Source organism: Streptomyces sp. NPDC031466 (assembly GCF_055581265.1).
The window spans coordinates 1-55,447 of sequence record NZ_JBVIJT010000006.1 but is presented as its reverse complement, the minus strand read 5'-3'; the positions used below and the strand labels follow the sequence as shown (position 1 = coordinate 55,447).

56 protein-coding genes, 1 rRNA gene and 1 pseudogene (1 of these 58 cut by a window edge) are annotated in these 55,447 nt (G+C 71.2%); 36 read left to right on the top strand and 22 right to left on the bottom strand.

All coding sequences use genetic code 11. The features are described from left to right. Positions 1-248: the beginning of a GNAT family N-acetyltransferase gene (locus ACZ5GP_RS15490; RefSeq protein WP_468751331.1), read on the bottom strand. Its footprint begins 1,060 nt before the window's first position; only the first 248 of its 1,308 coding nucleotides appear in the window; its start codon is at positions 246-248; its stop codon lies beyond the left edge, outside the window. A 57-nt stretch (positions 249-305) separates the two neighbouring features. After that, the gene (locus ACZ5GP_RS15485) at positions 306-908 is read right to left on the bottom strand and encodes an RsiG family protein (RefSeq protein ID WP_468751330.1); all 603 of its coding nucleotides are present in this window, start codon (positions 906-908) and stop codon (positions 306-308) included. Between the two features lie 171 nt (positions 909-1,079). Here ACZ5GP_RS15485 and dtd point away from each other — a divergent pair, with 171 nt between their 5' ends. Next, the gene (dtd, locus tag ACZ5GP_RS15480) at positions 1,080-1,517 is read left to right on the top strand and encodes a D-aminoacyl-tRNA deacylase (protein ID WP_468751329.1); all 438 of its coding nucleotides are present in this window, start codon (positions 1,080-1,082) and stop codon (positions 1,515-1,517) included. A gap of 66 nt (positions 1,518-1,583) precedes the next feature. Here dtd and ygfZ read toward each other — a convergent pair whose 3' ends face one another. The 3 genes from ygfZ to ACZ5GP_RS15465 are packed head-to-tail and all read right to left on the bottom strand — an operon-like array spanning position 1,584 to position 3,620. Then, positions 1,584-2,549 carry a CAF17-like 4Fe-4S cluster assembly/insertion protein YgfZ gene (gene ygfZ, locus ACZ5GP_RS15475; protein ID WP_468751328.1) on the bottom strand — a complete coding sequence of 322 codons (966 nt, stop codon included), beginning with the start codon at positions 2,547-2,549 and terminating at the stop codon, positions 1,584-1,586. A 56-nt stretch (positions 2,550-2,605) separates the two neighbouring features. Further along, positions 2,606-3,031: a Fur family transcriptional regulator gene (locus ACZ5GP_RS15470; RefSeq protein ID WP_468751327.1), complete on the bottom strand. Its 426-nt coding sequence runs from the start codon at positions 3,029-3,031 to the stop codon at positions 2,606-2,608. Between the two features lie 16 nt (positions 3,032-3,047). Then, positions 3,048-3,620: a heme-binding beta-barrel domain-containing protein gene (locus tag ACZ5GP_RS15465; protein WP_358584824.1), complete on the bottom strand. Its 573-nt coding sequence runs from the start codon at positions 3,618-3,620 to the stop codon at positions 3,048-3,050. A gap of 244 nt (positions 3,621-3,864) precedes the next feature. Here ACZ5GP_RS15465 and ACZ5GP_RS15460 point away from each other — a divergent pair, with 244 nt between their 5' ends. After that, positions 3,865-4,227 (top strand): DsrE family protein, encoded by a 363-nt coding sequence (locus tag ACZ5GP_RS15460; protein ID WP_358584823.1) that lies wholly within the window; start codon positions 3,865-3,867, stop codon positions 4,225-4,227. Here ACZ5GP_RS15460 and ACZ5GP_RS15455 read toward each other — a convergent pair. From ACZ5GP_RS15455 to ACZ5GP_RS15420, 8 genes are all read right to left on the bottom strand, one after another. Further along, positions 4,221-4,481, bottom strand: a complete 261-nt coding sequence (locus tag ACZ5GP_RS15455; protein ID WP_468751326.1) for a DUF3099 domain-containing protein — start codon at positions 4,479-4,481, stop codon at positions 4,221-4,223. The genes ACZ5GP_RS15460 and ACZ5GP_RS15455 overlap by 7 nt on opposite strands. Before the next feature lie 102 nt (positions 4,482-4,583). Then, complete coding sequence (locus tag ACZ5GP_RS15450) at positions 4,584-4,871, bottom strand: DUF1416 domain-containing protein (RefSeq protein WP_358584821.1); 288 nt, start codon at positions 4,869-4,871, stop codon at positions 4,584-4,586. A 77-nt stretch (positions 4,872-4,948) separates the two neighbouring features. Further along, the gene (locus ACZ5GP_RS15445; protein WP_468751325.1) at positions 4,949-5,794 is read right to left on the bottom strand and encodes a sulfurtransferase; all 846 of its coding nucleotides are present in this window, start codon (positions 5,792-5,794) and stop codon (positions 4,949-4,951) included. A 157-nt stretch (positions 5,795-5,951) separates the two neighbouring features. After that, a complete protein-coding gene (locus ACZ5GP_RS15440; RefSeq protein WP_350751515.1) occupies positions 5,952-6,032 on the bottom strand; it encodes an Ms5788A family Cys-rich leader peptide in 81 nt (26 codons plus the stop codon). A 198-nt stretch (positions 6,033-6,230) separates the two neighbouring features. Next, positions 6,231-6,983, bottom strand: a complete 753-nt coding sequence (locus tag ACZ5GP_RS15435) for an LmeA family phospholipid-binding protein (protein ID WP_468751324.1) — start codon at positions 6,981-6,983, stop codon at positions 6,231-6,233. A gap of 131 nt (positions 6,984-7,114) precedes the next feature. Then, positions 7,115-8,374 (bottom strand): hypothetical protein, encoded by a 1,260-nt coding sequence (locus ACZ5GP_RS15430; RefSeq protein WP_468751323.1) that lies wholly within the window; start codon positions 8,372-8,374, stop codon positions 7,115-7,117. 5 nt (positions 8,375-8,379) lie between these two features. Further along, a complete protein-coding gene (locus tag ACZ5GP_RS15425; RefSeq protein ID WP_358584814.1) occupies positions 8,380-8,634 on the bottom strand; it encodes a MoaD/ThiS family protein in 255 nt (84 codons plus the stop codon). Between the two features lie 14 nt (positions 8,635-8,648). Further along, positions 8,649-9,494 (bottom strand): alpha/beta hydrolase, encoded by an 846-nt coding sequence (locus ACZ5GP_RS15420; RefSeq protein WP_468751322.1) that lies wholly within the window; start codon positions 9,492-9,494, stop codon positions 8,649-8,651. Between the two features lie 264 nt (positions 9,495-9,758). Here ACZ5GP_RS15420 and ACZ5GP_RS15415 point away from each other — a divergent pair, with 264 nt between their 5' ends. The 6 genes from ACZ5GP_RS15415 (at position 9,759) to ACZ5GP_RS15390 (ending at position 15,637) form a co-directional block, all read left to right on the top strand. Beyond that, on the top strand, positions 9,759-10,499 hold the full coding sequence (locus tag ACZ5GP_RS15415; RefSeq protein WP_468751321.1) for a response regulator transcription factor: 741 nt from the start codon (positions 9,759-9,761) through the stop codon (positions 10,497-10,499). A gap of 53 nt (positions 10,500-10,552) precedes the next feature. Continuing rightward, positions 10,553-11,575, top strand: a complete 1,023-nt coding sequence (locus ACZ5GP_RS15410) for a LacI family DNA-binding transcriptional regulator (protein ID WP_320590568.1) — start codon at positions 10,553-10,555, stop codon at positions 11,573-11,575. A gap of 146 nt (positions 11,576-11,721) precedes the next feature. Continuing rightward, positions 11,722-12,744, top strand: coding sequence for a S1C family serine protease (locus tag ACZ5GP_RS15405; protein WP_468751320.1), 1,023 nt, complete (start codon positions 11,722-11,724; stop codon positions 12,742-12,744). 73 nt (positions 12,745-12,817) lie between these two features. Then, entirely contained in the window at positions 12,818-13,555 is a 738-nt protein-coding gene (locus ACZ5GP_RS15400) for a response regulator transcription factor (protein WP_468751319.1), read from the top strand. Next, positions 13,552-14,967, top strand: a complete 1,416-nt coding sequence (locus ACZ5GP_RS15395) for a sensor histidine kinase (RefSeq protein WP_468751318.1) — start codon at positions 13,552-13,554, stop codon at positions 14,965-14,967. The genes ACZ5GP_RS15400 and ACZ5GP_RS15395 overlap by 4 nt, the downstream gene beginning before the upstream one ends. A 175-nt stretch (positions 14,968-15,142) precedes the next feature. Continuing rightward, the gene (locus ACZ5GP_RS15390; protein WP_468751317.1) at positions 15,143-15,637 is read left to right on the top strand and encodes a cupin domain-containing protein; all 495 of its coding nucleotides are present in this window, start codon (positions 15,143-15,145) and stop codon (positions 15,635-15,637) included. A 25-nt stretch (positions 15,638-15,662) separates the two neighbouring features. On the opposite strand, the gene ACZ5GP_RS15385 is transcribed toward ACZ5GP_RS15390, so the two are convergent. Beyond that, the gene (locus ACZ5GP_RS15385; protein WP_468751316.1) at positions 15,663-16,964 is read right to left on the bottom strand and encodes an LmeA family phospholipid-binding protein; all 1,302 of its coding nucleotides are present in this window, start codon (positions 16,962-16,964) and stop codon (positions 15,663-15,665) included. Between the two features lie 67 nt (positions 16,965-17,031). Continuing rightward, entirely contained in the window at positions 17,032-18,870 is a 1,839-nt protein-coding gene (locus ACZ5GP_RS15380) for a bifunctional metallophosphatase/5'-nucleotidase (RefSeq protein ID WP_468751315.1), read from the bottom strand. A gap of 408 nt (positions 18,871-19,278) precedes the next feature. On the opposite strand from ACZ5GP_RS15380, the gene mshD reads away from it, so the two are divergent. From mshD to pstB, 11 genes and pseudogenes are all read left to right on the top strand, one after another. Further along, complete coding sequence (gene mshD / locus ACZ5GP_RS15375) at positions 19,279-20,208, top strand: mycothiol synthase (protein ID WP_468751314.1); 930 nt, start codon at positions 19,279-19,281, stop codon at positions 20,206-20,208. Between the two features lie 109 nt (positions 20,209-20,317). After that, positions 20,318-20,686: pseudogene (locus ACZ5GP_RS15370) on the top strand (GntR family transcriptional regulator); the annotation flags it as partial. Positions 20,687-20,799: 113 nt separating this feature from the next. Continuing rightward, positions 20,800-21,699, top strand: coding sequence for an ATP-binding cassette domain-containing protein (locus ACZ5GP_RS15365; RefSeq protein WP_468751313.1), 900 nt, complete (start codon positions 20,800-20,802; stop codon positions 21,697-21,699). Continuing rightward, entirely contained in the window at positions 21,696-22,664 is a 969-nt protein-coding gene (locus ACZ5GP_RS15360) for an ABC transporter permease (protein ID WP_468751312.1), read from the top strand. Before ACZ5GP_RS15365 ends, ACZ5GP_RS15360 begins: the two co-directional genes overlap by 4 nt. A gap of 116 nt (positions 22,665-22,780) precedes the next feature. Further along, complete coding sequence (locus ACZ5GP_RS15355) at positions 22,781-25,144, top strand: RNA degradosome polyphosphate kinase (protein ID WP_468751311.1); 2,364 nt, start codon at positions 22,781-22,783, stop codon at positions 25,142-25,144. Position 25,145: 1 nt separating this feature from the next. Beyond that, on the top strand, positions 25,146-26,156 hold the full coding sequence (locus ACZ5GP_RS15350) for a CHAD domain-containing protein (protein ID WP_468751762.1): 1,011 nt from the start codon (positions 25,146-25,148) through the stop codon (positions 26,154-26,156). Beyond that, complete coding sequence (locus tag ACZ5GP_RS15345) at positions 26,153-26,608, top strand: NUDIX hydrolase (protein WP_468751310.1); 456 nt, start codon at positions 26,153-26,155, stop codon at positions 26,606-26,608. The genes ACZ5GP_RS15350 and ACZ5GP_RS15345 overlap by 4 nt, the downstream gene beginning before the upstream one ends. 177 nt (positions 26,609-26,785) lie before the next feature. Then, positions 26,786-27,913 carry a phosphate ABC transporter substrate-binding protein PstS gene (gene pstS / locus ACZ5GP_RS15340; RefSeq protein WP_468751309.1) on the top strand — a complete coding sequence of 376 codons (1,128 nt, stop codon included), beginning with the start codon at positions 26,786-26,788 and terminating at the stop codon, positions 27,911-27,913. A 112-nt stretch (positions 27,914-28,025) separates the two neighbouring features. Beyond that, positions 28,026-29,048, top strand: a complete 1,023-nt coding sequence (pstC, locus tag ACZ5GP_RS15335) for a phosphate ABC transporter permease subunit PstC (RefSeq protein WP_468751308.1) — start codon at positions 28,026-28,028, stop codon at positions 29,046-29,048. Next, entirely contained in the window at positions 29,045-30,118 is a 1,074-nt protein-coding gene (gene pstA / locus ACZ5GP_RS15330; RefSeq protein ID WP_468751307.1) for a phosphate ABC transporter permease PstA, read from the top strand. Before pstC ends, pstA begins: the two co-directional genes overlap by 4 nt. A gap of 53 nt (positions 30,119-30,171) precedes the next feature. Beyond that, complete coding sequence (gene pstB, locus ACZ5GP_RS15325; protein WP_358585043.1) at positions 30,172-30,948, top strand: phosphate ABC transporter ATP-binding protein PstB; 777 nt, start codon at positions 30,172-30,174, stop codon at positions 30,946-30,948. Between the two features lie 116 nt (positions 30,949-31,064). Here pstB and ACZ5GP_RS15320 read toward each other — a convergent pair whose 3' ends face one another. Next, positions 31,065-32,063: an inorganic phosphate transporter gene (locus tag ACZ5GP_RS15320; RefSeq protein WP_361083471.1), complete on the bottom strand. Its 999-nt coding sequence runs from the start codon at positions 32,061-32,063 to the stop codon at positions 31,065-31,067. Positions 32,064-32,070: 7 nt separating this feature from the next. Then, positions 32,071-32,691: a DUF47 domain-containing protein gene (locus ACZ5GP_RS15315; protein WP_358585040.1), complete on the bottom strand. Its 621-nt coding sequence runs from the start codon at positions 32,689-32,691 to the stop codon at positions 32,071-32,073. A gap of 198 nt (positions 32,692-32,889) precedes the next feature. Between ACZ5GP_RS15315 and ACZ5GP_RS15310 the strand changes: the two genes are divergently transcribed. Beyond that, the gene (locus ACZ5GP_RS15310) at positions 32,890-33,249 is read left to right on the top strand and encodes a metal-sensitive transcriptional regulator (RefSeq protein ID WP_468751306.1); all 360 of its coding nucleotides are present in this window, start codon (positions 32,890-32,892) and stop codon (positions 33,247-33,249) included. Positions 33,250-33,541: 292 nt separating this feature from the next. Here ACZ5GP_RS15310 and ACZ5GP_RS15305 read toward each other — a convergent pair whose 3' ends face one another. Both ACZ5GP_RS15305 and ACZ5GP_RS15300 read right to left on the bottom strand, forming a co-directional pair. Continuing rightward, on the bottom strand, positions 33,542-33,733 hold the full coding sequence (locus tag ACZ5GP_RS15305; RefSeq protein WP_468751305.1) for a hypothetical protein: 192 nt from the start codon (positions 33,731-33,733) through the stop codon (positions 33,542-33,544). Positions 33,734-33,828: 95 nt separating this feature from the next. Beyond that, positions 33,829-34,653, bottom strand: a complete 825-nt coding sequence (locus ACZ5GP_RS15300) for an SCO4651 family lipoprotein (protein WP_468751304.1) — start codon at positions 34,651-34,653, stop codon at positions 33,829-33,831. A gap of 152 nt (positions 34,654-34,805) precedes the next feature. On the opposite strand from ACZ5GP_RS15300, the gene ACZ5GP_RS15295 reads away from it, so the two are divergent. Next, positions 34,806-34,961, top strand: a complete 156-nt coding sequence (locus ACZ5GP_RS15295) for a hypothetical protein (RefSeq protein ID WP_468751303.1) — start codon at positions 34,806-34,808, stop codon at positions 34,959-34,961. A gap of 72 nt (positions 34,962-35,033) precedes the next feature. Continuing rightward, positions 35,034-36,605 carry an FAD-binding oxidoreductase gene (locus tag ACZ5GP_RS15290; protein WP_468751302.1) on the top strand — a complete coding sequence of 524 codons (1,572 nt, stop codon included), beginning with the start codon at positions 35,034-35,036 and terminating at the stop codon, positions 36,603-36,605. A 40-nt stretch (positions 36,606-36,645) separates the two neighbouring features. Here ACZ5GP_RS15290 and ACZ5GP_RS15285 read toward each other — a convergent pair whose 3' ends face one another. Both ACZ5GP_RS15285 and ACZ5GP_RS15280 read right to left on the bottom strand, forming a co-directional pair. Continuing rightward, positions 36,646-37,359 (bottom strand): phosphatase PAP2 family protein, encoded by a 714-nt coding sequence (locus tag ACZ5GP_RS15285; RefSeq protein WP_468751301.1) that lies wholly within the window; start codon positions 37,357-37,359, stop codon positions 36,646-36,648. 279 nt (positions 37,360-37,638) lie between these two features. Further along, complete coding sequence (locus ACZ5GP_RS15280) at positions 37,639-38,628, bottom strand: C40 family peptidase (protein ID WP_468751300.1); 990 nt, start codon at positions 38,626-38,628, stop codon at positions 37,639-37,641. A gap of 310 nt (positions 38,629-38,938) precedes the next feature. On the opposite strand from ACZ5GP_RS15280, the gene ACZ5GP_RS15275 reads away from it, so the two are divergent. From ACZ5GP_RS15275 to ACZ5GP_RS15210, 14 genes are all read left to right on the top strand, one after another. Then, positions 38,939-39,598 (top strand): hypothetical protein, encoded by a 660-nt coding sequence (locus ACZ5GP_RS15275; protein ID WP_468751299.1) that lies wholly within the window; start codon positions 38,939-38,941, stop codon positions 39,596-39,598. 110 nt (positions 39,599-39,708) lie between these two features. Next, the gene (locus ACZ5GP_RS15270; protein ID WP_468751298.1) at positions 39,709-40,638 is read left to right on the top strand and encodes a hypothetical protein; all 930 of its coding nucleotides are present in this window, start codon (positions 39,709-39,711) and stop codon (positions 40,636-40,638) included. Between the two features lie 85 nt (positions 40,639-40,723). Then, positions 40,724-41,395 (top strand): hypothetical protein, encoded by a 672-nt coding sequence (locus tag ACZ5GP_RS15265; RefSeq protein WP_468751297.1) that lies wholly within the window; start codon positions 40,724-40,726, stop codon positions 41,393-41,395. A 195-nt stretch (positions 41,396-41,590) separates the two neighbouring features. Continuing rightward, the gene (locus ACZ5GP_RS15260) at positions 41,591-42,283 is read left to right on the top strand and encodes a DUF4232 domain-containing protein (protein ID WP_468751296.1); all 693 of its coding nucleotides are present in this window, start codon (positions 41,591-41,593) and stop codon (positions 42,281-42,283) included. Between the two features lie 177 nt (positions 42,284-42,460). Further along, positions 42,461-44,665, top strand: coding sequence for a hypothetical protein (locus ACZ5GP_RS15255; protein WP_468751295.1), 2,205 nt, complete (start codon positions 42,461-42,463; stop codon positions 44,663-44,665). A 297-nt stretch (positions 44,666-44,962) separates the two neighbouring features. Then, complete coding sequence (locus ACZ5GP_RS15250) at positions 44,963-45,271, top strand: hypothetical protein (protein WP_055570172.1); 309 nt, start codon at positions 44,963-44,965, stop codon at positions 45,269-45,271. A 221-nt stretch (positions 45,272-45,492) separates the two neighbouring features. Beyond that, entirely contained in the window at positions 45,493-46,341 is an 849-nt protein-coding gene (locus ACZ5GP_RS15245; protein ID WP_468751294.1) for a hypothetical protein, read from the top strand. After that, the gene (locus tag ACZ5GP_RS15240; protein ID WP_468751293.1) at positions 46,331-47,713 is read left to right on the top strand and encodes a hypothetical protein; all 1,383 of its coding nucleotides are present in this window, start codon (positions 46,331-46,333) and stop codon (positions 47,711-47,713) included. Before ACZ5GP_RS15245 ends, ACZ5GP_RS15240 begins: the two co-directional genes overlap by 11 nt. After that, positions 47,710-49,269 (top strand): SCO6880 family protein, encoded by a 1,560-nt coding sequence (locus ACZ5GP_RS15235; RefSeq protein WP_358913113.1) that lies wholly within the window; start codon positions 47,710-47,712, stop codon positions 49,267-49,269. The genes ACZ5GP_RS15240 and ACZ5GP_RS15235 overlap by 4 nt, the downstream gene beginning before the upstream one ends. Positions 49,270-49,315: 46 nt before the next feature. Next, entirely contained in the window at positions 49,316-50,719 is a 1,404-nt protein-coding gene (locus ACZ5GP_RS15230) for an ATP-binding protein (protein WP_358913112.1), read from the top strand. After that, positions 50,709-52,541: a type VI secretion protein gene (locus ACZ5GP_RS15225; protein ID WP_468751292.1), complete on the top strand. Its 1,833-nt coding sequence runs from the start codon at positions 50,709-50,711 to the stop codon at positions 52,539-52,541. Before ACZ5GP_RS15230 ends, ACZ5GP_RS15225 begins: the two co-directional genes overlap by 11 nt. 241 nt (positions 52,542-52,782) lie before the next feature. Further along, entirely contained in the window at positions 52,783-53,028 is a 246-nt protein-coding gene (locus ACZ5GP_RS15220; protein WP_468751291.1) for a hypothetical protein, read from the top strand. 61 nt (positions 53,029-53,089) lie between these two features. Further along, complete coding sequence (locus ACZ5GP_RS15215; protein ID WP_468751290.1) at positions 53,090-54,436, top strand: sensor histidine kinase; 1,347 nt, start codon at positions 53,090-53,092, stop codon at positions 54,434-54,436. Beyond that, positions 54,433-55,104 (top strand): response regulator, encoded by a 672-nt coding sequence (locus ACZ5GP_RS15210; RefSeq protein WP_468751289.1) that lies wholly within the window; start codon positions 54,433-54,435, stop codon positions 55,102-55,104. Before ACZ5GP_RS15215 ends, ACZ5GP_RS15210 begins: the two co-directional genes overlap by 4 nt. Before the next feature lie 78 nt (positions 55,105-55,182). Here the strand turns inward: ACZ5GP_RS15210 and rrf are convergent. After that, positions 55,183-55,299 (bottom strand): 5S ribosomal RNA (gene rrf, locus ACZ5GP_RS15205). Positions 55,300-55,447 lie beyond the last annotated feature (148 nt).

The window sequence follows — 55,447 nt, the reverse complement described above, 5'->3', positions numbered from 1 at the left end:
TGCCGCAGCGAGCGGTACGTGCCCACGCAGCGGCCCCGTTCGAAGGCGCCCCGCAACCGGTCCAGGTCACCACGGGTGCGGGCGTACGCCACCATCTCGTCGGAGACGGTGGCCAGCGGCCGCAGGAACCCCGCGTTGGCGGCGCGCAGCCAGAGGGGCAACTCCTCCTCGGTGACCGCTCTTACGTCGACGCCGCCCTCGGTGTCACCCGCCGCATCGCCCTCGACATCGTCCTCAAGATCGCTCATCCGCCCACGCTAGGCGGCTCGGCCCCGTCGGCGCACCGGGATTTTCGCCCGCCCCGGTCACACCAGCAGGTCGTCCACCTGCGCCTCGCCCTCCCGGTAGCGCCGGGCGATCTCCGCGCTGCAGTCGTCCGCCGTGCGCTGGAGGGACTGCCGGCACCGCGAGACCTGCTGCTCGTACCCCACGAGGCGGCCCATCGCCGCGTGCAGTTCCTCGTCCGTGCGGGCGGCCAGGTCGGACAGCTCGACCTCGGCGAGCATCTCCGTGGCCAGCAGGCGGTACTCCTCGCTGTGCGGGGTGCCGAGCGTGACGTGCCGGGCGGAGGAGCGGTGCCGGGCCGGGGCGTCCGCGAGGATCTCCGAGAGCCGGTCGACGACCGCGCCCTTGGGCCGGGGCGCCGGCCGGTCCCTGCGGCGCGCGATCTCGGCCCGCAGGATGTCGATGCGCCCCTGCAGCAGCCGCCGCACATAGCTGAGGTCGGCCTCGTCCTGCTGCGCGGCCCGGCGCAGCTCGCGCAGCTCGGGCAGGCGCCGCGCCATCAGGTCGTGCTGGGGCACGGCGGGCAGCAGCGGGCTGCCCGTGCGCTGCGTGGGAGGCCGCGGAACCTGTGGACGCCGCAGCGAGACGCGGCCGGGCGAGTGCCCTGTGCTCGGTGTGTTCATGTGCTCTACCCGTCCCCTCGACCGGCCTACGCGGTACACCGCGTGTGAGCATGGTGCCACCCCAAGTGGTCGCTATGTGAATGAGTGCCCGGAATCAGCCCCAGATGGGGGGATCCGCGACGCCGGACGGGCCGCCCCTGGGCACCCCGGCCGGCACGGCATGATGGCCGCATGCGAGCAGTGGTGCAGAGGGTCGACGGCGCGAGCGTGGTCGTCGACGGCGAGGACGGGCCCGAGACGGTGGGCGAGATCAGCGGCGAGGGCCTGTGCGTCCTGGTGGGCGTCACGCACGACGACACCGAGGAGAAGGCGGCGCGACTGGCCCGCAAGCTGTGGACGCTGCGCGTGCTGGCCGACGAGAAGTCGTGCGGCGACATCGACGCGCCGCTGCTCGTCGTCAGCCAGTTCACGCTCTACGGCGACGCCCGCAAGGGCCGCCGCCCCACCTGGAACGCGGCGGCCCCCGGCGAGGTGGCCGAACCCCTGGTGGACGAGGTGGTGACCCAGCTACGTGCCCTGGGCGCGACGGTGGCGACGGGCCGGTTCGGGGCGCAGATGCGGGTGACCCTGACGAACGACGGCCCGTTCACGGTGCTCCTGGAGATGTGACCGGTACGGACCTGGACGGGCCGAGACGGGTGGGTGGGAGACATCCACCGCGCAGCGGCGGCTCAGTTACGGCTGGACGACGACTTCCTGGGCCGCGGCAACGCCCCCGGCGAGGAGCTCCGCGTCCACCGGCACATTCCGCTTGAGGAGCCCCAGCGCGATCGGCCCCAGCTCGTGATGGCGTACGGCGGTCGTGATGAACCCCAGCTTCCGCCCCTCGGCCCCCTCGGCGGCGAGCTGCAGCGGCGTACCGGCCACCGGCAGATGCACCTCGCTCCCGTCCAGGTGGAGGAAGACGAGCCGCCGCGGCGGCTTGCCGAGGTTGTGGACGCGGGCGACGGTCTCCTGCCCCCGGTAGCAGCCCTTCTGGAGGTGCACGGCCGTGCCGATCCAGCCCAGCTCGTGCGGGATCGTGCGGTGGTCGGTCTCGAAACCGAGGCGGGGCCGGTGGGCCTCCACCCGCAGCGCCTCGTACGCGAGGAGCCCGGCCGCCGGGCCGTTGTCCGCCGCGTACGCCTCCAGGCGGGCGCGCGGCAGGAACAGGTCGCGGCCGAACGCCGTCTCCCGTACGACGACACCCTCGGGAACCGGGGCGATGGAACCGGCGGGCAGGTGCACGACTGCGAACTCGTCGGTGCGGTCGGCGACTTCGACGCGGTAGAAGAACTTCATGCTCTCCAGGTACGCGATGAGGGCGCCCTGGGTGCCGGGCTCGACGTGCGCCCAGATGGTCTCGCCGTCGTCCACGAGATACAGGGCGTGCTCGATGTGGCCGTTGGCGGAGAGGATCAGCGCTTCGGTGGCCTGGCCGGCGGGTAGCTCGCTGACGTGCTGGGTGAGCAGCAGATGCAGCCAGCTCAGCCGGTCGGAGCCGGTCACGGTGACCACCCCGCGGTGCGAGAGGTCGACGAAACCGGCGCCGTCGGCGAGGGAACGCTGCTCGCGGAACAGTTCGCCGTAGTGGGCGGCGACGCCTTCGTCCACGCCCTCGGCGGGGACGGCGCCGGGCAGGGACAACAGGGGGCTCTTCATGTTCACAAAGAGTACGACCAGCGGGCGCCGGCTTTTATTTCTGACCGGGGTCCCCGCTATTCCTGGCGGCACTTCCCGCACTGCCCGAAGATCGCGAAGTGCTTCAGGTCGGTGTCGAAGCCGAAGGTGTCCCGCAGCTTGGCGGTGAACTCCGCGGCCACGGAGGTGTCGGCCTCGATGACGTCCGTGCAGTCCCGGCAGACCAGGTGCAGGTGGTGGTGGCGGTCCGCGAGGTGGTACGTCGGCGCGCCGTGCCCGAGGTGGGCGTGGCTGACCAGGCCCAGCTCCTCCAGGAGCTCCAGGGTGCGGTAGACCGTGGAGATGTTGACCCCCGACGCCGTCCTGCGCACTTCGCAGAGGATGTCGTCGGGGGTCGCGTGCTCCAGGGTGTCGACGGCTTCGAGGACAAGCTGGCGCTGCGGTGTCAGCCGGTAGCCGCGCTGCCGCAGGTCGCTCTTCCAGTCGGAGTCGGTGCTCGCCACGCCGCCAAGTCTAGGTCTACTTGAAGAAAGCGATGCCGTCGTCGGGGAGATCACCGAGATTGCGCGCCATGTCGGCGACCTCCTCGGGCGTGACGACCTTCTTGAGCTGCGCCGACATGTAGGGGCGCAGCGGTACCTCGGGGGTCTGCTTCTCGCCGACCCACATCAGGTCGCCCTTCACATAGCCGTAGAGCCGCTTGCCGCCGGTGTAGGGGCCCGCGGCCGCGGTGCGCGCGACGGCGTCCGTGACCAGGTCGATCTGCGGCTTCTTGTCGGCCAGCTCGCCGTACCAGACCTCGACGACACCGTCGTCGCGGACCATGACGACCTCGACCTTCCGGTCCTTGTCGACACGCCAGAAGCCGGACTCGGTCTCCAGCGGCTTCACCTTGTTGCCCTCGGCGTCGAGCACCCAGGTGTACGAGCGGTACTCGATGAAGTCCCGCCCGTCGTGCGTGAAGGAGACCTCCTGGCCGAAGTTCGCCTTCTCGGCGCCGGGGAAGTCGGTGACGCCCGCGCCCGCCCAGTTGCCGAGGAGGAAGGCGAGGGGGACGAGGGAGGGGTTCAGGTCGGACGGAATCTCGATCATGGGAAGCTCAGGCGATCTGTGTGGTCGGGCGACGGGTGGGGGTCAGCGCTGGCCCTGGTACAGCTTCTTCACGGTGAGCCCGGCGAAGGCGAGAACGCCGACGCAGACAAGAACCAGCAGGGCGGAGAAGAAGGCCTCAAGCACGGGGTGCTCCTCGGTGAGCTGTTGGGGCAGGTATCAGAGCCGGTCCCACTGTAGTCGGGCGAAGCCCGTCCCTCTCTGTGAGGGGCCTTACGATGCGGCCATGGCGAAGAAGCTCGTGATCAAGGTGACCGCCGGGGCCGACGCCCCCGAGCGCTGCTCCCAGGCCTTCACGGTGGCGGCCGTGGCCGTGGCCAGCGGGGTGGAGGTGTCGCTGTGGCTGACCGGTGAGTCCTCGTGGTTCGCGCTGCCGGGCCGCGCGGCGGAGTTCGATCTTCCGCATGCCGCGCCGCTGCCGGATCTGATCGGCTCGATCATGGCGGCGGGCCGGATCACGCTCTGCACGCAGTGCGCGGCGCGCCGCGAGATCTCCGAGCAGGACGTCATCCCCGGCGTGCGGATCGCGGGCGCGCAGGTCTTCGTCCAGGAGGCGACGACGGACGGCGTCCAGGCGCTCGTCTACTGACGGGGGCGCCTGCCGTCCAGCTCGTCCCACCACTCGTCGGACTTCGGGTCGCCCGACGGATCGTCCCACCAGCGGTCGTCGGGTCCCCGCCGGTTGGCGACCATGGCGGCGACCGGCGGTATCACCATGGCCACGACGCACATGCCGACGGCGACGGGGACCGACCAGAGCCGCACGACGCCCCAGGCCAGGACGAACAGGGCGATGCACGTGCCCATCATGACGAAGTAGCTGCGGCGCCGTCGCGCGTACATGTCTCCAGACTAGGCCCGGACACGCCGAAGGGCCGCACCCCGTTCCAGTGGCGTCCAACCCCCTGGGGTGCGGCCCCTCGGCCGTTCTCGGCGCGAGGCGGATCAGACCGCGATCGCCACCTCCGCGAGGCCGCCCTGCTGCGCGACGACCGTGCGGTCGGCCGTGCCGCCGGGGATCAGCGCCCGGACGGTCCAGGTGCCCTCGGCGGCGTAGAAACGGAACTGGCCGGTCGCCGAGGTGGGGACCTCGGCGGTGAACTCGCCGGTCGAGTCGAGCAGGCGCACGTAACCGGTGACGGGCTCGCCGTCGCGGGTCACCTGGCCCTGGATGGTGGTCTCACCGGGCTTGATCGTCGAAGCGTCGGGGCCGCCGGCCTTTGCTCCACACATGTCGTACTCCTGAGGGTCCTGAGATGAGAGGGAGGGGAGGAGGGGGAGGGGGAGGGGGAGGGGAGAGGTCGGGAGCGCTACTTGTTGGCGCCGAGCTCGATCGGCACGCCGACGAGCGAGCCGTACTCGGTCCAGGAGCCGTCGTAGTTCTTGACGTTGGTCTGGCCGAGCAGCTCGTGCAGGACGAACCAGGTCAGGGCCGAGCGCTCACCGATGCGGCAGTACGCGATGGTGTCCTTGGCGAGGTCGACCTGCTCGGCCTCGTAGAGGGCCTTCAGCTCCTCGTCGGACTTGAAGGTGCCGTCGTCGTTGGCGTTCTTCGACCACGGGATGTTGCGGGCGCTCGGCACGTGGCCGGGGCGCTGCGACTGCTCCTGCGGGAGGTGGGCCGGGGCGAGCAGCTTGCCGCTGAACTCGTCGGGCGAGCGCACGTCGACCAGGTTCTTGGCGCCGATGGCCGCCACGACGTCGTCGCGGTAGGCGCGGATCGAGGTGTCCTGCGGCTTGGCCTTGTACTGGGTGGCCGGACGGTTCGGGACCTCGGAGCCGTCGACCAGGTCGCGGGAGTCCAGCTCCCACTTCTTGCGGCCGCCGTCGAGGAGCTTCACGTCCTGGTGGCCGTAGAGCTTGAAGTACCAGAAGGCGTACGACGCGAACCAGTTGTTGTTGCCGCCGTAGAGGACGACGGTGGAGTCGTTCGCGATGCCCTTCGCCGACAGGAGCTTCTCGAAGCCCTCCTGGTCGACGAAGTCACGGCGGACCGGGTCCTGGAGGTCCTTGGTCCAGTCGATGCGGACCGCGTTCTTGATGTGGTTCTTGTCGTAGGCGGAGGTGTCCTCGTCGACCTCGACGAGGACGACCTTCGGGTCGTCGATGTGGGCCTCGACCCAGTCGGCGTCTACCAGGACGTCGCTGCGGCTCATGCTTCTCTCCTCCGGGGCAGTTACGGCGGTACGGCTGTGCGAGGGGACGTGCGGGTACGCCTGGGAAACGCGGGGAGGCGCGGCGTACGTGCACGGGGGGGGCGGCCCTGACCGAAGTCGTCGTCGGGCCGGGGGAATACGGGAGTGACAGCTCCCGCTAGAAGGGGCGACAGAGCATGGCGGCGACGCGGCACAGGTCTACTGCCCGCCGCTTCGTGAGGTCCGCCTGTCGCTTCATGGTGCCGATCGTAGGGATGCCGGGGTGGCTGTGTCACCGGCGCTCCGCATAGTGAGACACGATCGTCCACCATCTGAGAATGGTTGAAGCCCGCGACCGCCCCGGTGGGGTCGCGGGCCCCGTGTAGCTCCCGTCACATCCGCCCGCCGGACGGCCCTGTCTCGCACTGCGGACACGGCTGGGGGCGAGCGGCGGGAATCAGCCGGTGAGGCTCACGTTCGAGCCGGTCACCGACATGTCCACGCCGTCCGGCGCGGCCTCGACGCTCTTCAGCTTGATCCCGGCCGGCAGGTCGTCGATCTTCTGGTCGAAGTCGGTGACGTCACGGACCATGCCCTCGGGCAGCGGGATGGAGATGCCGAGGACGTCCAGCTTCTTCGGGATCTCGTCGGCGTGCACCTTGATGTGGTCGCCCTCGACGCGGACCGAGCTGAGCACGTGGACGGGCTTGGGCAGCTTCGCGCCGCCCTTGCTGACCTCGACCTCGACCTTGATCTTGCCGTTGCCGCCGTCGGAGAGGCCGATGACCTTGCCCTTGGCGCCGAGCGGCAGGTCCACGGGCTCGGACTTGCTCGCCTTCAGCAGCTCGTCGTAGCCGACGCGGGCCGTCCCCGAGGCGGTCGCGGCGGTCGCCGAGCTGTAGTCGCCGGAGAACTTCACGCCCTTCATGTGGGCCTCCAGGTCGGCGATGCGGATCGAGTCGGCGCCGGACTTCGCGTCGTAGTCCTTGATGCCGACCTCCACCTCGTCCAGCTCTCCGCCCGCGACCTGGGTCAGGAAGGGGAAGCCCTTGATGGAGACGTCGGGTTCCTCGGCAAGGCCCTCGTTGGTGCGCAGCTTCTCCGCCGCCTCGCCCTCGGCGAAGTTCACGGCGAGCCGGTCGGCCGCCACGAACAGACCCCCGAGGACCACGACGACGATCAGCAGTATTCGTACGGCGCGCTTGCTCATGTCCGGCGTTCCCCCACCTTGATCCCCCGTGTCGACTGTCCCTCGCGAGCCTAAAGGACAGGTCCCCGGCCGATGGGATCGGCCGGGGACCTGTCGTACAGCTGTGACGAACGTTCCGCCGGGGGCGGACGTCAGCCGATGGCGCGCCCGAGGACGTAGACGGCCGGCGCGGCGGCCGCCAGCGGCAGCGCGACACCCGCCGTCATGTGCACGAACCGCGACGGGTAGTCGTAACTGGCCACCCGGTGTCCGACCAGCGCGCAGACGCCCGCGCCGAGGGCGAGCAGCGCGCTCTTGGTGCCGAGGTCCGTCATCCCGCCGGCGGCGAGACCGGCCCCGGTCGCCGCGAGCAGCGCGACGACGACGGAGGCGGGCGTGGGCAGCGGCAGCGCGCGGGCGAGGATCGCCGCGGCGACCGCGACACCGCCCACGGTGACGGCGTCGGCGGCGGCCGCGAGGTGCCCGGCCGCGATGATCGCGAGGGCGGCCGACACGACGGTGGCCATCAGCCCGTACATCCGCTCGTCGGCGCCCGCGCGGCTGCGCAGCTGGAGGACCAGCACCAGCAGCACCCACACCCCGAGCGTGCCGAGGATGGCGGCGGGCGCGTGCTCCTTGCCCACGGCCAGCAGCGCGGCGTCGGCGGCGACCCCGCCCAGGAAGGCGAGCGCGATGCCCTGCCGGGCCGGCCACATGCCGTTGAGGCGGAACCAGCCGGCGGCGGTCACGGCCTGGAGGATCACCAGCGGCACGAGCAGCGCGTACGGCCCGACGGCGGCCCCCGCGGCGAGCAGCAGCCCGAGGACCGCGGTCAGGGCGGCGGGCTGCATCCCCGGCTCCATGACCGGCGAGCGCCCCTCTGCGCGGGCCCGCTGGGCGTCGGTGACGCGGGCGTTGCCGGTGGTGGTGGCGCGGCCGTAGGTGGGCCCGTCCCCCGGGGCCTTCGCGGCACTTCGCGCGGCACTCGGTGCCGGTGCCTCGCCCTGGAGGGGCAGGTACGCCGTCTCCGTCACGTCCACCGCCACGGGCGGCTGCGCCTGCGTCTCCCAGGTCTGCCCCTCCCACTGCTGAAGGTACTGGTCCTGGGCGTGCTGCTCATGGCCGTGCGCCTGCGGGTACCGCTCCTGCGGGTAGGACTGCTGCGGATACGGCTGCTCGGGATACGGCTGCTGGGCGTACGGCTGCTGGGCGTACGGCTGCTGCTCGGGGTGGGACTGCTGCGGGTACTGCTGCTGCTCCGGATACGGCTGCTGGGCGTACGGCTGCTGCTCCGGATGGGGCTGCTGCGGGTACCGCTGCTGCTCGGGATACGGGGAGTGGGGGTGGCGCTGCCCGGAGTACGGGTCGTAGCCCTCGTACCCCTCATACCCCTCGTACGGCTGATCGGACATGGCGCTCATCCTCCTGCGAACGGCGGGAGCACCTCGACCGTGCCGCCCTCGGCCAGCCGTACGGTCTCATGCCCGCGGGTACCTACGGGGGCACCGTCGATCAGGAAGGAGCAGCGCCGCAGCACCCGGGCCAGTTCGCCGGGGTGCCGCTCGCGGGCGCCGTCCAGCGCCTCGGCGAGCGTCGTCGCCGCGTACGGCTCCTCGGCGACGCCCGCGGCCGCCTTGGCAGCGGCCCAGTAACGAATGGTGCCGTTCACCATGCGACGCTCTCCTCTCAGTCGGCGGTTGCCGACGTCCATGATGCCGTGGCCCACGCCGCGATCCGCCCGGCCAGCTCGTCCGAGACCGCGTGCTCCGCGTGCCCCATGCCCTCTTCCAGCCACAGCTCGACCCCGTGCGGCGCGGCGGCGGCCAGTGTCCGGGGGTGGTCGAGGGGGAAGTACGGGTCCCGGGTGCCGTGCACGACGAGCAGCGGGGTCGCGCCGATGAGGGGGACGGACTCGACCGGCGAAAGGGGGACGGGGTCCCACTCGTGCGGGTGGATCCGGGTGCGCAGTCCCAGGCGGCCGAGCGCCCGCCCGGCAGGGCGCGTGACGACCCAGTGCAACCGGCGCATGGGCGCGGTGCCCCGGTAGTACCAGCGCGCCGGGGCGCTCACCGCGACCACCGCGTCCGTCCGCGCTTCCGTGCGCCCCCGGTGCGACGCGGCGTGCCGCAGGACGACGGAACCGCCCATCGAGAACCCGACGGTCACCACGCGCGCGTGGCCCAGCGAGCGCGCCCACTCCACCGCCGCCGCCAGGTCGAGCACCTCGCGATCGCCCACCGTGGAGTGCCCGCCGGAGGCCCCGTGCCCCCGGAAGGAAAAGGTGATCACGGCCGCACGCAGGGCGAACACGCCCGCGATGCGGCGCACGTGGGGCCGCGCGAGATCGCCGGTGAAGCCGTGCGCGACGACGATCGCGACCTCGTCCGCGCCCCCGGGACCCGGGGCGTACGCGGCGTCGACGGCGACCCCGTCCGGCGTACGGAGCGTGGCGCGCCGTGGAACGCGGGACGACGCGCGAGTGATCGGCTGCACAGAAGATCGCGCCGCTTGACCTGCCGGACCGGAACTCATGTGAGCTATTCTGCTGGGCAGAGGATCCGGGCGACGCAGCCCCCGGGTCCTTTTGTGCTTTCAGGCGCGTCACCGAGCCACCGAGAACCATTACGAAGCAGTGCCGTAAACGCCCGCCGGCTCGCAGGAGCCGGGGGAGCCCCTCCGCAGGGACCGAGGAGGAACCGACGTTATGGGCGAGCGAACCGTGCACGACCGCAGGACAGAGCCGGGGTGGGGGTCCCCCCTGCTCGCGCGGAGCCGAGAGCTCGGGGGAGAGACGCGATGAGCTCTCTGCTGCTCCTGACCAATGCCCTCCAGCCGTCGACGGAGGTGCTCCCCGCCCTCGGCCTGCTCCTTCACAACGTGCGCGTCGCCCCGGCGGAAGGACCCGCTCTCGTCGACACCCCGGGTGCCGACGTCATCCTCGTCGACGGCCGCCGGGACCTTCCCCAGGTACGCAGCCTCTGCCAGCTGCTGCGCTCCACCGGACCGGGCTGCCCGCTGGTCCTCGTGGTCACGGAGGGCGGCCTCGCGGCCGTCACCGCGGAGTGGGGCATCGACGACGTGCTCCTCGACACCGCGGGGCCCGCCGAGGTCGAGGCGAGGCTGCGGCTCGCGATGGGCCGCCAGCAGATCACCTCCGACGACTCCCCCATGGAGATCCGCAACGGCGACCTCTCCGTGGACGAGGCGACGTACAGCGCGAAGCTGAAGGGCCGGGTCCTCGACCTGACCTTCAAGGAGTTCGAGCTGCTGAAGTACCTGGCGCAGCACCCGGGCCGGGTCTTCACGCGCGCCCAGCTGCTCCAGGAGGTCTGGGGCTACGACTACTTCGGCGGCACGCGCACGGTCGACGTCCACGTGCGGCGGCTGCGCGCGAAACTCGGCGTCGAGCACGAGTCGCTCATCGGCACCGTCCGCAACGTCGGCTACCGCTTCGTGGTGCCGGAGAAGGTCGAGCGGGCGGCCGAGGAGGAGAAGGCCAAGGAGAAGGCGCAGTCGGCTTCGAAGGCCGCTTCGTAGGAAGCCGCCGTACGGCCTGCCCAGCGGGAGTTCCATCCGCGTAGACTCCGCGCGTGGCCAAGGTGACTCGGGATGACGTGGCGCGACTGGCGGGTACTTCGACCGCCGTCGTCAGCTATGTCATCAACAACGGACCCCGGCCGGTCGCCCCGGCCACGCGCGAGCGTGTACTCGCCGCGATCAAGGAGCTGGGCTACCGCCCGGACCGGGTCGCGCAGGCCATGGCGTCCCGGCGCACGGACCTCATAGGCATGATCGTGCCCGACGCGCGCCAGCCGTTCTTCGCGGAGATGACGCACGCGGTCGAACAGGCGGCGTCCGAGCGCGGAAAGATGGTCCTCGTCGGCAACTCCGACTACGTGGAGGAGCGCGAGACCCACTATCTGCGCGCCTTCCTGGGCATGCGGGTCTCCGGCCTCATCCTCGTCAGCCACGGCCTGACCGACCAGGCCGCCGCCGAGATAGACGCCTGGGACGCGCGCGTGGTGCTGCTCCACGAGCGGCCCGAGGCCATCGACGATGTCGCCGTGGTCACGGACGACGTCGGCGGCGCGCAGCTCGCCACCCGACACCTGCTCGAACACGGCCACGAGTACGTCGCCTGCCTCGGCGGCATGGCCGGGACCCCGACCGTCGGCGACCCCGTCTCCGACCACGTCGAGGGCTGGCGGCGCGCCATGCGGGAGGCCGGGCGGTCGGTGGAGGGCCGCCTCTTCGAAGCCCCGTACAACCGCTACGACGCCTACCAGGTCGGCCTGGAGCTGCTCGCCGGGCCCGACCGGCCCACCGCCATCTTCTGCTCCACGGACGACCAGGCGATCGGGGTGCTGCGGGCCGCGCGGGAGCTGCGCATCGACGTGCCGGGGGAGCTGGCCGTCGCCGGCTTCGACGACGTCAAGGAGGCGGGCCTGACCGATCCGCCGCTGACCACGGTGGCCTCCGACCGGCCGGCGATGGCCCGCGCCGCGGTGGACCTCGTCCTGGACGACGGCCTGCGTGTGGCCGGCTCCCGCCGGGAACGGCTGAAGCTGTTCCCCTCGCGGCTGGTCGTACGCCAGTCCTGCGGCTGCCGGTGAGCACCCCGGCCGGGACGCCCGCGTAGGCGCCTCACCACGGGCCCGACATGCATCGCCCCGGGCTTTATAAGGGGCATACGCACTTCTGCCGGGCTTCTCAGGACGTACTCAGGCAGCTCTCATGTGCGCCGGTCAATCTCAAAGGCATGACCGAGACCTTCCGCCACAGCGGCGAGTACCCCACGCAGCAGCCGTCCGCGCCGGTGCACCACGGCGGTACGCAGGGCGCGTACCCGCCCCCGCCCGCCTACGCGCCGGAGGCGACCCGGACCATCCCCACCCTCCCGAGGAGCCGCCGCGCCAAGGGCCCCATGGCCCTGCTCGCCGCGGTGGCCATCGCGGCCGCGGCCGTCGGCGGCGGCACCGCGTACGCCGTGCAGACCCTGACGGACCAGGGCGCCACCACCTCGGCGACCAGCACCGACGTCGTGCCGACCAGCAAGCGCGGCACCGTCTCCGGGGTCGCGGAGGCGGTCGCGCCCAGCATCGTGGAGATCAGCGCCACCACCGCCCAGGGCAAGTCCACCGGCTCCGGTGTCATCACCAGGAGCGACGGCGAGATCATCACCAACAACCACGTCGTCTCCGGCGCCACCTCGATCAAGGTGCGGACGCACGACGGCAAGACGTACGACGCCGAGGTCGTCGGCACCGACAGCAAGAAGGACCTCGCGCTCATCCAGCTGAAGAACGCCTCCGGGCTGAAGCCGGCGACCCTCGGCGACTCCGCCGGCGTCAAGGTCGGCGACGAGGTCGTCGCCATCGGCTCCCCCGAGGGCCTGACCGGCACCGTCACCAGCGGCATCGTCTCCGCGCTCGACCGGGACGTCACCGTCCCCACCGGCGAGGGCCAGGAGCAGCCGCAGGGCCCCCAGGGCGGCTGGCCCTTCGAGTTCGGCGGGCGGGAGTTCAACGGCGACACCGGGTCGTCCAAGACCACGTACAAGGCCCTCCAGACCGACGCCTCGCTCAACCCCGGCAATTCCGGCGGCGCCCTCATCGACATGAACGGCAACATCATCGGCATCAACTCCGCGATGTACTCGCCCGCTTCGTCGGCGCAGGGCAGCGGCGACGCCGCGGCCGGCAGCGTCGGCCTCGGCTTCGCCATCCCGGTCAACACGGTCAAGGCCGACCTCGACACCCTCCGCGCCGGCGCCACGGACTGACCCCGGCCACCGCCGCGTGCGAGGCTGATACCGGACCCGTTTCCGCCCCCATACCCGAGGAAGTCCGAAGCACATGAGCCCCGCCGAAGGCGACCGCGCCGGTGACCGCGAGCAGCAGCGCATCCTGATCGTGGACGACGAGCCCGCCGTGCGGGAGGCGCTGCAACGCAGTCTCGCCTTCGAGGGGTACGGCACGCAGGTCGCCGTCGACGGCGCCGACGCGCTGGAGAAGGCCGCCGCCTACCGCCCCGACCTCGTCGTACTCGACATCCAGATGCCCCGCATGGACGGCCTGACCGCCGCCCGCAGGCTCCGCGCCGGCGGATCGACCACGCCGATCCTGATGCTGACCGCGCGCGACACGGTCGGCGACCGCGTCACCGGGCTCGACGCCGGCGCCGACGACTACCTGGTCAAGCCGTTCGAACTGGACGAGCTGTTCGCCCGCATCCGCGCGCTCCTGCGACGCAGCTCGTACGCCGCAGGCGCGGGGCGGGCCGAGGAGGGCGACACCCTCGCCTTCGCCGACCTGCGGATGGACCTGGCGACGCGCGAGGTCACGCGGGGCGGGCGCACCGTGGAGCTGACCCGCACGGAGTTCACCCTCCTGGAGATGTTCCTGGCGCACCCCCGGCAGGTCCTGACCCGCGAACAGATCCTCAAGGCCGTCTGGGGCTTCGACTTCGAGCCCACCTCCAACTCCCTGGACGTCTACGTCATGTACCTGCGCCGCAAGACGGAGGCGGGCGGCGAGCCCCGCCTCGTGCACACCGTGCGGGGCGTCGGCTACGTCCTGAGGGGCGGCGAGTGAGCGGGCCCGTCCGACGGTTCGGGGGGCTGCCGCTGCGCTCGCGGCTGGCGTTGCTCGTCACCGTCGCCGTGGCCCTCGCGGTCGCGGCGGTCGCCGTCTCCTGCTGGGTGCTGACCCGCGCCCAGCTGCGCGGCCAGCTGGACGACTCACTGCGCAGCCTGAACGTCGGCCGCGTCTACCTGGACGTCACGGCCGCCGAGTGCAACGACGACCGCACCAGCCCCAACGCCGAGACGTCACCCGGCACCACCACCGTCTTCGTCCAGATCATCCGGCCCGACGGCTCCCGCTGCGTGGGCCGCGGCTCCACGCCCGTGGCCGTCCAGGACCCCGACGTCGAAGTGGCCCAGCACCTGCGGCCGCAGGCCCTGCACGACGCCAGGACCGACGACGGGGCCGCGGTGCGCGTACTGACCCAGGTGGACCCCGACGGCCGCTACACGGTGTCCCTGGCCCGCCCGCTCTCCGAGATCGACGAGCCCCTCAACAAGCTGGCCCTGCTGCTCACCGCGGTCGGCGGCATCGGCATCCTCGGCGCGGGTGCCGCCGGCCTCTGGGTGGCGCGCACCGGTCTGCGCCCGGTGGACCGGCTCACCGAGGCCGTGGAGCACGTGGCCCGCACCGAGGACCTCGACCTGCGCATCCCCGTGGACGGCCACGACGAGATCGCCCGCCTGTCGGAGTCCTTCAACTCCATGACCGCCTCGCTGGCCTCCTCCCGCGACCTCCAGCAGCAGCTCATCGCCGACGCCGGCCACGAGCTGCGCACCCCGCTGACCTCCCTGCGCACCAACATCGAGCTGCTCGCCCGCAGCGAGGACACCGGCCGGGCCATCCCGCCCGACGACCGCCGGGCCCTGCTCGCCTCCGTCAAGGCCCAGATGACGGAACTGGCCTCGCTGATCGGCGACCTGCAGGAACTGTCCCGGCCGGACGCGGGCCACGGCGGCGGCAAGGTGCAGGTGATCGCCTTGCACGACCTGGTGGAGACCGCCCTGGAGCGGGCCCGCCTGCGCGGCCCCGAACTGACCTTCGCCGCCGACCTCGCGCCCTGGTACGTCCGCGTGGAACCGGCCGCCCTGGAGCGCGCCGTCGTCAACCTCCTGGACAACGCGGTCAAGTTCGGCCCGTCGGGCTCGACCATCGAAGTGGCCTTGCGGGGCGGCGAACTGACGGTACGCGACCACGGACCCGGCATCGCCGCCGATGAACTCCCCCATGTCTTCGACCGCTTCTGGCGCTCACCGTCCGCCCGCAGCCTGCCGGGCTCCGGCCTGGGCCTGTCCATCGTGGACCGCACGGTGCGCCAGTCCGGCGGCGAGGTGACGCTGGCCGCGGCGGACGGCGGCGGCACGGTGGCCTCCGTCCGCCTCCCGGGAGCGTCGACTCCCCCGCCCAGCGAACTCCCCTGACGGGGACGGTGTGTTCAGCTGACGGGGACGGTGTGTTCCGTGCTGACCGAGGCCAGAATTGACCGGCCGTTCCGGCCCGCAATTGCACCCCCGCTCGGGTCAATCCGCTCCGTAGAGTCGTACGCACAAGGCCTCGGGAGTCCCCGGGACCGCCGCCCGAGCAGGGGGAACACCGATGAACGCCAGCACCGCCAAGCCGGTCCTGACCCGCGCCGCCACCGCCGAGACCACGAGCGACCCCAGCAGCGTCATGACCCTGCTCGCCGACTGCGGGACCGACGGCAGCACGGTCACCAGTTACCGCTCGACGTTCGCCGAGGGCGCCGTCGGCGCTCCCGCGCACTTCCACACCCGGGCCTCCGAACTGTTCTTCGTCATCGGCGGCGCCCTCCAGGTGCTCGTCGACGACGAGGTCCAGGTACTGGGCCAGGGCGACTTCCTGCTGGTGCCGCCGCACACCCCGCACGCCTTCGCCGCCGCTCCGGGCCGGGAGGCCGACGTGCTGTTCGTCTTCACGCCGGGCCTGCCCCGCTTCGACTACCTGCGCCTCCTCGGCCGCGTGACGCGCGGCGAGGCGAGCCCGCAGGAGATCAAGGACTCCTCCGAGCTGTACGACAACCACTACGTGGACAGCCCGGCATGGCGCGCCGCCCTCGAAACGGCCCGGTGAGCCTTTGGAAACGGCCCGATGGGGGCTACGGGCCGAAGCCGAGGCCCGTCCCGGTCAGCCGCACCCGGATGCCCTCCTCCTCCACGGTCACGTCCCGCAGCGCCACCGTCCCCTCGCCCGGCAGCTTCGGCAGCTGGAACGCGAGGGTGAGGCGGTCGGCGAGGGCGGGACGGGTGAGCTGGGCCAGGCCCTTGAGCAGGGCGGGGTCCAGGCCGAGCTTCTTCAGCAGCGCGGGGTGGCCCATCGCCACGTCGATGAGGTTCAGGCCCATCACGTCGTGCACGAACTTCGGTGACCCGGTGAGTTCGCCCAGCTTGGCGTCGCTCTTGAGGGCCTCGCGCACGACGGAGTCGGGGACACCGAGCCGCTTCACGATCGCCGGGACCGCCAGCAGCGCCTTCGCCTTCGCCGTCTCCTTGGCCACCCGGTCGGCGGAGCTGCGCGACAGGTGCAGGCCCTCCTTCTCGCGGGTGCCCGGCCGGTACGTCGCCAGGTCGCCCAGTTGCAGGCTCATGCCGCCGATGTCGGTGGAGATGCCGCGCTCGCCGTTGCGCTGGATACGGGCGTCGGCGCGCACCTTCAGGTCGTGCCCGGCGACGGGCAGCGTGCCGCGCGCGAGGACCTGGTCGCGGCCCTTGCCGGTGAACGTCACCTGAGAGGCGCCCAGTTCACGGTTGAGGTCCTCGAAGGAGAGCAGTACCTCGCCGTCCATCGCGCCGATGCGGGCGCCCTTGATGGAGGTGGGCCCATCGCCGAGGAGCGTGACGTCCGTGGCGGTCGCGGAGACCTTGGCGAGCGAGACGCGGTCGGCCGCGACGTCCGGGACGGTCACCTTCACCCGGTCCAGGCGCTGGTCGAGGACCTGCGTGAGGAACGGGAACCCTTCGATGTCGACCTCGGGCGCCGCGCTCAGGTCCAGCTGCTCCTTGAACTTCTCCGCCGCCTCGTGCTCGGCGTAGAGCAGCGCCCAGCGGTCGCCGAGGGCGAGGAACGCGGCGGCGACGAGGACGGCCACCACGGCCTTCGCGGCGAGCGGCAGCCCGGCGAAGCGGCGGCGGGCCCTGCCCCGGCCCCGGCTGCGGCCCCGGCGGCGACTGCCCCGCCGGTGGTTGGGCGGCTCCCAAGGCGCTTCCGCCTCAGCCGACTTGTCCTCGTGGAGGAACTCCTCCAGCGGGTTCGGAGCGAGGTCGGCCAGCTCGTCGTACGGGTTTCTGTAGGGCTTTTCCGGGGTTCCGGCGGGCCGGTTCGCGGGGTCGGCGGGCCGGTTCGGGGTGCTGTAGGGCTGGTCCGGGGGCGGTTGCGGGGTTATGCGGTGGGGGGAACGCATCAGATGATCTCACCATACGTTCACACCCCACCCCAAGCTCTACCTCCGGTAAGCGCCGAGGTGAGCGCTACTTCACGATGGTGATCCGGTCGGCCTTCGGCGGCGCGATCGGCTTGGCCGCCGAGGAGTTGGCGGTCAGATAGTCGTTGAACGCCTTCAGGTCATCGGCGCCGACGAGCGGCTTCGTGCCCTTGCCCAGCTCGGGCAGACCGTCGCCGCCGCCCGCGAGGAAGGAGTTCAGCGCGACGCGGTAGGTGGCCGACGGGTCGAGCGCCTTGCCGTTCAGCTTGATCGAGTCGGTGACGACCCGGTCGGCGCCCGTCTTCGTCATGTCCAGCGTGTACGTCAGTCCGTCCGACACCTGGAGGATCTTCGGGGAGGCCTCATTGGCCCCGCTGACCTGCTGCTTCAGGGCGGTGACGAGCTGCGCGCCGGTCAGGTCGACGAGGTTGACGGTGTTGCTGAAGGGCTGCACGGTGAACGCCTCGCCGTAGGTGACGACGCCGTCGCCCTCACCGCCGCTCGCCTTGTGCACGAGGTCGGAGCGGATGCCGCCGGGGTTCATCAGCGCCAGGTCGGCCTCGGGGTCGAGGGACTTGGCGTGCGCGAGCTGCGCGTCCGCGATCAGGTCGCCCAGCGGGGACTCGGGCACGCCCGCGCCACGGCCGGGGATGTCGGCGGCGATGTAGCCGACGGGCCGGTTCGCGACGGGCGCGGCCAGCTTGTCCCAGCGGGTGATCAACGAGGTCATGTCGGGGGCCTTGGCCTGCTCCCGGCTCACCACGTGGTTCGCGGACCTCACGCTCGTACGGACGATGTCCTTGGTCCTGCGGTCGTACGTGAGCGTGGTGTCGGTGTAGAGCTTCCCGTAGGAGGACGCCGAGGTCACCATGCGGGGCTTGCCGGACGGGTCCGGGATCGTGCAGACGTACGCGGCGTGCGTGTGCCCGGTGACGAGCGCGTCGACCTTGGGCGTGATGCCCTTGGCGATGTCGGTGATGGGCCCGGAGATGCCGTCGCCCGCGCCCGGCGAGTCGCAGTCGTAGTTGTACGTCTGGCTCGCGGGGGCGCCGCCCTCGTGGATGAGCGTGACGATGGACTTCACGCCCTGCCGGTCGAGGATCTTCGCGTACTTGTTGACGGTCTCGATCTCGTCGTGGAACTTCAGGCCCTTGACGCCGTCGGCGGAGACGATGTTCGGGGTGCCTTCGAGGGTGACGCCGATGAAGCCGACCTTCACGCCCTTGTGCTTCCACACCCAGTAGGGCTTGAGGAGGGGCTTGCCGGTCTTCTCGTCCGTGACGTTCGCGGCGAGGTAGGGGTAGTCGGCGCCCTCGAACTCCTTGGGCCTGCCGGCCTTGTCCTTCTCGAAGCAGCCGTCCTTGGGGTGGCAGCCGCCGTACTGCATGCGGGCCAGTTCCTCGGCGCCCTCGTCGAACTCGTGATTGCCGACGCTGGTGACGTCCAGGTCCAGCTTGTTCATCGCCTGGATCGTGGGCTCGTCGTGGAAGAGGCCGGAGAGCAGCGGGCTGGCGCCTATGAGGTCACCGGCGGCCGCGGTGACGCTGTAGGGGTGCGCCTTGCGGGCGGTGCGCAGGGACGTGGCGAGGTACTCGACGCCACCGGCGTCGATCTTCTTCTCGGTGCCGTCGTGCTGCTTCTCCGTGACCTGGCCGGACGAGCCGGCGGGCGGCTGGAGGTTCCCGTGGAAGTCGTTGAACGACAGGAGCTGCACGTCCACCGTGCGCTTCCCGCCGCCCTTGCCCCCGCCCGCGTGGTCCTGCCCCGCGCTCGCGGGAAGGGCGGCGGCCAGCGCGCCGATGGTGGCGAGCGAGGCGGCCGCGGCGAGTACGCGCGTGGCGCGGAGTCCGGGCCTGGGCCCGCGGGGCCGGGATGTGGCTGACACGTGTCCCCCTGGGGATGTGTGAGACGACTGGAAGGGCGATTCCGCCGAGCGCAGCCTAGAGTCAACGCGCGTAGCGCAACAGGGGGTCACGGGTTACGAGGTGGTTGCCATCGCGGGCGATACGGGCACTTCCTCCGATGTCCGGTTCTCGCACCTCGGGGGTACGTGACCCAGCGCCCCGGACGGCACGGCTCCGGAGCGGCCCGGGGGCCGTACGGCTCCGGGGCGCCGCGGGTCGTAAGGCTTCGGAGCGCCGCGGGTCGTACGGCTCCGGAGCGCCGTGGGTCGTACGGCTTCGGAGCGCCGCGGGTCGTACGGCTCCGGACCGGCCCTCCGACCACCCCGGACACCCCGGGCCGCCCCGGACCGCTCCAGCCCTCCCGTCGCCGCTCGCCGTACCCTCGACCCATGACTGACGACCGGCCCGCCGAGGCTCCCGCTCCCCTCCGGAAGATCGACACTCTCGCCGCCCTCGACCCCGCGCAGGCCGACGCCGTGCTCGCGCTCCTCGCGGAGGCCGCCCGCACCGACGGGCAGCAGGCGGTGTCCGAGCAGGGGCGGTTGCAGCTCCGCGGCGGGGCACGGGAGGGGGTGCGGCACCTGCTGCTCGGCGTCGGCGAGGAACTCGTCGGGTACGCGCAGCTGGAGGACACCGACCCGGTGGAGGCCCCGGCCGCCGAACTCGTCGTCCACCCCTCCTACCGCGGCCGAGGTGACGGCCGGGCGCTCGGCAGCGCGCTGCTCGGCGAGTCCGGGCGGCGGCTGCGCGTGTGGGCGCACGGCGGGCACTCCGCCGCCCGGCACCTGGCCCAGGTCCTCGGCCTCACCCTCTTCCGCGAACTGCGGCAGATGCGCAGGCCGTTGGCGGACCTGGACCTGCCGGACCCGGTCCTCCCGGCGGGCGTGTCCGTACGGACCTTCGTACCCGGGCAGGACGACGCCGCCTGGCTCGCGGTGAACGCCGAGGCCTTCGCCCACCACCCCGAGCAGGGTTCCCTCACCCAGCGCGACCTGGACGCCCGCAAGGCGGAGCCGTGGTTCGACCCGGCCGGCTTCTTCCTCGCCGAGAAGGACGGGGAGCTGATCGGCTTCCACTGGACGAAGGTGCACGCGCAGGAGGACCTCGGCGAGGTGTACGTCGTCGGGGTGCGCCCCGGCGCCCAGGGCGGCGGCCTCGGCAAGGCCCTGACGACGACGGGCCTGCGCCACCTCGCGAAGGCCGGCCTGCCGACCGCGATGCTGTACGTGGACGCGGACAACAAGGCGGCCGTGAGCGTCTACGAGCGGCTCGGCTTCGTGACCCACGAGACGGATCTGATGTACCGCACGGAGTCCTGACCAGCACTTTCCCCCAGACCGTACGGCCCGAGGGGCGGCGCCCATTGACGTCGCCCCTTTCTTGCACCACCCTTTCACTACTTACTTAGTGAAAGGGTGGTGCAAGGCAGTGGTCGAATACCGCATCGACCGGCGCAGCGGCGTCGCCACCTACCTCCAGATCGTCCAGCAGACCCGACAGGCCCTGCGCCTCGGCCTGTTGGAGCCCGGCGACAAGCTGCCCACGGCGCGCGAGGTCGTCGAGGCGACGGCCATCAACCCGAACACCGTGCTCAAGGCGTACCGCGAACTGGAGCGCGAGGGCCTCGTCGAGGCACGCCGGGGCCTCGGCACGTTCGTACGGAAGACGCTGGGCAGCGCGCCGGCCGACTCACCGCTGCGGGGGGAGCTCGCGCAGTGGGCCGCGCGGGCCCGGTCGGCGGGGCTGGAGAAGGAGGACATGGCGGCGCTCTTCAACGCCGTACTCGAAGAACAGTTCGCACCGACGCGAGTGCGGCCTCCGGAGCGAACACCGGAGCGGACCCAGACACCCGTACCGAAACCCGTGTCGGCCGACGCGCCGACACCCGCACCGTCCAAGGGGGACTCCGCATGACCGACACCGCCCTAGAGGCGCACGGCCTGACCAAACGCTACGGTCGCCGCCGCGCCCTGGACGACTGCGCGTTCCGCCTGCCCGTCGGGCGCGTCTGCGCGGTCGTCGGCCCCAACGGCGCCGGCAAGTCCACGCTGCTCTCCCTCGCGGCCGGCCTCGACCGCCCGAGCGGCGGCGCCCTGACCGTCCTCGGCACGAGCCCCGCGCTGGCCCGCCCCCGCGTGGCGTACGTCGCCCAGGACAAGCCGCTGTACCCGCAGCTGACCATCGCCGACACGCTGCGGACGGGCGCCGAACTGAACCCGGGCCGCTGGGACATGCCCGTCGCCGAGCGCGTCGTCGGCGCGGGGGACCTCGATCCGGGGGCCCGCGTCCGCACACTCTCCGGCGGCCAGCGCACCCGCGTCGCCCTCGCCCTGGCACTGGCCAAACGCGCCGAACTCCTGCTCCTGGACGAGCCGATGGCCGACCTCGACCCCCTGGCCCGCCACCAGCTCATGGGCACGCTCATGGCGGAGGCCGCCGAACACGGCACGACGGTCGTCATGTCCTCGCACATCGTCGGCGAACTGGCCGACGTGTGCGACCACTTGCTCCTGGTGTCCGGGGGCCGCATCCGGCTCGGCGGCGGCATCGACGACCTCGTCACCGCGCACGCCCTGGTGACGGGCGCGCGCCCGGCCGCCGACCTCTCCCCGCACACCGTCATCGAGTCCCGCGCCACGGGACGCGGCGTGAGCGCCCTGATCCGCCCCGAAGGCCCGCTCGGCGACGGCTGGGCCGTCGAAGAACCCTCCCTGGAGGAACTGTTGCTCGCCCATCTCCGCACCCCGGACGCCCCACCCCTGCTCACCCCGGGCACGACCGCCACGTCCCGTCCGGGGGTGACGGCATGAGCGTGCCGATGCTGCGGGGCCCGCGCTGGGTGGACGTGCGGGTGCACCGCACCGCGCTCCTGACGGCCGGTGCCGCACTGGTCCTCGCGGTCGCCTACTCCGGCTGGCTGCGTTGGGCGGCGAGCGCCTTTCCGGAGAACGACGACAACTGTGTCGTGGGCAAGCCCTGCGACTCGTTCCTCGGCTTCGCCAGCGCCCGGGACCTGCTCTACACCAGCATGGAGAACGGCTCCCTGGCCCTGCTCCTGGTCCCCCTTCTCATCGGCGTGTTCGTCGCGGGGCCGTTGGTCGCACGCGAGTTGGAGAGCGGCGTCCACAAGCTCTCCTGGACCCAGTCCGTCTCACCCGCGCGCTGGCTCGCCGCCAAGCTGACCACGGCCGCCGCGTTCGCCGTGGGCGGGACGCTCGTCCTCATGGCGGCGTTCCGGATCGGGACCGGCGACGTGATCGGCGGCCGTTCGAACCTGTACTGGGCGGACCGGGGCGTCTACGAGGCCACCGGTCCCGCACTGGTCGCGTACGCCCTCCTCGCCGTGGGCCTCGGCACACTCATCGGGCTCGCCGTGCGCCGCACACTGCTCGCGATGGCCGTCACCGGGGCCGTCACCGGCCTCGTGCTGTGGACCTTCGGCAACGCCCGCTGGCACCTGGTCCCGACGGACACCGCGACCGGCCCGGTCACCGGGGACGACACCTTCCCCACCCGGTACCCCATCGGCTCCTTCAGCATGGACCAGGGCGTCACCAACGCCGCCGGTGACCGCTTCCGGGAGTCCGCGTGCCACCCCGAGCCCCTGCCCGGTGCCGCCTGCCCCACCGACACCAAAATCACCGACTGGTACATGGACTACCACCCCCGATCCCACTTCTGGCACGTCCAGCTGATCGAGACCGGCATCGTGCTCGCCCTCGCGGCCGCCGCCGTGTACGCCGCCTTCCGTCTGCTCCGTCGCCGGACGGCCTGACCTCTACGATCGGCGGAAGGCCCCGGGCCGCGAAGACGCCCGGAGGCCTTCCGTCGATGTCCCGCACGTCATGTCTCCGTAACCGCTGATTCAGACAGGCTTGCGACGCTCGCCCAATGACGCCCGCCGTGCCCGACCCGCCACCGGCGAACGCGCCGGAGACAGACCGGCTGCGCCTCGCTCCCGCGCTCTCCGACGCGCCCGTCGGCGTGCCCGCGCGGAACAATGGGCACATGAGCCACCCGAACCCGCAGGGACAGGTCCAGCACGCCCAGCCTTCCGTCGGATCCATCGCGGCGCACAGGCCGCACACCATCGCCGCCACCATCTCCGACCTCGCCCCGGACATCGACGCCGACCTCGACACGTACGACGAGGACTCCCAGGTGGGGCACGACGGCGTCGAGCTGCCGCAGGGGCGCTTCCTGGACCGGGAGCGCAGTTGGCTCGCGTTCAACGAACGCGTCCTGGAACTGGCCGAGGACCCGCAGACGCCCCTCCTCGAACGGGCGAACTTCCTCGCGATCTTCGCCTCGAACCTCGACGAGTTCTTCATGGTCCGCGTCGCCGGCCTCAAGCGCCGCATCGCGACCGGCGTCGCCACCCGCTCGGCCTCCGGGCTCCAGCCCCGCGAGGTCCTCGAACTCATCTGGAACCGCTCCCGCGAGCTCATGGCCCGGCACGCCGCCTGCTACCACGACGACGTGGCGCCCGGCCTCGCCGACGAGGGCATCCAGCTGGTGCGCTGGCACGAGCTGACCGAGAAGGAGCAGTCCCGGCTCTTCACGCTCTTCCGGCAGCAGATCTTCCCCGTCCTGACCCCGCTGGCCGTCGACCCCGCGCACCCCTTCCCGTACATCTCGGGGCTCTCGCTGAACCTCGCCGTGGTCGTGCGCAACCCGGTCTCCGGCCACCACCACTTCGCACGCGTGAAGGTCCCGCCGCTGCTCTCCCGCTTCCTGGAGGCCTCCCCCCAGCGCTACGTCCCCATAGAGGACGTCATCGCCGCTCCCGCGCACCTCCAGGAGCTGTTCCCGGGCATGGAGATCCAGGAGCACCACATGTTCCGGCTCACCAGGAACGAGGACCTGGAGGTCGAGGAGGACGACGCGGAGAACCTCCTCCAGGCCCTGGAGAAGGAGCTGATGCGGCGCCGCTTCGGCCCTCCGGTGCGCCTGGAGGTCGAGGAGAGCATCGCCCCGAACGTCCTGAGCCTGCTGGTGCGCGAGCTGAAGATCAGCGAAGCCGAGGTCTATCCGCTGCCCGGCCCGCTCGACCTCACCGGCCTCTTCAGCATCGCCAAGCTGGACCGGCCCGAGCTGAAGTACCCCAAGTTCGTGGCCGGCACCCACCGCGACCTCGCCGAGGTCGAGTCGGCGTCCGCCCCCGACATCTTCGCCGCCCTTCGCGAACGCGACGTACTCCTGCACCACCCGTACGACTCCTTCTCCACGTCCGTGCAGGCGTTCTTGGAGCAGGCGGCGGCCGACCCCGACGTCCTCGCCATCAAGCAGACGCTGTACCGCACCTCGGGCGACTCCCCGATAGTCGACGCGCTCATCGACGCCGCCGAGTCCGGCAAGCAGGTCCTCGTCCTGGTCGAGATCAAGGCCCGCTTCGACGAGCAGGCCAACATCAAGTGGGCGCGGAAGCTGGAGGAGGCCGGCTGCCACGTCGTCTACGGCATCGTCGGCCTGAAGACCCACTGCAAGCTCTCCCTCGTCGTACGCCAGGAGGGCGACACCCTCGTCCGCTACTCGCACGTGGGCACCGGCAACTACCACCCGAAGACCGCCCGCCTCTACGAGGACCTCGGCCTGCTCACCTCCAACGCGGAGGTCGGCGCGGACCTCTCCGACCTCTTCAACCGCCTCTCCGGATACTCGCGGCGCGAGACCTACCGCCGGCTGCTCGTGGCCCCCAAGTCCCTGCGCGACGGCCTCGTCTCGCGCATCGACAAGGAGATCCAGCACCACCGCGCGGGCCGCCCCGCCTACGTCCGGATCAAGGTCAACTCCATGGTCGACGAGGCGATCATCGACTCGCTGTACCGCGCCTCGCAGGCCGGCGTCGAGGTGGACGTGTGGGTGCGCGGCATCTGCGCGGTCCGGCCGGGCGTCGCGGGGCTCTCCGAGAACATCCGCGTACGATCCGTCCTCGGCCGCTTCCTGGAACACTCCCGCCTCTTCGCCTTCGGCAACGGCGGCGAACCGGAGGTGTGGATCGGCAGCGCCGACATGATGCACCGCAATCTCGACCGCCGTATCGAGGCGCTGGTCAGGGTCCAGGACCCGGCGCACCGAGCGGCCCTCGGCCGGCTCCTGGAGACCGGCATGTCGGACACCACCGCCTCCTGGCACCTGGGCGCGGACGGCAACTGGACCCGCCACTCGGTGGACCAGGACGGCCAGCCCCTGCGGAACGTGCAGGAGATGCTCATAGACGCCCGGAGGCGCCGGCGTGGCACAGCGAAACCCTGAGATGACGGGCACACCCGGCACGGAGAGCGAGGTCCTCGCCGCCCATCTGCGGGACCAGGCAACGGAGTTCCTCCGCTCGCTGCGGCTGCACCGCGAGGCCACGACGGACGCGCGGGGCGCCGAGGAGGCCCTGGCGGCGGCCCGCGCCCTGCGCCGCGCGGCCCGCCGCCTCAGCGCCGCGCTGCACACCTTCCGGCCGCTCCTGGACGCGGAGTGGGCGGCCGCCCTGCGCCCTGAACTCGCCTGGCTCTCGGGGACGCTGGCCCAGGAACACGCGTACGCGAGCCGCCTGACCCGCCTCCTGGACGCCCTGCACCGCCTCTCGGGCCCTTCGCCGCTGCCGGGCCCCGCCGCACCGGAGGGCGGCACCAGAGGCGACAAGCGGGGCACCGCTCCCCGCGGCCTGACCGTCGGGGCCGCCAAGGCCGCCGCCCTCCTGGAGCGGCAGCTGACCCTGGCGAGGACCCGGGCCCACTCCACGGCCCTCCAGGCGCTCGGCTCCTCCCGCTTCCACGCCGTGGCCGACAGTGTCGCCGTACTGGCCAGCGAAGTCCCCCTGAGCGGCTGCGCGGACGACCTGAAGCCGCTGGCCGCCCGGGCCGAGTCGGACCTCGCAGAAGCGGTCGCCGCGCTCCCTCTCGGCCAGGCCGGACACCCGTACAACGCGGAGGCCCTGACGCACGGCCTGGCCGCCGAGACCGCCCCCGACACCCAGGACGCCCCCTGGCTGACGGTCCGCTCCCTGCTGCGCCTGCACCGGTACGCCCAGGAGGTGCTGTTGGGCCACGTCCCCCCGGAGCCCCGCCTGGCCGACGCGAGCCGGGCCCTCGACCTCCACCGCGAGGCGGCCGCCGCGGCGTCGGCGGCGGCCCAGGCGGCCCGCACCCCCCGCATCGCCCCGGCGACGGCGTACGCCCTCGGCGTGCTCCACGCCGACCAGCGCCACGAGGTCGAGGCGGCGAGGTTCAGCTTCCAGCGGGCCTGGCAGCACGAGCCGGTGAGCGCGGGATGACGTACGAGACGACGGGCGAGGACGGCGTCGGGGACGGCGGGAGCAAGAGCACCGTCCTCGCCGCGGGCTGCGTCCTGTGGCGCCGCTCCCCCGCCGGCGGCGCGCTGGAGATCTGCCTGGTCCACCGCCCCAAGTACGACGACTGGTCGCACCCCAAGGGCAAGCTGAAGGCCGGCGAGTCCCCGCTGGCCGCCGCCCTGCGCGAGGTCGAGGAGGAGACGGGGCACCGCTGCACGCCCGGCGCCCGGCTGCCCACCGTGCGCTATGCCGCGCAGGGCCGCCCCAAGCGGGTCGACTACTGGGCGGCGCGGGCCGGCACCGGTCGGTTCACGCCCCGTCGCGAGGTCGACCGCATCATCTGGCTGCCCCCGGCGGCGGCCCGCGACCGGCTCACCCAAGTGCGCGACCGGGAGCTCGTCGACGCCCTGCTCAGGGTGCTTACCCTGCCGTAGCCGACCGGCTACGTTCCGTGGGGCGATGTCGCACCAGGCCGACCGCCGAGGTTCACCCCCCGTTCACTCCGGCCGCTCGGTGGCTTCACCTGTACTGCCTAATTTCGGCCTTACCAAGACAGACATCGCACGCCGCCAGCACCGGGCCGGCGGCTCCCGGAAGGAAAAACCCGAAAAGTGAAGCTTCAGCGCAAGAACCGGCTCCGCGCCCTCTCCCTCGGCGCCCTCGCCGTCTCCGGCGCCCTGGCCCTCACGGCGTGCGGCTCCGACGACACCAGCGGCTCGGGCGACGGCGGCAAGGAGACCAACGCCAACGCCAACATCAAGTGCGACGACGCCAAGGGCCGCCTCGCGGCCTCCGGTTCGTCCGCGCAGAAGAACGCGATCGACGCCTGGCGGAAGGTCTACACGACCAACTGCAAGGACGTGCAGCTGAACTACAACCCGACGGGTTCGGGCGCCGGCATCACCGCGTTCCTCCAGGGCCAGACGGCGTTCGCCGGTTCCGACTCCGCGCTCAAGCCCGATGAGATCGCCAAGTCGAAGAAGGTCTGCAAGGACAGCCAGGCCATCGACCTGCCGATGGTCGGCGGCCCGATCGCCATCGGTTTCAACGTCCCCGGCGTCGACAAGCTGACCCTGGACGCCAAGACCCTGGCCGACATCTTCAACGACAAGATCAAGACCTGGGACGACAAGGCGATCGCCAAGCTCAACCCCGACGCCAAGCTCCCCAAGACGAAGGTCCAGGCCTTCCACCGCTCCGACGAGTCGGGCACCACGGACAACTTCACCAAGTACCTCAAGGGCGCCGCCCCCGCCGCCTGGCCCTACGAGCCGGGCAAGTCGTGGGAGCCCAAGGGCGGCCAGTCCGCGAACGGCTCCGCCGGTGTCGCGGGCCAGGTCAAGCAGACCCCGGGCGCCATCTCCTACTTCGAGCTGTCCTACGCGGGCGAGGGCATCAAGACCGTCGACCTGAAGACGGGCGCCAAGGAGCCGGTGAAGGCCACCGTCGACAACGCCTCCGAGGCGATCTCCGAGGCCAAGGTCGTCGGCAAGGGCAAGGACCTCGCCCTCGAACTGAACTACAAGCCCACCGCCGAGGGCGCCTACCCGATCACCCTGGTGACGTACGAGGTCGTCTGCGAGAAGGGCAACAAGGCCGACACGCTCGCCGCCACCAAGTCCTTCCTGACCTACATCGCGAGCGAGGACGGCCAGAACGTCCTCAAGGAGAACGACTACGCGCCGATCCCGGCCGAGATCATCACCAAGGTCCGCTCCACCGTCGCGAGCCTGAGCTAGCTGAACCGAGTGCGGCCGGCCCCACGGACCGGGCCGGCCGCACCGTCCGGTGCACCGCCGCCACGGAGCGCCCGCCACCGGCGCGGGCCGGCTCCGCAGACCGGAGAACCCCATGGACATATCCAGCAACACGACCGCACCCCCTCCCGTCGCCGACGTGCAGCCCGCCGCCCCCGTGAGCAAGGCCGCCGCACGCGGCGCCACCCGCCCGGGCGACCGGATCTTCCTCGGGTTCTCCCGGGGCTCAGGCATCGCGCTCCTCGCGGTCATGGCCGCCATCGCCGCGTTCCTCACCTACCGCACGGCCCTCGCGCTCGCCGACAACACGGGCAACTTCCTCACCACCTTCGAGTGGGACCCGGCCGGCGCGAGCACCGGGGGCAAGCCGTACTTCGGCATCGCCGTCCTGGTCTTCGGCACCGTGGTCAGCTCGCTGATCGCCCTGGTGATCGCCGTCCCCGTCGCCATCGGCATCGCGCTGTTCATCTCGCACTACGCGCCGCGCAAGCTGGCCACCCCCATCGCCTACGTGATCGACCTGCTGGCCGCCGTGCCCTCGATCGTGTACGGCCTGTGGGGCGCCCTCGTGGTCGCGCCCAACCTCACCGGGCTCTACAGCTGGCTCGACGACTACTTCGGCTGGACCGGCGTCCTGGAGTACAACGGCGGCGCCCCGCGCTCCCTGATGACCGTCGGCATCCTCCTCGCGATCATGATCCTGCCGATCATCACCAACGTGAGCCGCGAGGTCTTCCTCCAGGTCCCGAAGATGCACGAGGAGGCCGCCCTGGCCCTCGGCGCGACGCGCTGGGAGGTCATCCGCATGTCGGTGCTGCCCTTCGGCCGCTCCGGCATCATCTCCGCCTCGATGCTGGGCCTCGGCCGCGCGCTCGGCGAGACGATCGCCGTCGCCACCGTGCTCTCCCCGTCCTTCCTGATCAACGCCTCCGTGCTCGACTACGGCGGCGGCACCTTCGCACAGAACATCGCCAGCAAGTTCAACGAGGCCAGTGAGTACGGCCAGGACGCGCTCATCGCCTCCGGCCTGGTCCTGTTCGTCATCACCCTGCTGGTCAACGGCGCGGCCCGCCTGATCATCGCGCGCCGCAAGGAGTACTCGGGGGCCAACGCATGAGCACCACGACACCCACCCCGACCGGGCCGCTCACCAAGCGCCCCTCGACGCTCCGGGCGGCCAGCCTGCCGCGCTGGTCCCCCCTCGCCGTCGCCCTCGGCTCGATCGCCGTCGCCGTGGGCATCGGCGTCGGGGCCGGCCTGGACAGCCGCATCCAGTGGGGGCTGATCGCCGCCCTGCTGTTCATCGTCGGGTCCTACGTCCTCGCGATGACCGTCGAGGGCACCCGCCAGGCCAGGGACCGCCTGGCCACCTCGCTGGTGTGGGTCATGTTCCTGCTGGCCATCGTCCCGCTGGCGTCGCTGATCTACGAGACCGTCCAGCGCGGCAGCGAGGTCTTCGACGTCTACTTCCTGACGCACTCCATGGGCGTCCTGTCCGACGACGAGACCGGCGGCGGCATCTACCACGCCCTCATCGGCACCCTCCAGCAGGTGCTGCTGGCCTCCGTCATCGCCGTGCCGATCGGCCTGCTCACCGCGATCTACCTCGTGGAGTACGGGCGGGGCAAGCTCTCCAAGGTCATCACGTTCTTCGTGGACGTCATGACGGGCATCCCCTCGATCGTCGCGGGCCTGTTCGTCCTCAGCTTCTGGATCCTCATCCTCGGCTTCGGCTACTCCGGCTGGGCCGGCGCCATGGCGCTCGCCATCCTGATGATGCCGGTGATCGTCCGCTCCACCGAGGAGATGCTCAAGCTCATCCCGAACGAGCTGCGCGAGGCCTCGCTCGCCCTCGGCGTGCCGAAGTGGCGGACCATCCTCAAGGTAGTCCTGCCCACCGCGATCGGCGGCATCACCACGGGCGTCATGCTCTCGGTGGCCCGCATCGCCGGTGAGACGGCGCCGGTCCTGCTCCTGGTCTGGGTGAACCCCCTGATCAACACGAACCCCTTCGAGGGCTCGCAGGCCTCCCTGCCGCTGTACGTCTACCAGCAGTACGCGGCCGGCACCGACGCGTCGTACGACCGGGCCTGGGCGGCGGCGCTCGCCCTCATCGGCTTCATCATGATCCTCAACCTGGCGGCCCGCGGCGTAGCGCGCTGGAAGGCCCCCAAGACGGGCCGCTGAGCGGCCATATCAGCGACCTTTCTCGCAGAACCCCGAAAGAAGCAGTGATCCTCATGGCCAAGCGAATCGACGTATCGGGCCTGACCGCCTACTACGGCTCCCACAAGGCGATCGACGACATCTCGATGACCGTGGAGCCCCGCTCGGTGACGGCCTTCATCGGCCCGTCCGGCTGCGGCAAGTCCACGTTCCTGCGCACCCTGAACCGCATGCACGAGGTCACTCCCGGCGGCCGCGTCGAGGGCAAGGTCCTCCTGGACGACGAGGACCTCTACGGCAGCGGTGTGGACCCGGTGTCCGTGCGCCGCACGATCGGCATGGTCTTCCAGCGCCCCAACCCCTTCCCTACGATGTCGATCTACGACAACGTCGCGGCGGGCCTGCGGCTCAACGGCTCGTACAAGAAGTCCGAGCTGAACGACGTCGTGGAGAAGTCCCTCAAGGGCGCGAACCTCTGGAACGAGGTCAAGGACCGCCTCAACAAGCCCGGCTCGGGCCTCTCCGGCGGCCAGCAGCAGCGCCTGTGCATCGCGCGGGCCATCGCCGTCGAGCCGCAGGTGCTGCTGATGGACGAGCCCTGCTCGGCGCTCGACCCGATCTCCACCCTCGCCATCGAGGACCTGATCGGCGAGCTGAAGGAGCGCTTCACCATCGTCATCGTCACGCACAACATGCAGCAGGCGGCGCGTGTCTCGGACCGCACGGCCTTCTTCAACCTCTCCGCGGTCGGCCAGCCCGGCAAGCTCGTGGAGATCGACGAGACGGAACGGATCTTCTCCAACCCGTCCGTGCAGGCCACCGAGGACTACATCTCGGGCCGCTTCGGCTAGGGCGTACGGACTCCCCGCGGTGCTGCATGGCGGTGCCACCGCGGGGGCAACAAGAAAGGCCCGCCCCTGGCTCCCGGGGGCGGGCCTTTCGTACGACTGTCCTGGCGTCGCCGGTGCTACAGGAACGCGAGGTTCACGATCCAGAAGCTGACCGCGGCGACCAGCGCGGCCGCCGGCATGGTGATGAACCAGCCCAGAATGATGTTCTTGGCGACGCCCCACCGCACCGCGTTGACGCGCTTGGTGGCGCCCACGCCCATGATGGCGGAGGTGATGACGTGGGTCGTGGAGATCGGCGCGTGGAACATGAACGCGGTGGTGAACATGATGCCCGCGCCGGTCGTCTCGGCGGCGAAGCCCTGCGGCGGGTCCAACTCGATGATCTTGCGTCCGAGGGTCCGCATGATGCGCCAGCCGCCCGCGTACGTGCCGAGCGACAGCATCAGCGCACAGGCGATCTTGACCCAGATCGGGATGGGCGCGTCCGCGCTCTGCACGTCGGAGATGACCAGGGCCATCACCACGATGCCCATCGTCTTCTGCGCGTCCTGGAGACCGTGGCCGAGCGCCATGCCGGCCGCCGACACCGTCTGCGCGATGCGGAAGCCGCGCTTGGCCTTGTGCGGGTTGGACCTGCGGAACATCCACATGATCGCGCACATCACCAGATAGCCGACGATGAGGCCGACGAACGGGGAGAGGAACATCGGGATGACGATCTTGTCGATCACCCCGGACCAGATGACCCCGATCCCGCCGGCGAGCGCCGCGCCGACCATGCCGCCGAAGAGCGCGTGCGAGGAGGAGGAGGGCAGCCCGAAGTACCAGGTGACGAGGTTCCACACGATCGCGCCGATCAGGGCCGCGAAGAGGATCCACATGCCCTTGTCGCCGTGCGGGGTCTCGATGATCCCCTCACTGACGGTCTTGGCGACGCCGCTGCCCATGAAGGCACCGGCGAGGTTCATCACCGCGGCCATGGCGAGCGCCGCGCGGGGCGTCAGGGCGCGGGTGGAGACGGAGGTGGCGATGGCGTTCGCGGAGTCGTGAAAGCCATTCGTGTACGTGAAGCCGAGCGCGACGCCGATGGTCACGATCAGAGCGAAGGTGTCCATGGAGGGGTCAGGACTCCTTGACCGCGATGGTCTCCACGGTGTTCGCCACGTGCTCGAAGGCGTCGGCGGCCTCTTCGAGGACGTCCACGATCTGCTTGAGCTTCAACACCTCGATGGCGTCGTACTTGCCGTTGAAGAGCTGGGCGAGGAGCTTGCGGTGGATCTGGTCGGCCTGGTTCTCCAGACGGTTGACCTCGATCCAGTACTCGGTCAGGTTCGACATCGTCCGCAGGTTCGGCATGGCCTCGGCCGTCAGCTCGGCGGCCCGTGCCAGGACCTCGATCTGCTGCTCGACGCCCTTGGGGAGTTCCTCGACCTGATACAGGACGACCAGGTCGACGGCCTCCTCCATGAAGTCCATGATGTCGTCCAGGCACGACGCGAGGTTGTAGATGTCCTCGCGGTCGAACGGCGTGATGAACGAGGAGTTCAACTGGTGGAAGATCGCATGCGTCGCGTCGTCTCCCGCGTGTTCCGCGGCCCGCATACGCTCTGCGATCTCGGCCCGCGCGGAAGAGTCCGCTCCGAGCAGTTCCATGAGGAGCTTCGAGCCCGTGACGATGTTGTCCGCGGATGCGGCGAACATGTCGTAGAAGCTCGTCTCCCTGGGGGTCAGACGAAAGCGCACGTGGGGTCCTCGGGGTGCTCTGGATGCGGTCAGGCTGATGCTAGGCGCATCATCCGGCCACGGCTAACCGGCCGCTCCCCAGTGTCGCCCATCAGGCACAGTGGTCGGCACACCCCCCGGCACATCGGCTAAAATATACCCACCAGGGGTATACGGATCAGTAGGAACACCCCCAGCCCCTTCCAGGAGGAGGACGCGATGACCACCACGGACGCGGCAGCGGTGACCCCGGAGGCGGCTGGAGGGCCCTCCGAGCACGGTGATCACGCTCACGGTGTGCACGGGTACCACAAGCAGAAGGACGAACACCTCAAGCGCCTGCGCCGCATCGAGGGGCAGATCCGCGGCCTGCAGCGCATGGTCGAGGAGGACGTCTACTGCATCGACATACTCACGCAGGTCTCGGCGAGCACCAAGGCGCTCCAGTCCTTCGCCCTCCAGCTCCTGGAGGAACACCTGCGGCACTGCGTGGCCGACGCGGCGGTCAAGGGCGGCGCGGAGATCGACGCGAAGGTGGAAGAGGCGACGAAGGCCATCGCGCGGATGCTCCGCACGTAATCGCTCCCGCGAGGGGGCGGGGGCGGGGGGCTTATCCCTACCCCCCAGGCTGGGCGAGGCCGCTCATCCGAAGCGAAAGCCGCCCGCTGCGCGGACTTCTCCCACCCACCCGAGCACCCCGCATCAACCGCGAGGCAGGGCCCTCCACCGCGCGTCGCTGGACCCGCACCGCGGCCTGAGGCGACGACCGCCCACCCCGCCCGATGGCCCGTGGCCGCGTGTCTGTTCGTTCACCGACCGACGCGGGGTAAACGGGCGGGTGGGTGGGAGACATCCGCCGCGGAGCGGCGGGTCAGGCGGGGTCACCCTGGTCGGAGAGCGCCTCGCGGGAGTCGTAGACCCGCAGCACCTCGTCGATCCGGTCAAAGCTCAACCGCTCGACCGCCGCACTCGCCGCGATGATGAGTTCCCCGCACAGCTCGATCTCGGCGAGGGCGACGTGGTCCTGAACCGCTGTACCGCCACGCAAAGGAGCCACGTTCATCACCTCTTCCTGGACCCGTACCGACTTCCTAGAGTAGGGAGCGGCCTACACACCGCGCATGGCACGGACGGACCATTTCCACCAGCCGTACGCGACTAGGGACCGGCGATTTTCCCGGCGAAGATGTCCTTCTCGGCCGGAAGTCGCACCCCCACCGCGACCCCGAACCGGTAGAGCAGTGTGGTCGACGCCACATCGGCGTCGGAGACGGTGAACCGCTGACGCAGCTTCCTCACCCGCCCCACCCCGTCGACGTACACGTCGAACGGCACCCTCCCCTTGCTGAACCCTTTCGCTGCCGCCGCCCCCAACGCCCCCCGCTGACCTGCGGAAGCCTCCTTCGCCGCGGCCCGCAGATCGACGACCCCGCGGTAGTGCCGCACCTCGACGCCCCCGACCCGCCCCTCCCCCACGTACGTCACCTGCCGCGCCCCGCGCAGCAGTTCGGCGGCCGCGAGGGGATCCGTGGCACCGCCGGTGACGAGGTTCCCGTCGGAGAGCGAACGTGTCTCGATCCGCACCCACTTGTCGGCCGGCACCCCCGCCCCGCGGTTCTTCATGTAGAGCGCCCCGCCGGCCATCAGCTCGGTGATCGGCCGCCGCGCCGGGCCCCCGGCGGGGTCCTGCGGGAGCACCACCTTGAACTGCCCGAGCCGGCGCCGGAAGTCGTAGGCGCCCTCGCCCCGCACGGTCACCCGCGTCCCGCCGCTGGCCATCTCCATGGACGTATGCGCCCTGGCGCTGCCGGCCCGGACGAGCAGGTCGGCGGAGCGCCGCACCACCTCCGCGGGCTTCCCGGGGGCCCCGGCCCCGCCGCCCTCGGCGACGGCGCCGTCCGAGCAGCCGGTGACGACGGCCGTCAGCCCCGCCGCCACGACCGCGGCGACCGCTCGGCCGGTGCGCCTGTGCTGCTGCCCCATCGCCTGTTACCCCCAAGCGTTTCCGCGCTTGTGTCGATCCCCCCGTTCTCCCGGTTAACGACCGGTACGGGGAGCCGTCACGCGGCGACCCCCGCACCGAACCCGCCCGAACCCGCCCGACCGGGTTCACCCTGGCTCGGTACCGTGACAGCGTGGCCGATCAGGAAGTCCCCGCATCCCACCGCACGACCACGGTCGAGAAGGGCCGGTTCACCGCGGCCCACTGCTCCTGCGGCTGGCGCGGCCCGGCCCGCAGGGCCCGCAGCAAGGCCCGCACGGACGCCGCCGAACACGAGGCGTCCCCCTGAACCTCTGTGCGCCGTGGGGAACCCGCCCGCCCCGCGCGCCGTCTCGTTCTGCGGGAAGCAACGGGAGGTGTCATGGAACGACGTACGTTCATCGGTACTGCGGCCGCCACGCTGGCCGCCGCCACGGTCGCCGGCTGCACGGGAAGCGACTCACGGGCGGGAGCGGCGCCGAGCACCGGTGGCAGCGGCGGTGCCACCACGCCCCTGCGGACGACGAGCGCCGCCTCGTCCTCGCCCGCCACCCTCAAGGCGCTGGCCAGGGACCTGGACGGCACCCTGGTGCGGCCCGGCGAGGCCAAGTGGGCGGCGGCCCGGCAGCTGTACAACACGCGCTTCGACGACCTGTCGCCCACGGCCGTGGCGTACGTCGCGCACGAGGACGACATCCGCACCGCCCTCGCCTACGCCCGCGCCCACCGCACCCCGGTCGCGATACGCAACGGCGGCCACTCGTACGCGGGTTGGTCCTCCGGCACCGGCCGCCTGGTCATCGACGTATCGAAGTTGAGCAAGATACGGGCGAGCGGCACGACGGCCACGATCGGCGGCGGGGCCAAGCTGATCGACGTCTACCGCTCGCTCGCCGCGAAGGGCGTCACGATCCCGGCCGGTTCCTGCCCGACCGTCGGCATCTCGGGGCTCACGCTCGGCGGCGGCCACGGCGTGGTCTCGCGCGCGTACGGCCTGACCTGCGACAGCCTCACCTCCGCGACGCTGGTCACGGCGGACGGCAAGCAGCTCACCGCCTCCGCGTCGGAGCACAAGGACCTCTTCTGGGCGCTGCGCGGTGCGGGCAACGGCCAGTTCGGCATCGTCACCGAGCTGTCGTACCGCACGCGTCCCGCGCCGCAGGGCGTCTCCGCGTACATGTCCTGGCCCTGGTCGAAGGCGGCGGCGGTCGTCAGGGCCTGGCAGCAGTGGGGCCCGGACCAGCCGGACGAGATCTGGTCCTCCCTGCACCTGGCGAACACCCCGGGCGGCACCCCGACCGTCTCCGTCGCCTGCTTCTCGCTGGGCACGTACGGCGAGCTGCAGAACGCCGTCGACCGCCTCGCCGACAAGATCGGCTCCCCGGCGCGCAGCGTCTCCCTGAAGCGGCGGTCGTACGAGGACGCGATGGAGGTGTACGCGGGCTGCTCGTCGTTCGCCACCGACGCCCAGTGCCATCTGCCGGGCACGACACCGGGGCGCAGTCCGCAGGGCGCCCTCAAGAGGGAGACGTACGCGGCGAGTTCGGACTTCTTCGACCGCTCGCTGTCGGCGGCGGGGATCCGCGCGCTGCTGTCGCAGATCGAGAACGTGACGGGTGCGAGCGCCGGCAGCATCGCGCTGACCGCGCTCGGCGGCGCCATCAACCGCGTCGACCCGACGGCGACGGCGTTCGTGCACCGCCGTTCGCGGATGCTGGCGCAGTACATCGCGTCGTGGCGCGCGGGGACCTCGGGGACACCGGCGCGAGCGTGGCTGAAAAAGGCGCATGGGGCGATGGGGCCGTACGCGTCCGGTGCGGCGTACCAGAACTACACGGACCCGACGCTGACGAACTGGCGTGAGGCGTACTTCGGTGACGCGGCGCCCCGCCTGAAGAAGCTCAAGAAGCAGTACGACCCGGGCCGCTTCTTCGACTTCCCGCAGGCGCTGTGAGGCCCCGGGGGGCATACCGTGCCGGGACCGGCGGGACCCCCTAGGCGGCGAGGTCCCGCTCGTCGGGGTCGGCCGTGAGGCGGGCGGGTGTCGCCGGCTCGCTCAGCGGGGCGGCGACCGGGCCGACCCGGCGGTCCCACACCAGCCATCCGACGTGCCGGGACCGCCCGACCGCCTTGGCGAGCGGCGTGAGCAGCGCCATGGCGAGCGGGGACAGGAGGAGGGCGACGGCCGTGCCGAGCGCGAAGCCGCCGACCACGTCCGTCGGGTAGTGCACGCCCATGAAGACCCGGCACAGGCCCTCCAGGGCCGCGAGGCCGAGGCCGACGAAGCCGAACCTGCGGTGCGCGACGAAGAGCGCGGCGCCGATGGCCATGGCGAGCGTCGCGTGGTCGCTGACGAAGGAGAAGTCGTCCTTGCCCTCGACCAGGACGTGGATGCCGGCGTGATCGCGGAAGGGGCGGGGCCGCTCCACGAAGCCTCTGATCGGGACGTTGACCAGCACCGCGATACCGGCGGCCAGGGGCGCCCAGACGACGGCGGCGACCGCCGAGGCGGCGTCGTCGAGGGCGCCCCTCCTGCGCTGGCCCCACCAGCACCACACCACGAGCAGCACGAGGGCGATCAGCAGGCCGTACTCCCCGACGAACGCCAGGGCGCGGTCGAGCCAGTGCGGCGTCTCCCGCGTCAGGCCGTTGATGTCGTAGAGCAGGCCGACGTCGGGGTTCGACCCGGATTCATCGAGTCCAGCCATGGCGCTGCGGCCCCTTGTCTCCTAGCCCACGGGCGCACCTTCTGGGCGCCCTTTCCATCAACCCCCGCGGTCGGTCCAGTCAAGGGAACGCTCGGTCCCCACCCCTACGTTCCACTCTCCACCGAAAGATCACTCAGACGTTACCGAAGAGAGACACATCACCGCAGCTCAGGGGAGTGTTTTAACGGAGAGTTCAAGCCACGTCACACCTCGCGCGCGCCTCCGCACGCCCCCTGTTCGCCTCCGTACGCCTGCCTGCCGAGGCCTCGGGCGGCCGGTTCAGAGCGCCTTCGCCCCTTCGTCCGTCACACGAGTCGCGCCAAAATAATCCGGTGTGTCGATCGGGTCGAAGCGGATGACGGCACCGGCGCGCGGGGCGTTGATCATGTAGCCCCCGCCGACGTAGATCCCGACGTGCCGGATGGCGCGCGAATTGGTGAGGTCGTCCGAGAAGAAGACCAGGTCGCCGGGGAGCAGCTCGTCCCGCTTGGGGTGCGGCCCCGCGTTGTACTGGTCGTTGGCCACGCGCGGCAGCGTCACGCCGACGGAGCGGTAGGCGGCCAGGGTGAGACCGGAGCAGTCGAAGCGGCCGTTCTGCTCGGGCGTGCCGTTGCCGCCCCACAGGTAGGGGGTGCCGAGCTTCTTCTGCGCGAAGTAGATCGCCCCCGCCGCCTGCTGCGAGGGCTGCACGCGTCCCACGGGCCGGGCGAAGCTCTTGGAGAGCGTGGTGATCGTCTTCACGTAGTTCTGCGTCTCGCGGTAGGGCGGCACGCCGCCGTACTTGAGCACGGCGTACGCGCCCGCGTTGTACGCCGCGAGCATGTTCTTCGTGGGGTCCCCGGGGGCGTCCTTCACGTAGCCGGCGAGCTTGCAGTCGTACGAGGCCGCGGACGGGATGGCGTCCTGCGGGTCCCAGATGTCGCGGTCGCCGTCACCGTCGCCGTCGACGCCGTGCGTGGCCCAGGTCCCCGGGATGAACTGCGCTATCCCCATCGCCTTGGCCGGGCTCCTCGCGCGCGGGTTCCACCCGCTCTCCTGATAGAGCTGGGCGGCGAGCAGCGCGGGGTTGATGGCCTTGCAGAGATTGCCCCACTTCTGGACGAGGGGCTGATACGTCGCGGGAACGGCGCCCTTGGCGAGCCCGACGGACCCGCCGCTCGCGCCGCCGGCGAGGCTTCCCGCCGCCATGTACGTCCCGACGACGAGGAGCGCGATGAAGCTGAGGGCACCCCCGAGCCCGACGGCCGCGACCAGCCACGCCTTACGCACCGTCAACCACCCCTCACCCGCCGGGAGTCCGCCGCCGCTCAGTGTAGAGGCCGCGTACGACCGTGACAGGAAGCATGCGCGCATCGGGCCCAGCCGCCGGACCGGGTGCCCTCCCCCCTTCCGCTCACCGCCCCCCCACCGCTCACAACTTTGCTCGATCATTACGAGCCAACCGCGCTCGGTCACGGGCCGGAAGCGATGCGTTTGAGCGGATATGGGGCCCCGCTCGCCCCACCCATCGCTGGTCCCACCCCTCCCTCATCGATAGCTTGGTTCACTCCAGTGAACCCTCACCCTCCGGGAGTTGTCCGTGACCCGCCGCCCCGCCCTGCTCGCCGCGACCGCGTTCACCACGGCCGCCGTCCTCTCGCTCTCCGCCTGCGGAGGAGGCGACGGGGCGGCCAAGGACAACGACAAGGTCGCGGGCGCGGATGTCGGCGACCAGAGAAAGACCCCGTCCCCCAAGGCGTCGGCGGACGACGGGATCACCCGCCCGGAGATCAGGCTCCCGAAGGACGTGAAGAACGTCTTCGAGGGCGGCGCGACCGGCGACCCGAAGAAGGACGCCGTCCTCGCGGACAACGAGCGGTGGGTCAACTCCCTGATCGAGGCGGTGACCGTCGACGCCGAGGACCATCCGGCGCTCAAGTTCTACGCGAGGGGCGAGGCGCTGGTGTCGTCGGCGGAGTACATCCAGGGGTTCCGGGAGAAGAAGAAGAGCTTCGTCGGGACCACGCGGTACTACGACCGGCGGGTCACCTTCCTCAAGGAAGGGGTCGCAGCGGTGACGTACTGCCAAGACGGCACCAAGACGTACCCCAAGGACCTCAAAACCGGAAAGGTCGACCGGTCGATCGAGGGCTCCGCAAGTGATTACTCCTTCTTCAACACCCGCGTCAAGAAGAACGACAAAGGCGTCTGGCAGACGGATTCCGTCACGTCCACGGCGGGAGCCAAGAAGTGCATGTGAGCCAGGGGAAGCCGTCGGCCCTTTGGTTCGCTGTCGCCCTCGGCGCAGCTGTGGCGCTGATTCCCTCTGCCGCCCACGCGGGCGGTGGCGTCACAGGGGGCGGGAACAACGTGGGCGACGGGCAGTACGCGCAAGGCACGCGCCAAGGCAGGAACCTTGGCGTCGAGACGAGAATCCAGACGACCGTCAAAGGCAGTCCCCGATCCACGAAGATCGGCACGCTCACTCCTGCCGACAGCAATTGGGACCCACCGGCTTGCTGGTACGAACCGGCATACTCCCCGAAGGAAATCGAAGCCACGGTCAAGGCGATCCGGAAAATCGGTTTCCTCGGTATCGGTGAAGTCGTCGGCGGGGTATTCGACTCGTACTTCAAGGAAGGCAAGCCGTACAAGAACTACAACCTCGACAAGCAGGGCGAGGGAAAGTTCTGGGCGGCTGCCGTCGACGAGAAGCGCAAGGACGAGCCCGAGGCGAAGGCCTGCGACAAGTTGCCGTTCTGGGTCGCGGACGGACAGACCCCGCGGGAGCCGCTCGCGGTGTCGCCCCACATCCTCGCCGAGTACGCCTACGGCCAGCTCCCGGTGCCCGACACCGAGGTCGAGAGGGCACCGCAGGGCGAGACGAAGGTGAATCTGCCGACCTGGGTATGGCTGGACAGGGCCAGGTTCAAGTCGGTCTCGGTGACGGCGAGCCTGCCGGGCACGGGTCTGTCCGCGACGACGACCGCCAAGCCGGTCTCCCTGAAGATCGAGCCGGGAACGGCGGACGCGGAGACGTACCCGGCCTCCGGGGAGTGCCTGTTCGAGGAGGGCCGGATCGGCAGGCCCCGCGCGAAGGGCACGCCCGCGGACACGGATCCGCCGTGCGGCGTGCGGTATCTGCGGTCCTCCGCCCACGCTCCGTACCAGCTCCGGGCCACCCTCACGTGGCAGGTCAGCTGGACGAGCACCAACGGGGAGGGCGGCAAGCTGCCCGCCGGTGAGTTCGGCGCGGACCAGGACGTCGTCGTACGCGAGATCCAGTCCGTCAACCGCTGATCGCCGTTCGTCGTCCGGGTCATCAGAGTCTGCGTCCGGGACAGGGACGCCGTCGCCGCCGCAGGGCAGTTGCTACGGTCCGCCCATGTCTGACACCGGAGAAACCACGGCCCCCGCCGACCCCGCCCCCGTGACCGCCGATGACGTCACCCGCGCCGTACGGCTCGCCGTCGCCGTTCTGCGCCGGGCGCCGTCCGACGCCGACTGGGGCGCCAAGGCGGGCGGCCTGGACTGGGACTGCTGGGAGACCGGCGAGCACCTCGCGGACGACCTGTTCGCGTACGCCGCCCAACTCGGCCCGGAGCACCCGCCGCAGGACGGGGCCGTCCCCTTCCACTGGGTCAGCCGGACGCCCGGCGGCCCCGCCAACGTCACCCTCGCCGACCCCGCGGCCGGTCCTGCGGGACTGCTCATGGTCGTGGAGGCGTGCGGCGCCCTGCTGACCGCCATGGTCGCCACGACGCCGCCGGCCGTCCGGGCCCACCACGTCTTCGGCACCTCGGACCCCGAGGGCTTCGCCGCGATGGGGGTCGTGGAGACCCTCGTCCACACGTACGACATCGCGCACGGGCTCGGCATCGGCCACACGTGGTCGCCGCCCGGTGAACTCTGCGCCCGCGTCCTGCACCGCCTCTTCCCCGACGCCTCGACGGACACGGACCCTTGGGCCACCCTCCTGTGGGCCACGGGCCGCGGCGAACTCCCGGGCCGCGCCCGGCTGACCCAGTGGCGGTGGTACGCGGCGCCCAGGGTCTGACGGGCCCGGCGGAGCCGTCCCAGGACCGTGTTCCACACGGGCCTCGTTTCCGCAGCTCAGGCCCCTCGTAGGCGTTCCAGCGTCCCTGATCCACCGGCGTTCCTTGCTCCCGCCCGCCGGGGACGGCTTCGCTGGTGGTCAGGCCGGGCAGCACGGCCCGTACCGACACCAGTCACGTACCTCACGGGGGACCCCATGAAGCTCACGCACCTCTCGAAGTCCCTGCTCGCCTGTCTCACGCTGGCCGGCGCGCTCGCCCTCACCGCCTGCGACAACGACGACACCGCGGACGCGGTCGGCGCGCCGAGCGGGTCAAAGCCGACCGCGTCCGTCGAGCCCGGGAAGGACGGCAGTGGCGGCAGCGACAGCGACAGCGGTGAGGACGCCGACAACGGCACCGGCACCGGCACCGGCACCGACTCCGGCTCCGGCTCTGGCTCCACCGAGAACAAGCAGACCGGCATCTGCCGCAGCGACGAGCTGGAGGTGACCGCCGCCGACAACAGCACCGCCAAGACGGAAGGCATCGTCACGGTCACCTTCAAGAACGGCGGTGACCGTGACTGCTCCATCAACGGTTACGCGGGAGTCGACCTGCAGACGGCCGCCGGCGACACGCTGTCCGTCGACCGCGACGGCGAGCAGACCCACGCCGAGATCCTCAGGGACGGCGAGACCGCCGCGTTCAACATCACCTTCCCGGCCAACACCTCCGGCGGCACCGGTGTCCGCATCACCAAGATCCTGGTGACCCCGCCGAACGAGACGAAGACCGTCACCGTCGACTGGCCCGCCGGGTCCCTGCCCGTGGCCGGCGAAGGCTCCTCGAACGGCCCGAAGCCGGCCATCGGCCCCGTCGGGAAGGTCAGCGACTCCCCTGCGGGTTGAGTCACATGAGCCCCCCTGTGCTCAGGGAAACCGCTGGTCACAACGGTTCATCCCCGCCCCCACGCCCGATTGACGCGCCCACGGCCATCCCCGATGGTTGCTGGATTGAGCGTTGTGCGACACGCGACCGCCGGGTACGGCATGACGCGGTGCCACGGCGGGGGGGGGGAGCCGACCATGGACCCGAGAGACCGACGCGCCATCCCACCCGACGATGATCGGCCTCCCGGTGGGGCCGGGGACAAGGGCGTCCCGCACGCCGCCGAGCCGCAGGACCGGCCGGCCCGGGACAGGGGAGCCCAGGACCAGGCCGCCCAGGACGAGGCAGCGCAAGGCCAGACCGGCCAGGATCAGACCGCCCAGCGCCAAGCCGCCCAGAACGAGGCAGCGCAAGGCCAGACCGTCCAAGACCAGGCCGCCCAGCGCCAAGCCGCCCAGGACGAGGCAGCGCAAGGCCAGACCGGCCAGGACCGGACCGGCCAGGACCAGACCGCCCAGAACCGGGCCGAGCCCGACACCACGAGAGTCCGGCCCCCCGACGTGGGCCACGCCCCCGACCCGGCCCACACCCCCGGCACCGAAGGCAGCCGGCACCCCCTCCCATCCGAGGCATCCGAGGCGGCCAGCAACCCCCCGGCCACCCGCTCCGACGGTACGGCGGCCCCGCACGCCTCCCCACCCGGCGACACAGGGGACCACCACGCCCCTGTCCCCGACCCCGAACGGGCCCCCGACCCCACCCCGGGAAACGTCCGCCCAGCCGCCCACTTCGGAGCACCGCCCCCCGGCCCCCAGTACGCACCCCCGAATGCACCACCCCCGCCCCCCTCCCACCCCCCGGCCTCCTTCCCGTCCCCGCCGCCCCTCCCCGCCCGGCCCCCGGACCGCGACGCCGGTCACCGGGGCGGGCCCGTACGCGCGGTGGCCGTCGCGCTGCTCAATCTCAGTGGGCTCGGGCTCGGTTACGCGCTGCTCCGCCGGTGGCTCCTCGCCACCCTGTGCTGTGGCGTGAGCGCCGCGCTGCTCGTCCTCGCGCTGCCCGCCGACGTCGACGGCGTGCCCGGCGGCGTACTCCTCGGTTACCTCGCCCTCCTGCTCCTGGCCGCCGCCCACGGCGCCCTGCGGGCCACCCGCGACCACGGGCACTGGCCGGTACGCGCGCCGCTCGCCGCCGCCCTCGGCGTCATCCTGCTCGCCGTACCCTCCGCCGGCGCCTTCGCGTACGAGAGCGCACGCGACGAAGCCGTCGAACAGATGCTCCTCGACCGCCTCCACAAGGCCGACCGCATCGTCGCGGGCCTCGACGGCCGCCCCTTCGAGGGCGCCACCGAGACCCGGTACAAGAAGGCCCTCCACATCTACCGCGACCTCGCCGCAGACCACCCCGGATCGAAGGCCGCCGACCGGCTGCCCGCCAGCCTCACCGCCTACTACGACTCCGTCGCCGCCCCCTACACCGCGAAGCGGTACTGCGAGGCCATCACCCCGCTCAAACACCTGCGCACCGTGCCCGACACCCTCGGCACCCCCGGCAAGGACCATCTGGGCACCCTCGCCGGCCGGCCCGACGACCGCCTCGCCACCTCCCTCTACGAATGCGGTACGGCAGACCTCGGCCGCTCCTCCGCCGACGGCCCCCTCACGGAACTGCTGCGCACCTTCCCCGCCTCCGACCAGGCCGGCAGGGTCGAACCCGCGCTGCGGGACGCCATCACCGCCCGCACGGCCGCCCTCAAGGGCCCCGCCCCCTGCACCGCCGTCGACGAGCTGCGCGCCCTCGCCACCACCACCGCCGCCCTGCCCGGCGACGTGGTCGACGCCGGCGCCCTGCGCGGCGACACCGACCGCGCCCTGGAGAGCGGCGTCTACGCCTGCGGCCTGGACGAGTTCGAGGACGCCCAGTTCGCGAAGGCCGCCGCCACCCTGAACGGCTTCGCCAAGTCCTACCCGGCCAGCGAGAAACGCGACCGCGCCAAGGACGTCGCCATCGCCGCCGAGATCGCCGAGGAACGCCCGAGCGCGGGCCGCCGCCTGCCCCCGTCCGGCTCCGCGGGCGGCGCGAGCGTCGAGTTCGTCGTCGCCAACCTCGGCTCCGGCGAGCTGGAGGTCCTCTACACCGGCCCCACCACCGGCAGCGTCACACTCGAGCCCTGCGCGTCCTGCCGCATCTTCGCCACCAAGTCCCAGGGCGACAAGGCCTGCCGGGCCGGCGTCACGAAGTACCCCAGGACCACCCTGAGACTGCCCGCCGGCGAGTACCACTTCCTCTACAAACGGGCCACCGTCAACGACCGGGCCGACGGCGCGAGGCTCAGCCCGTCGTACCGTTACACCGACTGCTCCTTCGTCACCCGCGCGACCGCCGGCCTCGGACTCTCCTGAATCCCGGCCACTTGAGTCCCGCTCACCTGACCCCCACTCAGAACACCGCTCATCAGCCATCCCCCGGGCTCCAGGTCAGAAGTCCAGGTCAGAGGCACGCCGGTCCCTCATTGCCCGGCGTCCTACCGCGTGATACACAGAGTCACCAGACCTCACCCACGAGGAAACGTACGAAGTCGGCCAACGAATGGCGCCAAGGCGACACTCGCGGGCCCGATTGTCGGCGAGAATGAGCTGACCTCTGCACCCAGGTGGGCAGAGGTGGCAGAACAACCCACTAGGGGCGGTGAGTTACACATGCTTATGGCAGCCGAAAAGGGCGACATCACCACCATCATCGGCGGGATCGCCCCCGACTGGGGTCCCTTCGGGAGCCTGGGCAACGAGGCACGCGTGATGATCGAGGTCGTGATGGCGATCGCCATCCTCCTCTGTCTCGGCATTGCCATCTGGGGCGCGGCGAAGCAACGCATCGGCGCGACGGCGCTGCGCGACACCTTCAGCGCGGAACAGGGCAAGGGCCTGATCATCGCGGGGCTGACCGGCGTCTTCATCATCGGTTCGCTCGGCACGCTGTTCACCATCGTGTACGGCATGGCGGTCTAGCGCCCGCCCTCGCCCCACGCCTCCGCCACCAGGCCCCACGTCCCCACCCTGTCCCCATGCCCCCTGTCCCCCCTCCCCCACCCGTCCGTCGTGCCCACCGGCTGAGGTTGCAACTCCCTGATGTCGAGTCACCACACCGCGTCCGCGCGGGAACCAGCACGGCTACCGTCATACGTGTCCCACGTGACGGTCCAGCGAGAGGTTGAGGGGGCGAACCCGGCATGAGTCCCGGCGACGAGCGGAACGACGGCCTCTTCGGCGGCTCGGGAGAGACCAGGACGCGGCTCCCCGAGGGGGAGGGCGGAGGCGACGACGTCTACGGCGGCCCGCGCAGATCCACCCGGTCCGGGCGGACGTCCCCGCGCAGCCTGGTGACGGTGGTCGGCGTGGTCGTCCTCCTGATCGCGGCGATCGCCTTCGCCAACCGCGGCGACGGCGAGGACGACACGGCCTCCGCCGACCCCAAAAAGCCGACCACGACATCGACGTCCCCCACGGGGAAGAAGCCCGTCGACGGCAAAACCGCGGGCATCCCTTCGGGGTTCACGCGTGATGAACAGGGGGCACAGAGCGCGGCGGCGAACTACGCGGTCGCGCTCGGCTCCGCCGAGATGTTCAACAAGGATCTACGTCACGGCATCGTGGACACCGTCTACACCCCCGACGAGGCGGCGAAGCGCCGGCCGACCCTGGACAAGGTGTACTCGGGGGAGAAGTTCCTGACCGGCATCGGACTGAACCCGGACGGTTCAACCCCGAAGGACACGAAGTTCGTCTCCCGCGTCATTCCGGTGGGCACCCAGGTCAAGAAGTTCAACACCGACAGCGCGAGCGTCGAGATCTGGTACTCCTCGCTCTTCGGCCTGGCTGGTGAGAGCGCCAAGAACCCCGTGTCCGAGAGCTGGTTCACCAACACGTACGAACTGCGGTGGGTCAACGGTGACTGGAAGGTCGCCGACTTCCGGCAGAAGGACGGCCCCGTCCCGGTCGGGCGTGACCAGAGGGCCTCCACTGCCGACGACATGGCAAAGGCAGTGGAGCAGTTCGGAGGGTTTACCTATGCCCGGTAGCACCCGTCATCGCACCTTCACTCTGGCCGCTGCTTTCACCACAGTGCAGACGGCTGCCGTGCTGCTGGCCACCCACGCCGTGGCAGCGCCGGACCCACGCCCCTCGGACGACGCCTGTGACCTCATTCGCGGCCCCGCCAAAAAATACTGCGAGAAAGGCGAGTCCGGCGGCGGCAGCCCCCGTAGCCTTGACGGCAAGTACCCCACCCAAGAGCCCCTGGACGGTTCCGCCGACCCCCTCAGCTCCCTGGCCAAAGGCTGCGCCGAAGCCGCCTCCTGGACCGTCGACAAGCTGTCGGACGCCGTCAAGGAGACGGCGAACGTCGACTTCACGAACCCCAAGTTCCTCCAGCAGTACGCCGTCGTCTTCGCCGCGTCCACGATCCTGACGCTCCTGCTGTGGCTGCTCGCCGTGGCGAAGCGAGCCGTCCGCGGCGTGCCGTTGACCACCGCGATCTCCGAGGCCGTCGGTTTCCTGTGGCTCACCGTGCTCGCCTCCGCCTTCACCCCGCTGATCCTGTACACCGTCGTCTCGGCGACCGACGGCGTCTCCGACGTCATCGCGAAGGCGACCGGCGGCCAGACGGACCAGTTCTTCGGCACGTTCTCCGGCGCCCTGAAGAAGGGCGAGGACATCGGCGGCGGCCCGATCATGCTGATCGTCGTCTCGCTGGTGTCGATCCTCGCCGCCGGCGTCCTCTGGCTGGAGCTGGTGATCAGGGCGGCACTCCTGTACGTAGGAGCGCTCCTCGGCACCGTCGTCTACGCCGGCCTCGTCGACAAGAACCTGTGGTCGCACGTCCGCCGCTGGGCGGGCATCATGATCGCCGTCATCCTCGTCAAACCGATCATCGTGATCGTGCTCGGCCTCGCCGGCGCGCTCTCCGCCGACGACGGCCCCGACGCGTTCTCCGCCGTCGTCTCCGGCCTGTCGATCATCCTGCTCGCCATCTTCGCGAGCGCCATGATCTACCGCTTCGTCCCCGGCTTCGGCGACGAGATCGCCGGCTCCCGCAACAACCGCATCATGCGCGGCGCCGAGAACAAGGCCGCCGCCGTGATCAGCTCCCCCGCCTCCCTCGTCTCCCAGGGCATCAAGACCCACAGCGCCCGGGGCAACGGCTCGGGCGGCGGCGGCGCCGGAAGCAGCCAGCCCCGGCCCGCCAACCCCGTCGGCGGCGGCGTCGCCGCCCACAGCGCCCGCACGCCCGCCGGCGGCCCCACGACCGGCGGCTCCTCGACCGGCGGCGGATCCGTCCCCTCCGCCGCACCCGCGCCGCGCTCCAGCGCGACGAACACGCCGCACGCGGGCAACCGCGGCGGCGCCCGCAACAGCAGCAGTCCCAACCGCACGGGAGGTGAAGGGCGTTGACGACCCAGTCCCACGTGTCCCATCCGGTCGCGCCCCGCCGCACATATCTGATCGGCCGCGCCCGGCCGAACGCGATCGTCGGCAAGAACCGCGAGACCGGCGAGATCGCCCTGATCATCGTGGGGGCCTTCCTCGGGATGATGTGCGGGCTCCTCGTCCCCGTCCTCTCCCTGCGCATCGTCCTGCTCTCCGGCCTGCCGATGCTCGCCGTCGCCGCGGTGTACGTCCCGTACAAGGGCCGGACGTTCTACAAGTGGTTCGAGATCAACCGCAGTTACAAGCGTTCCCTGAAGCGCGGCACCGCCTACCGGTCCGCCGCCCCGGAGGCCGGGATCAGGCTGGACGGCCGTGAGATCGAGGTCGGGCCGCCGCCCGGCATCGGCCGCATCAACTGGCTCGCCGCGCCCTTCGGCCCCGACGAGATCGCCGTACTGCTGCACGCCGACCGGCGCACCGTCACCGCCGCCATCGAGATCGAGGGCCCGGGCGTGGGCCTGCGCGACAGCGAGGACCAGGAGGCCCTCGTCGACCGCTTCGGCACGCTCCTGAAGCACGTGGCGAACGGCGACGGCTTCGTCACCCGCCTCCAGATGCTCGCCCGCACCCTGCCCGCCGACCCCGACGCCCACGCCAAGGACGTCGCCCAGCGCGGCGACCACCGGGCGCTGCCGTGGCTCCAGGAGTCCTACGACCAGCTCCAGTCGATGGTGTCGACCAGCAGCGAGCAGCACCGCGCCTACCTCGTCGCCTGCATGCACTACTCCCGCGACCTGGCCGCCGAGGCGCAGGCGATGGCCCGCGCGGCGCGCCCGCACGGCGGCCGCAAGCTCGACAAGGACGCCGGTCTCGCCGTCGTCATGGCCCGCGAGCTGACCGACATCTGCTCGCGGCTCCAGGAAGCCGACATCCGCGTACGGCAGCCGCTCGGCCAGGGCCGCCTCGCCTCCCTGGTCCACTCCATGTACGACCCGGACCACCCCATCGACCACATCCAGGCGATGACGAAGCGCAACGCCTGGCCCGCCGAGCTGGACGCCATGGAGCCCACCTACCTCCAGGCCAAGACCCGCGAGTCCTCCACCCGCGCCCCCTGGTGCCACGCCACGGCCTGGGTGAAGGAGTGGCCGATGACACCCGTGGGCGTCAACTTCCTCGCCCCGCTGCTCGTCCACACCCCGGACGTCATCCGCACGGTCGCCGTGACGATGGACCTCGAACCCACCGAGGTCGCCATCGAGCGGATGCTGACCGAGAAGACGAACGACGAGGCGGAGGCCAGCCGTCAGGCGAAGATGAACCGCACGGTCGACCCCCGCGACGTCGCCTCGAACTCCCGCCTGGACCAGCGCGGCGAGGACCTGGCGAGCGGCGCGGCGGGCGTCAACCTCGTGGGCTACATCACGGTGTCGTCCCGTTCCCCGGAGGCGCTCGCGCGCGACAAGCGCACCATCCGCGCCTCCGCCGGCAAGTCGTATCTGAAGCTGGAGTGGTGCGACCGCGAGCACCACAGGGCCTTCGTCAACACGCTGCCGTTCGCGACCGGCATCCGACGCTAGAGCGCGTGAGCGCTAGACGGTATCGACGTAGAGGCAGGCTGTTGCGATGCGGGATCCGCTGACCGTCCTCACGGACGCCTTCACGTCCTTCCTCTTCGGGAAGGTCGAGACGACCAGGCTTCCGGTGCGTACGTCGACGGGGCAGGCCCAGGCGGTCTACCTCCCGACGGCCGCGCCGGGACTCGGCGACTCGGGCGTGATCATCGGGCGTGAGGTGTACTCCGGCAAGGGGTACATCTACGACCCCTTCCAGCTGTACGGGCAGCAGCTGCCCGCACCGCACTGGCTGGTGCTCGGCGAGTCCGGCAACGGCAAGTCGGCGCTGGAGAAGACGTACGTCCTGCGGCAGTTGCGGTTCAAGGACCGCCAGGTCGTCGTCCTGGACGCGCAGGGCGAGGACGGGGTGGGCGAATGGAACCTCATCGCCCAGGAGCTGGGCATAACGCCCATCCGGCTCGACCCGACGGCCGCTCTCGACATGGGCATCCGGCTCAACCCGCTCGACCCGGCGATCACGACGACGGGCCAGCTCGCGCTGCTCCGCACGATCATCGAGGTCGCCATGGGCCACGGCCTGGACGAGCGCTCGGGCTTCGCCCTGAAGGTCGCGCACGCCTACGTCAACGAGACGATCGTGGAGCGCCAGCCGGTCCTCACCGACATCGTCGAACAGCTGCGCCACCCCGAGCCGGAGTCGGCCGAGGCGATGAACGTGGCCATAGACGACGTACGCGCGTGGGGCCTGGACGTGGCGCTGGTCCTGGACCGCCTGGTCGACGGTGACCTGCGGGGCATGTTCGACGGCCCCACGACGGTCGGCGTCGACCTCGACGCGCCCCTCACCGTCTTCGACCTGTCCCACATCGACCGGAACTCCATCGCGATGCCGATCCTGATGGCGATCGTCGGCGTGTGGCTGGAGCACACCTGGATCCGGCCCGACCGCAAGAAGCGCATCTTCCTGGTGGAAGAGGCCTGGCACATCATCAACTCCCCCTTCGTGGCGCAACTGTTCCAGCGGCTGCTGAAGTTCGGCCGGCGGCTCGGCCTGTCGTTCGTGGCGGTGGTCCACCACCTGAGCGACGTGGTCGACGGCGCGGCGGCCAAGGAGGCGGCGGCGATCCTGAAGATGGCCTCCACCCGCACGATCTACGCCCAGAAGGCCGACGAGGCGAGGGCGACGGGACGGGTCCTCGGCCTGCCCAGGTGGGCCGTGGAGATCATCCCCACCCTCACCCCGGGCATCGCGGTGTGGGACGTGAACGGCAACGTCCAGGTGGTCAAGCACCTCATCACCGAGACGGAACGGCCCCTGGTCTTCACGGACCGCGCCATGACGGAGTCCTCCGCCGAGCTGGCGAGCGCCGGCATGCCGGCCGACGACGCGCTGCGGGCGGCCGAGCTGGAGGCGGAGGAACGGGCGGCGTACATGGAGCAGCATGCGGGATGACTGGGAGCGGGGCCGCCGGGGCGCAGGTGCCGAGCGAGGGGTCCCGGACGGACTTCTGCTGGGGATCCTCGGCTTTCTGCTGGTCTCCACGGTCCTGGTGTGGTCGGCGACGCGCCTCGCGGCATGGTTCGCGCGGGGCGCCCTGCCGGACGGCGTGACGTTCGGCCGTACGCCGCTGGCGGTACGCCACTTGATCGGCCACCCCCAGGACCTCCCGGGCGCCTGGCCCGACACCCCACCGACGCAGCTCTCGGGCTACGGCCTGTTCTGGGGCCTGTTCATCGGCCAGCTCCTGGCCCTGCTCGTCCTGACGATCTTCACGCTGGGCACGGTGACGAGGTGGCGGGCAGTACGGAGGGCGACCCGAGCACGGCACGCGTCCGAGAGCCCGCCCGGCCGGCAAACGGGCGTCACCGAAGACACATCGGGGGCGAACGGGTCCGCAAGGGCGGGCGGTTGGCAGCCGGGCGCCCAAGACGTACCGGGGACGAGCGGGCCTGCAGGGGCGGGCGGCTGGGAAACGAGCGCCGGAGGGGCACTGGGGGCGAGCGGGTCCGAGAGGACGGGCGGCCGGCAGCCGGGCGCCCAAAACGCACCAGGGACGAACGGGCCTGCGAGGACGGGCGGCTGGGAAACGAGCACCGAAGACGCACTGGGGGCTAGCGCGTCCGAGAGGACGGGCGGCTGGCAGCCGGGCGCCGAAGGCGCACCAGGGACGAACGGGCCTGTAAGGGCGGGTGGGTGGGAAACGAGCGCCGAAGGCGCACCAGGAACCCACGAACCGGCCAGGCCGACTGGCCGAGAACCCCGCGCCGAAGACGCGAGACCCAGCGCACCCACCCCGGCCACGCCCTTCGCAGGGCCCCGCACAAAGACCCCGCCCACGCCCCTCGCAGGGCCCCTCGTCCTCGGCACCCCCGAGACAAGAAGACCCCACGCCCTCCAGGCCATCCAGGACGCCGAGGCCGCCGCCCTGGTCCTGACCTCCGACCCCACCCTGTGGGAGGAGACGAAGGACGCCCGCGCCAAGCTGGGCCCCGTCCTCCTCTACGACCCCTCCCACCTCTGCGACACCCCCGCCCGCATGCACTGGTCCCCCACTTCCGGCTGCCAGGACAAGGCGACGGCCACCCGCCGCGCCGTCGCCCTCCTCGCCCCGACAAGGCCGGCCGCCAGACTGGACGCGGCGGTGGCCGACACGGCGGAACTGCTGATGCGCAGCTTCCTGCACGCCGCCGCCGTGGGCGACAAGCCGATGCGGAACGTCCACCGCTGGTCCCAGGGCACGCAGGTCCAAGAGGCGGTCCGCATCCTCCGTACGCATCCCAAGGCCGCGCCCGGCGCCGCCGGGGAGCTGGAGGCGGCGCTCACCGCGTACCCGGAACGCCGGGACGTCGCACAGGAGTTGACCGCCCGCGCCCTGTCCGCCCTCTTCACGGTCCACGTCCGCGAATCCTGCACACCGAACCGAACTGATGCGCTCACCCTGGATTCCTTTGTCCGTGAAGGGGGCACGCTTTTTGTGGTGGGTGAGGCGATCGAAGATCCCAAGTCCCGCCAAGGCCCGGGTGCCATGCCGCTGCTGACGGCACTCGCCTCCAGCGTGGTCGAGCACGGCCGGCGCATGGCCGAACGGTCATCCTCCGGTCGGCTCGACCCACCAATGACGCTCGTCCTGGACGACGCCGCCGCGGTGGCCCCCCTGCCCCAGCTCCCGGAGCTGCTCGCCTCCGGCGCCGGCCTGGGCATGCCCACCCTGACCCTGCTCCGCTCCCGCGAGCAGGCCAGATCCCGCTGGCCGGACAGCGTCCTGCCGCTCTGACGGCCCCGCTCCCCAGACCCCGTACGACAGCCAGACCTCGTACGACCACCAGACCCGTACGACAGCCAGACCCGCACAACCGCCGCACGAACACCCCCGCCCGGCGCCCCCGGGAAGCACGCCTCAGGGTCGCCGTCGTACCCCGGGACTACCCCCGGCCGCCACGTCCCTCACCACCAGCGCGGCCGCCCTCACCCTGCTCGGCCTCTTCGCCCTCTGCCTCGGCGCCCTGCTGCGCTCGGTGCCCGGCGCCATCGGCGCGTTCGTCGGCTCCGTGCTGATCCTGCCGGAGGTGCTGTCGATGCTGCCCTTCGACGCCGTCCAGAGCGCCATCCGGTACTTCCCGGCCCAGGCGGCGAGCGCCCTCGGCTCGGTCTCCCGGGTGGAGCACACCATCGCCCCCGGCACCGCCCTGCTCACCCTCGCCCTCTGGTCCGTCGTGGCCCTCGCGGCGGCGACGGCGCTGCTCAAGCGGCGGGACGTGTGACGGCACCCGGCCGACGAGAAACCCGTGTACGAGGATGAGGCCGGTGCCCGAGGATGAGCGCATGCCCGAAGCCGAGCCAGCGACCGAACCGGCGGGCGCGACCGAGACGGTGCCCGCGACCGCTCCGGTGACAGCGACCGGCCCGGAGACCGCGCCAGGGGGCATGACCGACCCGGAGAGCGCCACCGAGCCGCATGCCCTCACCCGGCTCGTCCAGCGCTCCATCCAGCGGGTGCGGGCCTTCGACAGCCGCCGCCCGCTGGTGTGGGACCTCCTGGTGACGGGGTTCTTCGTGATCGCCGCCCTCACCGACGGCCAGGGCGGCTGGCACACCACCGCGGCCGACCCGCACGTGCCGCAGGGCCAGGTCCTCCTGATGAGCCTCGCCCTCTCCATACCCCTGCTGTGGCGCCGCCGCCGTCCGCTGATCGCCCTCGCGGTGATGACAGCGGCGACCCTGGTCAGCAATTGGACGGGCGCCTGGCTCCAGGCAGCCCTGATCCAATTCGTCGTGGTCTTCAACATCGCCCTGCGCCTCCCCCTGAAGACCCTCGGGCGAGCGGCCGCCATGATCGCGCTTCCCATGGCCGTCTGCGTCCTCACCTATCCGTCCCACGGCTGGTACGAGCTGGTCGTCCCGCACGTCTGGTCCTTCGCCATCGTCGCGCTGGCCGGCGTCGCCGTCCGCTCCCGCCAGGACCACACCCGGGCCCTCGTCGACCGCGCCCGGCGGCTCGAAGTGGAGCGCGACCAGCAGGCCCGGCTCGCCGCCGCGGCCGAACGCACCCGTATTGCCCGCGAGATGCACGACATCATCGGACACAATCTCTCCGTCATCACCGGCCTCGCGGACGGCGGTTCGTACGCGGCCGCCAAGTCCCCCGAGCGTGCCGCCCAGGCCCTCGACGCCATCGGGACGACGAGCCGCCAGGCCCTCGCCGAGCTGCGACGCCTCCTGGACGTCCTGCGCGACGACATCCCCGCCGCGGCCGACCGCGCCCCGCAACCCACCCTCACCGACCTGGACCGCCTGATCGACGGCGTACGGGCCGCGGGTCTGCCGACACGAAGCACCGTCCGCGGCCGCCCCGGCTCCGTCACCGCGGGCCGCCAGCTCACCGTCTACCGCGTGGTGCAGGAAGCCCTCACGAACACCCTGAAACACGCCGGCCCCGACGCCACCGCCACCGTCGACGTCTCCTACAGCGACACCGCCGTCACGGTGACCGTCACGGACACCGGCACGGGCGGCACACCTTCCCGGTCCCCGGGCAGCGGCCGGGGCCTGACCGGCATGCGGGAGCGAACAGCGTTGTACGACGGCACACTTGAGGCAGGTCCACTCCCTTCCCCGCCGGGCGGCTGGCGGGTCCACCTCCATCTCCCGAAGGACAGCGACACACCGTGACGACCGTGCTCATCGTGGACGACCAGCCCATGCAGCGCTTCGGTTTCCGCATGCTCCTGGAGAGCCAGGACGACATGACGGTGGCGGGCGAGGCCGGCAACGGCAGCGAGGCGGTCCGCAGGACCGCCGAACTCCACCCCGACGTGGTCCTGATGGACATCCGCATGCCGGGCCTCGACGGCATCGAGGCGACGCGCCGCATCGTCGCGTCCGGCGACCGCACCCGCGTCCTGATCCTCACCACGTTCGACCTCGACGAGTACGCGTACGACGGTCTGCGCGCGGGCGCCTCCGGGTTCCTCATCAAGGACGCGCTGCCCGAGGAACTCCTCTCCGGAATCCGCGCGGTCGCCTCGGGCGACGCGGTGGTCGCCCCCAGCCTGACCCGTCGCCTCCTGGACACCTTCGCGGAGCATCTCCCCTCGGCCGGCTCCGGGCCGGCGGATCCCGCGTCCCATCCGCGGCTGGTCTCTCTCACGGATCGGGAACGCGAGATCCTCACTGTCATCGGCCAGGGCTGGACGAACACGGAGATAGCGGCCCGCCTGCACCTCGCGGAATCCACGGTGAAGACCCACGTGGGCCGCATCCTCGCGAAAACGGGCGCGCGGGACAGAGTGCAGGCGGTGATTCTCGCGTACGACACGAAACTGGTGACCCCGGCCTGAGCACCCGAGAAATCCCCTGAACGCAAAAAAGCCTCAGGCCCCGGACAATGTCCAGGGCCTGAGGCTTTATCAAAATTAGTTCGGCGGCGTCCTACTCTCCCACAGGGTCCCCCCTGCAGTACCATCGGCGCTGTGAGGCTTAGCTTCCGGGTTCGGAATGTAACCGGGCGTTTCCCTCACGCTATGACCACCGAAACACTATGAAACTGTCAACCGCACCGTTGTGTGGCACAACGGGGTTGTTCGTGGTTTCAGAACCAACACAGTGGACGCGAGCAACTGAGGACAAGCCCTCGGCCTATTAGTACCAGTCACCTCCACCCGTTACCGGGCTTCCAGATCT

What these genes read in the sequence shown, in the direction of transcription:
- ACZ5GP_RS15485 (WP_468751330.1), bottom strand. Translation starts at nt 908, where the DNA reads ATGAACACACCGAGCACAGGGCACTCGCCCGGCCGCGTCTCGCTGCGG.
- dtd (WP_468751329.1), top strand. Translation starts at nt 1,080, where the DNA reads ATGCGAGCAGTGGTGCAGAGGGTCGACGGCGCGAGCGTGGTCGTCGAC.
- ygfZ (WP_468751328.1), bottom strand. Translation starts at nt 2,549, where the DNA reads ATGAAGAGCCCCCTGTTGTCCCTGCCCGGCGCCGTCCCCGCCGAGGGC.
- ACZ5GP_RS15465 (WP_358584824.1), bottom strand. Translation starts at nt 3,620, where the DNA reads ATGATCGAGATTCCGTCCGACCTGAACCCCTCCCTCGTCCCCCTCGCC.
- ACZ5GP_RS15460 (WP_358584823.1), top strand. Translation starts at nt 3,865, where the DNA reads ATGGCGAAGAAGCTCGTGATCAAGGTGACCGCCGGGGCCGACGCCCCC.
- ACZ5GP_RS15455 (WP_468751326.1), bottom strand. Translation starts at nt 4,481, where the DNA reads ATGTACGCGCGACGGCGCCGCAGCTACTTCGTCATGATGGGCACGTGC.
- ACZ5GP_RS15450 (WP_358584821.1), bottom strand. Translation starts at nt 4,871, where the DNA reads ATGTGTGGAGCAAAGGCCGGCGGCCCCGACGCTTCGACGATCAAGCCC.
- ACZ5GP_RS15445 (WP_468751325.1), bottom strand. Translation starts at nt 5,794, where the DNA reads ATGAGCCGCAGCGACGTCCTGGTAGACGCCGACTGGGTCGAGGCCCAC.
- ACZ5GP_RS15440 (WP_350751515.1), bottom strand. Translation starts at nt 6,032, where the DNA reads ATGAAGCGACAGGCGGACCTCACGAAGCGGCGGGCAGTAGACCTGTGC.
- ACZ5GP_RS15435 (WP_468751324.1), bottom strand. Translation starts at nt 6,983, where the DNA reads ATGAGCAAGCGCGCCGTACGAATACTGCTGATCGTCGTCGTGGTCCTC.
- ACZ5GP_RS15430 (WP_468751323.1), bottom strand. Translation starts at nt 8,374, where the DNA reads ATGTCCGATCAGCCGTACGAGGGGTATGAGGGGTACGAGGGCTACGAC.
- ACZ5GP_RS15425 (WP_358584814.1), bottom strand. Translation starts at nt 8,634, where the DNA reads ATGGTGAACGGCACCATTCGTTACTGGGCCGCTGCCAAGGCGGCCGCG.
- ACZ5GP_RS15420 (WP_468751322.1), bottom strand. Translation starts at nt 9,494, where the DNA reads ATGAGTTCCGGTCCGGCAGGTCAAGCGGCGCGATCTTCTGTGCAGCCG.
- ACZ5GP_RS15415 (WP_468751321.1), top strand. Translation starts at nt 9,759, where the DNA reads ATGAGCTCTCTGCTGCTCCTGACCAATGCCCTCCAGCCGTCGACGGAG.
- ACZ5GP_RS15405 (WP_468751320.1), top strand. Translation starts at nt 11,722, where the DNA reads ATGACCGAGACCTTCCGCCACAGCGGCGAGTACCCCACGCAGCAGCCG.
- ACZ5GP_RS15400 (WP_468751319.1), top strand. Translation starts at nt 12,818, where the DNA reads ATGAGCCCCGCCGAAGGCGACCGCGCCGGTGACCGCGAGCAGCAGCGC.
- ACZ5GP_RS15390 (WP_468751317.1), top strand. Translation starts at nt 15,143, where the DNA reads ATGAACGCCAGCACCGCCAAGCCGGTCCTGACCCGCGCCGCCACCGCC.
- ACZ5GP_RS15385 (WP_468751316.1), bottom strand. Translation starts at nt 16,964, where the DNA reads ATGCGTTCCCCCCACCGCATAACCCCGCAACCGCCCCCGGACCAGCCC.
- mshD (WP_468751314.1), top strand. Translation starts at nt 19,279, where the DNA reads ATGACTGACGACCGGCCCGCCGAGGCTCCCGCTCCCCTCCGGAAGATC.
- ACZ5GP_RS15365 (WP_468751313.1), top strand. Translation starts at nt 20,800, where the DNA reads ATGACCGACACCGCCCTAGAGGCGCACGGCCTGACCAAACGCTACGGT.
- ACZ5GP_RS15360 (WP_468751312.1), top strand. Translation starts at nt 21,696, where the DNA reads ATGAGCGTGCCGATGCTGCGGGGCCCGCGCTGGGTGGACGTGCGGGTG.
- ACZ5GP_RS15355 (WP_468751311.1), top strand. Translation starts at nt 22,781, where the DNA reads ATGACGCCCGCCGTGCCCGACCCGCCACCGGCGAACGCGCCGGAGACA.
- ACZ5GP_RS15350 (WP_468751762.1), top strand. Translation starts at nt 25,146, where the DNA reads ATGACGGGCACACCCGGCACGGAGAGCGAGGTCCTCGCCGCCCATCTG.
- ACZ5GP_RS15345 (WP_468751310.1), top strand. Translation starts at nt 26,153, where the DNA reads ATGACGTACGAGACGACGGGCGAGGACGGCGTCGGGGACGGCGGGAGC.
- pstC (WP_468751308.1), top strand. Translation starts at nt 28,026, where the DNA reads ATGGACATATCCAGCAACACGACCGCACCCCCTCCCGTCGCCGACGTG.
- pstA (WP_468751307.1), top strand. Translation starts at nt 29,045, where the DNA reads ATGAGCACCACGACACCCACCCCGACCGGGCCGCTCACCAAGCGCCCC.
- pstB (WP_358585043.1), top strand. Translation starts at nt 30,172, where the DNA reads ATGGCCAAGCGAATCGACGTATCGGGCCTGACCGCCTACTACGGCTCC.
- ACZ5GP_RS15320 (WP_361083471.1), bottom strand. Translation starts at nt 32,063, where the DNA reads ATGGACACCTTCGCTCTGATCGTGACCATCGGCGTCGCGCTCGGCTTC.
- ACZ5GP_RS15310 (WP_468751306.1), top strand. Translation starts at nt 32,890, where the DNA reads ATGACCACCACGGACGCGGCAGCGGTGACCCCGGAGGCGGCTGGAGGG.
- ACZ5GP_RS15305 (WP_468751305.1), bottom strand. Translation starts at nt 33,733, where the DNA reads ATGAACGTGGCTCCTTTGCGTGGCGGTACAGCGGTTCAGGACCACGTC.
- ACZ5GP_RS15300 (WP_468751304.1), bottom strand. Translation starts at nt 34,653, where the DNA reads ATGGGGCAGCAGCACAGGCGCACCGGCCGAGCGGTCGCCGCGGTCGTG.
- ACZ5GP_RS15290 (WP_468751302.1), top strand. Translation starts at nt 35,034, where the DNA reads ATGGAACGACGTACGTTCATCGGTACTGCGGCCGCCACGCTGGCCGCC.
- ACZ5GP_RS15285 (WP_468751301.1), bottom strand. Translation starts at nt 37,359, where the DNA reads ATGGCTGGACTCGATGAATCCGGGTCGAACCCCGACGTCGGCCTGCTC.
- ACZ5GP_RS15265 (WP_468751297.1), top strand. Translation starts at nt 40,724, where the DNA reads ATGTCTGACACCGGAGAAACCACGGCCCCCGCCGACCCCGCCCCCGTG.
- ACZ5GP_RS15260 (WP_468751296.1), top strand. Translation starts at nt 41,591, where the DNA reads ATGAAGCTCACGCACCTCTCGAAGTCCCTGCTCGCCTGTCTCACGCTG.
- ACZ5GP_RS15255 (WP_468751295.1), top strand. Translation starts at nt 42,461, where the DNA reads ATGGACCCGAGAGACCGACGCGCCATCCCACCCGACGATGATCGGCCT.
- ACZ5GP_RS15250 (WP_055570172.1), top strand. Translation starts at nt 44,963, where the DNA reads ATGCTTATGGCAGCCGAAAAGGGCGACATCACCACCATCATCGGCGGG.
- ACZ5GP_RS15245 (WP_468751294.1), top strand. Translation starts at nt 45,493, where the DNA reads ATGAGTCCCGGCGACGAGCGGAACGACGGCCTCTTCGGCGGCTCGGGA.
- ACZ5GP_RS15240 (WP_468751293.1), top strand. Translation starts at nt 46,331, where the DNA reads ATGCCCGGTAGCACCCGTCATCGCACCTTCACTCTGGCCGCTGCTTTC.
- ACZ5GP_RS15230 (WP_358913112.1), top strand. Translation starts at nt 49,316, where the DNA reads ATGCGGGATCCGCTGACCGTCCTCACGGACGCCTTCACGTCCTTCCTC.
- ACZ5GP_RS15225 (WP_468751292.1), top strand. Translation starts at nt 50,709, where the DNA reads ATGCGGGATGACTGGGAGCGGGGCCGCCGGGGCGCAGGTGCCGAGCGA.
- ACZ5GP_RS15215 (WP_468751290.1), top strand. Translation starts at nt 53,090, where the DNA reads ATGCCCGAAGCCGAGCCAGCGACCGAACCGGCGGGCGCGACCGAGACG.